Annotated in this window: 46 protein-coding genes and 3 pseudogenes (1 of these 49 running past the window's edge); 25 read left to right on the top strand and 24 right to left on the bottom strand. The window is 74.7% G+C overall.

Annotated features, from left to right (window positions below; translation table 11 throughout):
* From BLW63_RS22470 to BLW63_RS22460, 3 genes are all read right to left on the bottom strand, one after another.
* Positions 1-443 carry the 5' portion of an ABC transporter permease gene (locus tag BLW63_RS22470; RefSeq protein ID WP_244522739.1) on the bottom strand. 355 nt of this gene lie to the left of the window's left edge, so 443 of the gene's 798 nt are visible here — the first part of the coding sequence; it begins with the start codon at positions 441-443; its stop codon lies off the left edge, out of view.
* A gap of 79 nt (positions 444-522) precedes the next feature.
* Complete coding sequence (gene modA / locus BLW63_RS22465) at positions 523-1,308, bottom strand: molybdate ABC transporter substrate-binding protein (RefSeq protein ID WP_244522738.1); 786 nt, start codon at positions 1,306-1,308, stop codon at positions 523-525.
* A 109-nt stretch (positions 1,309-1,417) separates the two neighbouring features.
* Positions 1,418-1,813: a TOBE domain-containing protein gene (locus BLW63_RS22460; protein WP_211517236.1), complete on the bottom strand. Its 396-nt coding sequence runs from the start codon at positions 1,811-1,813 to the stop codon at positions 1,418-1,420.
* 154 nt (positions 1,814-1,967) lie between these two features.
* Here BLW63_RS22460 and BLW63_RS22455 point away from each other — a divergent pair, with 154 nt between their 5' ends.
* The 8 genes from BLW63_RS22455 to BLW63_RS27075 all read left to right on the top strand — a co-directional run bounded on the left by BLW63_RS22455 (position 1,968) and on the right by BLW63_RS27075 (position 14,530).
* On the top strand, positions 1,968-4,292 hold the full coding sequence (locus BLW63_RS22455; protein WP_091161212.1) for a putative bifunctional diguanylate cyclase/phosphodiesterase: 2,325 nt from the start codon (positions 1,968-1,970) through the stop codon (positions 4,290-4,292).
* A 76-nt stretch (positions 4,293-4,368) separates the two neighbouring features.
* On the top strand, positions 4,369-7,623 hold the full coding sequence (locus BLW63_RS27520) for a DUF222 domain-containing protein (RefSeq protein WP_139263717.1): 3,255 nt from the start codon (positions 4,369-4,371) through the stop codon (positions 7,621-7,623).
* Between the two features lie 316 nt (positions 7,624-7,939).
* Complete coding sequence (locus BLW63_RS22445) at positions 7,940-9,643, top strand: RecQ family ATP-dependent DNA helicase (protein ID WP_091161207.1); 1,704 nt, start codon at positions 7,940-7,942, stop codon at positions 9,641-9,643.
* A gap of 123 nt (positions 9,644-9,766) precedes the next feature.
* Positions 9,767-11,410 carry a carbamoyltransferase family protein gene (locus BLW63_RS22440; RefSeq protein WP_091161204.1) on the top strand — a complete coding sequence of 548 codons (1,644 nt, stop codon included), beginning with the start codon at positions 9,767-9,769 and terminating at the stop codon, positions 11,408-11,410.
* 363 nt (positions 11,411-11,773) lie between these two features.
* Positions 11,774-12,214: a DUF4383 domain-containing protein gene (locus BLW63_RS22435; protein WP_091161202.1), complete on the top strand. Its 441-nt coding sequence runs from the start codon at positions 11,774-11,776 to the stop codon at positions 12,212-12,214.
* Positions 12,215-12,471: 257 nt separating this feature from the next.
* Entirely contained in the window at positions 12,472-12,759 is a 288-nt protein-coding gene (locus BLW63_RS27080) for a DUF3040 domain-containing protein (protein ID WP_091161199.1), read from the top strand.
* 62 nt (positions 12,760-12,821) lie between these two features.
* Positions 12,822-14,033, top strand: coding sequence for an acyl-CoA dehydrogenase family protein (locus tag BLW63_RS22425; protein WP_091161197.1), 1,212 nt, complete (start codon positions 12,822-12,824; stop codon positions 14,031-14,033).
* Positions 14,034-14,155: 122 nt separating this feature from the next.
* Positions 14,156-14,530, top strand: a complete 375-nt coding sequence (locus BLW63_RS27075) for a DUF1801 domain-containing protein (RefSeq protein WP_170856923.1) — start codon at positions 14,156-14,158, stop codon at positions 14,528-14,530.
* Positions 14,531-14,545: 15 nt separating this feature from the next.
* Here BLW63_RS27075 and BLW63_RS22415 read toward each other — a convergent pair whose 3' ends face one another.
* Positions 14,546-14,746, bottom strand: a complete 201-nt coding sequence (locus tag BLW63_RS22415; protein WP_091161192.1) for a hypothetical protein — start codon at positions 14,744-14,746, stop codon at positions 14,546-14,548.
* A gap of 153 nt (positions 14,747-14,899) precedes the next feature.
* Here BLW63_RS22415 and BLW63_RS22410 point away from each other — a divergent pair, with 153 nt between their 5' ends.
* Both BLW63_RS22410 and BLW63_RS22405 read left to right on the top strand, forming a co-directional pair.
* Positions 14,900-15,412 carry a SigE family RNA polymerase sigma factor gene (locus BLW63_RS22410; protein ID WP_091161189.1) on the top strand — a complete coding sequence of 171 codons (513 nt, stop codon included), beginning with the start codon at positions 14,900-14,902 and terminating at the stop codon, positions 15,410-15,412.
* Between the two features lies 1 nt (position 15,413).
* Positions 15,414-16,760 carry a hypothetical protein gene (locus BLW63_RS22405; RefSeq protein WP_091161186.1) on the top strand — a complete coding sequence of 449 codons (1,347 nt, stop codon included), beginning with the start codon at positions 15,414-15,416 and terminating at the stop codon, positions 16,758-16,760.
* A gap of 71 nt (positions 16,761-16,831) precedes the next feature.
* Here the strand turns inward: BLW63_RS22405 and BLW63_RS22400 are convergent, their stop codons facing one another.
* The gene (locus tag BLW63_RS22400) at positions 16,832-17,026 is read right to left on the bottom strand and encodes a hypothetical protein (protein ID WP_091161184.1); all 195 of its coding nucleotides are present in this window, start codon (positions 17,024-17,026) and stop codon (positions 16,832-16,834) included.
* Positions 17,027-17,190: 164 nt separating this feature from the next.
* A complete protein-coding gene (locus BLW63_RS22395; RefSeq protein ID WP_091161181.1) occupies positions 17,191-18,768 on the bottom strand; it encodes an LCP family protein in 1,578 nt (525 codons plus the stop codon).
* Positions 18,769-18,986: 218 nt separating this feature from the next.
* Between BLW63_RS22395 and BLW63_RS22390 the strand changes: the two genes are divergently transcribed.
* Positions 18,987-19,790, top strand: coding sequence for an exodeoxyribonuclease III (locus BLW63_RS22390; RefSeq protein ID WP_091161266.1), 804 nt, complete (start codon positions 18,987-18,989; stop codon positions 19,788-19,790).
* Here BLW63_RS22390 and BLW63_RS22385 read toward each other — a convergent pair.
* The 4 genes and pseudogenes from BLW63_RS22385 to BLW63_RS28190 all read right to left on the bottom strand — a co-directional run.
* Entirely contained in the window at positions 19,787-20,602 is an 816-nt protein-coding gene (locus tag BLW63_RS22385; protein ID WP_211517235.1) for a tyrosine-type recombinase/integrase, read from the bottom strand. The two genes, BLW63_RS22390 and BLW63_RS22385, sit on opposite strands and share 4 nt — an antisense overlap.
* A 450-nt stretch (positions 20,603-21,052) precedes the next feature.
* Positions 21,053-21,262, bottom strand: a complete 210-nt coding sequence (locus BLW63_RS22380; protein ID WP_091161178.1) for a helix-turn-helix transcriptional regulator — start codon at positions 21,260-21,262, stop codon at positions 21,053-21,055.
* Between the two features lie 135 nt (positions 21,263-21,397).
* A pseudogene (mobF, locus tag BLW63_RS22375) lies at positions 21,398-25,022 on the bottom strand (MobF family relaxase).
* A 505-nt stretch (positions 25,023-25,527) separates the two neighbouring features.
* Positions 25,528-25,780, bottom strand: a pseudogene (locus BLW63_RS28190) (transposase); the annotation flags it as partial.
* A 360-nt stretch (positions 25,781-26,140) separates the two neighbouring features.
* Here BLW63_RS28190 and BLW63_RS22365 point away from each other — a divergent pair.
* On the top strand, positions 26,141-27,316 hold the full coding sequence (locus BLW63_RS22365; protein ID WP_170856922.1) for an FUSC family protein: 1,176 nt from the start codon (positions 26,141-26,143) through the stop codon (positions 27,314-27,316).
* An 82-nt stretch (positions 27,317-27,398) separates the two neighbouring features.
* Here the strand turns inward: BLW63_RS22365 and BLW63_RS22360 are convergent, their stop codons facing one another.
* Positions 27,399-28,529: a patatin-like phospholipase family protein gene (locus BLW63_RS22360; protein WP_091161171.1), complete on the bottom strand. Its 1,131-nt coding sequence runs from the start codon at positions 28,527-28,529 to the stop codon at positions 27,399-27,401.
* A gap of 440 nt (positions 28,530-28,969) precedes the next feature.
* Positions 28,970-30,169, bottom strand: a pseudogene (locus BLW63_RS22355) (FAD-dependent oxidoreductase).
* A 184-nt stretch (positions 30,170-30,353) separates the two neighbouring features.
* Between BLW63_RS22355 and BLW63_RS27070 the strand changes: the two are divergent.
* The 3 genes from BLW63_RS27070 to BLW63_RS22345 all read left to right on the top strand — a co-directional run bounded on the left by BLW63_RS27070 (position 30,354) and on the right by BLW63_RS22345 (position 32,024).
* Entirely contained in the window at positions 30,354-30,524 is a 171-nt protein-coding gene (locus tag BLW63_RS27070) for a hypothetical protein (protein ID WP_170856921.1), read from the top strand.
* A 231-nt stretch (positions 30,525-30,755) separates the two neighbouring features.
* On the top strand, positions 30,756-30,887 hold the full coding sequence (locus BLW63_RS28685; protein ID WP_280140564.1) for a hypothetical protein: 132 nt from the start codon (positions 30,756-30,758) through the stop codon (positions 30,885-30,887).
* Positions 30,888-30,926: 39 nt separating this feature from the next.
* Positions 30,927-32,024, top strand: a complete 1,098-nt coding sequence (locus BLW63_RS22345) for an SPL family radical SAM protein (RefSeq protein WP_091161263.1) — start codon at positions 30,927-30,929, stop codon at positions 32,022-32,024.
* Positions 32,025-32,097: 73 nt separating this feature from the next.
* On the opposite strand, the gene fdhA is transcribed toward BLW63_RS22345, so the two are convergent.
* A complete protein-coding gene (gene fdhA, locus BLW63_RS22340) occupies positions 32,098-33,318 on the bottom strand; it encodes a formaldehyde dehydrogenase, glutathione-independent (RefSeq protein WP_091161169.1) in 1,221 nt (406 codons plus the stop codon).
* A 215-nt stretch (positions 33,319-33,533) separates the two neighbouring features.
* Between fdhA and yaaA the strand changes: the two genes are divergently transcribed.
* From yaaA to BLW63_RS22325, 3 genes are all read left to right on the top strand, one after another.
* Positions 33,534-34,289: a peroxide stress protein YaaA gene (gene yaaA, locus BLW63_RS22335; protein ID WP_091161166.1), complete on the top strand. Its 756-nt coding sequence runs from the start codon at positions 33,534-33,536 to the stop codon at positions 34,287-34,289.
* Between the two features lie 190 nt (positions 34,290-34,479).
* Positions 34,480-37,050 carry a SpoIIE family protein phosphatase gene (locus BLW63_RS22330; RefSeq protein WP_244522737.1) on the top strand — a complete coding sequence of 857 codons (2,571 nt, stop codon included), beginning with the start codon at positions 34,480-34,482 and terminating at the stop codon, positions 37,048-37,050.
* A gap of 90 nt (positions 37,051-37,140) precedes the next feature.
* On the top strand, positions 37,141-38,556 hold the full coding sequence (locus tag BLW63_RS22325) for an amidase (RefSeq protein WP_091161164.1): 1,416 nt from the start codon (positions 37,141-37,143) through the stop codon (positions 38,554-38,556).
* 204 nt (positions 38,557-38,760) lie between these two features.
* Here BLW63_RS22325 and BLW63_RS22320 read toward each other — a convergent pair whose 3' ends face one another.
* From BLW63_RS22320 to BLW63_RS22305, 4 genes are all read right to left on the bottom strand, one after another.
* On the bottom strand, positions 38,761-39,009 hold the full coding sequence (locus BLW63_RS22320) for a glutaredoxin family protein (protein WP_091161162.1): 249 nt from the start codon (positions 39,007-39,009) through the stop codon (positions 38,761-38,763).
* Positions 39,010-39,206: 197 nt separating this feature from the next.
* Complete coding sequence (locus tag BLW63_RS22315) at positions 39,207-39,866, bottom strand: maleylpyruvate isomerase family mycothiol-dependent enzyme (RefSeq protein ID WP_170856920.1); 660 nt, start codon at positions 39,864-39,866, stop codon at positions 39,207-39,209.
* 118 nt (positions 39,867-39,984) lie between these two features.
* Positions 39,985-44,937 (bottom strand): NAD-glutamate dehydrogenase, encoded by a 4,953-nt coding sequence (locus BLW63_RS22310; RefSeq protein WP_170856919.1) that lies wholly within the window; start codon positions 44,935-44,937, stop codon positions 39,985-39,987.
* 78 nt (positions 44,938-45,015) lie between these two features.
* Positions 45,016-45,384 (bottom strand): phage holin family protein, encoded by a 369-nt coding sequence (locus tag BLW63_RS22305; RefSeq protein ID WP_091161255.1) that lies wholly within the window; start codon positions 45,382-45,384, stop codon positions 45,016-45,018.
* A 178-nt stretch (positions 45,385-45,562) separates the two neighbouring features.
* On the opposite strand from BLW63_RS22305, the gene BLW63_RS22300 reads away from it, so the two are divergent.
* Complete coding sequence (locus BLW63_RS22300; RefSeq protein ID WP_211517234.1) at positions 45,563-45,961, top strand: thiol-disulfide oxidoreductase DCC family protein; 399 nt, start codon at positions 45,563-45,565, stop codon at positions 45,959-45,961.
* Between the two features lie 23 nt (positions 45,962-45,984).
* Here BLW63_RS22300 and BLW63_RS22295 read toward each other — a convergent pair whose 3' ends face one another.
* Positions 45,985-46,707, bottom strand: coding sequence for a GAP family protein (locus tag BLW63_RS22295; protein ID WP_170856918.1), 723 nt, complete (start codon positions 46,705-46,707; stop codon positions 45,985-45,987).
* Between the two features lie 70 nt (positions 46,708-46,777).
* On the opposite strand from BLW63_RS22295, the gene BLW63_RS22290 reads away from it, so the two are divergent.
* The 5 genes from BLW63_RS22290 (at position 46,778) to BLW63_RS22270 (ending at position 52,060) form a co-directional block, all read left to right on the top strand.
* Positions 46,778-47,377 carry a TetR/AcrR family transcriptional regulator gene (locus BLW63_RS22290; RefSeq protein ID WP_091161155.1) on the top strand — a complete coding sequence of 200 codons (600 nt, stop codon included), beginning with the start codon at positions 46,778-46,780 and terminating at the stop codon, positions 47,375-47,377.
* 54 nt (positions 47,378-47,431) lie between these two features.
* The gene (locus BLW63_RS22285; protein ID WP_091161250.1) at positions 47,432-48,631 is read left to right on the top strand and encodes an ATP-binding protein; all 1,200 of its coding nucleotides are present in this window, start codon (positions 47,432-47,434) and stop codon (positions 48,629-48,631) included.
* Between the two features lie 126 nt (positions 48,632-48,757).
* Complete coding sequence (locus BLW63_RS22280; protein WP_091161152.1) at positions 48,758-49,684, top strand: alpha/beta fold hydrolase; 927 nt, start codon at positions 48,758-48,760, stop codon at positions 49,682-49,684.
* A 146-nt stretch (positions 49,685-49,830) separates the two neighbouring features.
* The gene (locus BLW63_RS22275) at positions 49,831-51,495 is read left to right on the top strand and encodes a SpoIIE family protein phosphatase (protein WP_091161150.1); all 1,665 of its coding nucleotides are present in this window, start codon (positions 49,831-49,833) and stop codon (positions 51,493-51,495) included.
* 106 nt (positions 51,496-51,601) lie between these two features.
* Positions 51,602-52,060: an ATP-binding protein gene (locus tag BLW63_RS22270; RefSeq protein ID WP_091161147.1), complete on the top strand. Its 459-nt coding sequence runs from the start codon at positions 51,602-51,604 to the stop codon at positions 52,058-52,060.
* A gap of 126 nt (positions 52,061-52,186) precedes the next feature.
* Here the strand turns inward: BLW63_RS22270 and BLW63_RS22265 are convergent, their stop codons facing one another.
* The 6 genes from BLW63_RS22265 to BLW63_RS22240 are packed head-to-tail and all read right to left on the bottom strand — an operon-like array spanning position 52,187 to position 55,921.
* Entirely contained in the window at positions 52,187-52,687 is a 501-nt protein-coding gene (locus BLW63_RS22265) for a hypothetical protein (protein ID WP_091161144.1), read from the bottom strand.
* On the bottom strand, positions 52,684-53,046 hold the full coding sequence (locus tag BLW63_RS22260) for a response regulator (protein WP_091161143.1): 363 nt from the start codon (positions 53,044-53,046) through the stop codon (positions 52,684-52,686). The genes BLW63_RS22265 and BLW63_RS22260 overlap by 4 nt, the downstream gene beginning before the upstream one ends.
* On the bottom strand, positions 53,043-53,594 hold the full coding sequence (locus tag BLW63_RS22255; protein ID WP_091161140.1) for a chemotaxis protein CheX: 552 nt from the start codon (positions 53,592-53,594) through the stop codon (positions 53,043-53,045). Before BLW63_RS22255 ends, BLW63_RS22260 begins: the two co-directional genes overlap by 4 nt.
* Positions 53,591-53,974 (bottom strand): response regulator, encoded by a 384-nt coding sequence (locus BLW63_RS22250; protein WP_091161137.1) that lies wholly within the window; start codon positions 53,972-53,974, stop codon positions 53,591-53,593. The genes BLW63_RS22255 and BLW63_RS22250 overlap by 4 nt, the downstream gene beginning before the upstream one ends.
* 1 nt (position 53,975) lies before the next feature.
* Positions 53,976-54,800, bottom strand: coding sequence for a CheR family methyltransferase (locus tag BLW63_RS22245; protein WP_091161135.1), 825 nt, complete (start codon positions 54,798-54,800; stop codon positions 53,976-53,978).
* Positions 54,797-55,921 (bottom strand): protein-glutamate methylesterase/protein-glutamine glutaminase, encoded by a 1,125-nt coding sequence (locus BLW63_RS22240; RefSeq protein WP_091161133.1) that lies wholly within the window; start codon positions 55,919-55,921, stop codon positions 54,797-54,799. Before BLW63_RS22240 ends, BLW63_RS22245 begins: the two co-directional genes overlap by 4 nt.
* A 377-nt stretch (positions 55,922-56,298) precedes the next feature.
* Here BLW63_RS22240 and BLW63_RS22235 point away from each other — a divergent pair, with 377 nt between their 5' ends.
* Positions 56,299-57,483, top strand: a complete 1,185-nt coding sequence (locus BLW63_RS22235; protein ID WP_091161131.1) for a glucose-1-phosphate adenylyltransferase family protein — start codon at positions 56,299-56,301, stop codon at positions 57,481-57,483.
* The last annotated feature ends 188 nt before the right edge of the window (positions 57,484-57,671 follow it).

The following is a 57,671-nucleotide window of genomic DNA, read 5'->3' as shown; positions in this document are numbered from 1 at the left end:
AGGAACGGCATCGCCACGAAGGTCTCGGCGATGACGACCGCGGTGGTGGTGAACGGGATGGTGACGTCGAGGGCCTGGTCCAGCCAGCGGCCGACGATGCCCTGGCGGCCCAGCACGAGGAACAGCGCGACGCCGCCGACGACCGGGGGCAGCACCAGCGGCACGGTGACCAGCGCGCGCAGCACCGACCGGCCGCGGGCCCGGGAGCGGGCGAGCACCCAGGCCAGGGGGACGCCGAGCACGAGGGAGAGCCCGGTCGCGGCCGTGGCGGAGACGAGGCTGAGCCGCAGCGCCTGCCCGACCGCCGGGCCGGTCAGCTGCGACCCGAGCTCGCCCCAGGGCGCCCGGACCACCAGGCCGGCCAGGGGGAGGACGAGGAAGGCGACGGCGAGGACCGCCGGGACCAGCAGCGGGAGGGGGACGCCGGGCTCCCTGCGCCTCACGGTGCCCACGGTTCGCTCCCGCGCGGCGCTCCGCTCCTCGCTCGCTGGCGCTCGATGCGATGCTCACGCCGCTGTCCGCTCACGGGACCCGGAAGCCGGCGTCCTCGAGCGCCTGCTGTCCCTCCTCCGACCGCACCAGCTCGACGAAGGCGGCGGCGGCCTCCGGGTTCGGGGCGTCGGCCAGCACCGCGACCGGGTAGTCGTTGACCGCCTGCTCGGCCTCCGGGACATCGATGCCCTCGACGGCGTCCCCGGCCGCGGTCACGTCGGTCCTGTAGACCAGGGCGGCGTCGACCTCGCCGAGCTCCACCTTGGTCAGCGCGGCCCGCACGTCCTCCTCGAACGTGTCCGGGGCGGCGGTCACGCCGGCGGCGGCGAGCACGTCCTCGGCGGCGGCGCCGCAGGGGACCTGGGGTGCGCAGAGGGCGACCGCCAGCTCCTCCCGCGCGAGGTCGGCCAGGCCGGTGACGCCGGCCGGGTTGCCCGCCGGGACGGCGAGTTGCAGCACGTTGGCGGCGAAGACCCGCGGCTCGCCGGCGGCCAGCCCGGCGTCGGTGACGACGGCCATCTGCGACCCGTTCGCGCTGGCGAAGACGTCCGCCGGGGCGCCCTGGGTGATCTGCGTGGCCAGCGCGGAGCTGCCGGCGAAGTTGAACTGCACGTCCAGGCCGGGGTGATCGGCCTCGAGGCGCTCGCCGAGGTCCGGGAAGACGTCGGTGAGGGAGGCGGCGGCGAAGACGGTGAGCGTGCCGCTCGGCCCGGCCGGGTCGTCGCTCGGCGTCGCGGCCGCGTCGCCGTCGGCCGACCCACCGCAGCCGGCGAGCAGGAGCACGAGCGCCGTCCCGAGCACAGCGCACCGGGACACGAGACCTCCCCACGGCGAACCACCGTGGTCCGCGCCTGCGGAACCGTACCCGGTCATCGCCCGCAGCTGCGACCACCCGATCGGGCAGGGCTCCGCGGCTGCGGCCGGGTCAGGGGACGTCGACGCTGACCTGGGTGGCCTTGACCGTGGCGATGGCACGGACGCCGACGTCGAGCCCGAGCTCGTCGGCCGCCTCGCGCGACATGAGGGACACCAGCCGGAACGGCCCGGCCTGGATCTCCACCTGCGCCATCACCGTGTCGCGGACGACCCGGGTGACGATGCCGGTCAGCCGGTTGCGCGCCGAGGAGCCGCGGGTGGTGCCGGGCTCGGGGGCCTCGTGCAGCTGCGTGGCGAGCCGGGCGAGGTCGGCGCCGTCGACGTGCGCGGGGCCGCCGCCGACCCGGGAGGCGGGCAGCCGGCCGCTGTCGATCCACCGGCGCACCGTGTCGTCGCTGACACCGAGCAGGCCCGCGGCCTCGGCGATCCGGTAGCTGGTCGTCACCGGGGCAGCGTAGGAGCAGGCGCCCCGCATGACCCCTCGCACGCCCGGGACCGGCCCGCGGTCCGGCCGCGGGGTGTAGGCCCACGGACTCGGGGCACGGGAGGGACCCAGCCGGTACCCGTCCGGCCGGCCTGGAGGAGGGGGCGGGACCAGCATGCGCCGGTGGCGCGGTCCGTTGATCGTCTCGGTGGTGTACCTGGCGCTCTGGCTGGGGCTCGACGCCATCGCGAGCGTCTTCCAGGCACGGCAGGAGGTGTCGCTCTGGTATCCCCCCACCGGGCTGAGCTTCGCGCTGCTGCTGGTGTTCGGGCTGCGGTACGCCCCGCTGCTGCTGCTGACCGACCCGCTGCACGGGCTGGTGGTGAGCAGTCCGGCCGTCAGCTGGGTCAGCGTCTGGCTCGGCGGGGTGCTGAGCACCGCCGTCTACACGGTCGTGGCCTGGCTGCTGCTGCGGCGGCTCCGGATCGACCCCCGGCTCCCCGGCCAGCGTGACGTCGCCTGGTTCCTGGGGCTGGCCGCGGTCGCGGGGCCGCTGGTCGTCGCGGTGGCCCAGGTCCTGCAGTACACCGTCACGGGGCTGCTGACGTGGGGGGAACTCTTCCGGGGAGTCCTCGGGTTCTGGTCCGGCCGCGCCACGGGCGTCGGGGTGCTGGCGCCCGCCCTGCTCGTCGCCAGCCGGCGGGTGCCCGCGCTCTGGCGGGACCGGCCGCCGCTCCCCGGCCCGGTGCGGCTCGGCCGGTGGCGCGGGCACCCGTCGTGGGTGGACTCGCTGCGGCCGCGGTGGCTCGGCCGGCTCGTCGCCAGCCTGCTCGACCAGCGGCTGGAGCCGGTCGCGCAGGCCGTCCTGCTGCTGTTCACGGTGTACCTGGCCTACGGCGAGCCGTCCGTCGGCGGGCTGGACCTGGCCTACCTCGTGTACGTGCCGCTGATCTGGATCGCCGTCCGCGGCGGGCTGCCCCGGGCGGCGTTCGCCGTCCTGGTCGCCAACGCCGTCGCCGTGGCGCTGGTCGGCCGGGACGTCGTGGAGAGTCCGCTGCGGCTCCAGCTCGGCCTGGTCACGCTCACCCTGGCCGGGCTGACCCTCGGCGCGCTGGTCACCGGCCGGCAGGCCAGCATCGCCGCCGCCGAGCACGCGGCGCTCCACGACCCGCTCACCGGGCTGGCCAACCGGGTGCTGCTGATGGACCGGGTGGAGGCCGCGGCGCACCGGGCCGAGCGCAGTCCGGGTGCCCGGTTCGCGGTGCTCTACTGCGACCTGGACGGCTTCAAGGGCGTCAACGACCAGCTCGGCCACGACGCCGGCGACGAGCTGCTCGTGGCGGTCGCGCGCCGGCTGGAGGCGGCGGTGCGGCCCGCGGACCTGGTCAGCCGCCTCGGCGGGGACGAGATGGCCGTGCTGCTCGACGGCGTGACCGGCGTCGAGGAGGCGGCGGGGGTGGCCGAGCGGCTGCTCGCCGCGCTGGCCGAGCCGTACGACGTCGACGGCCGGGAGGTCGTCGTGACGGTCAGCGTCGGGGTGGCGGTCGCCGACGGGGAGGGCCTGGCCGGCCCCCGGCTCCGCGAGGAGCGGGCGGGCCCGACCGGGACGGACGAGGGCGGGCACGGCGAGGAGCTGCTCCGGGCGGCCGACATGGCCCTCCAGCGGGCCAAGGCGAACGGGGGGCACCGCTACGAGCTGTTCAACGAGCCGCTGCGCCGGCAGACCCGGGACCGGCTGGGGCTGCGGGCCGCGCTGCGTCGCGCGGTCGAGGCCGGCGCGGTGACCGTCGCCTACCAGCCGATCGTCCGGGTGGCGGACGGCCGACTCACGACCGTCGAGGTGCTGGCCCGGTGGCACGACGCCGAGCGCGGGGACGTGCTCCCGGTGGAGTTCATCACCGCGGCCGAGGAGACGGGGCTGATCCACGACCTCGGCATGCAGGTGCTCGAGCAGGCCTGCACGCAGGCCACGCGGTGGCGAGGGGCCTTCGGCGCCGCCGCCCCGCGCGTGGCGGTCAACGTCTCGACCCGTCAGCTGCTGCCCGCCGACTTCGCCCCCCGCGTGCTGGCGATGCTCGACCGCGTCGGGCTGCCCCCGGACGCCCTCGAGCTGGAGATGACCGAGTCCTGCGCCATGGAACCCGGGGCGCGCGTGACCCTGGAGCGGTTCACCGCCGCAGGCGTCACGTTGGCCGTGGACGACTTCGGCACCGGCTACTCGAGCTTCGCGGCCCTGCGCGAGCGGACGCCGCAGGCCTTCAAGCTCGACCGCTCCTTCGTGGCGCGCCTGCCCGACGACCGCCCGACCGACGCGATCGTCTCCGCCGTGCTCGCGCTCGCCGGCCACCTCGGCGCCACCGTCACCGCCGAGGGTGTCGAGACGCAGGAGCAGCTGCAGCGGCTCCAAGAGCTGGGGTGCCCGCAGGTCCAGGGCTTCCTCCTGAGCCGCCCGGCGACCGGGGAGCAGATCGAGCGGGACTGGCTGCGTCGTCCGAGGTGACCTCTCCTGTGGACGGCGACCCGCCGTGCACAGCGCTGTCCCGCCGGCGTCCGAGCGCCGGGAGAGCATCCCGGGCATGGCGACCACGACCGCGGACGACCCCTGGCTCCGGGAGCTGCTGCTCCGGGGCGACTGGCACCCCGACGGCGACCGGGCGGAGGGGATGGCCGCCGTGCTGGCCTCGGGCGACCCGGCGGTGGACGGCTCCGGCGGCGTCACGCGGGCGCTGCTGTCGGCCCTCGGCGCGGCCTGGGAGCGGGGCTGGCAGCCGGCCGACGTCGTCCACGCGGTGCGCCGGCGCTGCCCCGCCCGCTCGGCCCGGCTGGTGGTGGCGCTGGTCGCCGAGGACGCGCGGGCCACCGACGCCGCCTCGCGTGCGCCCGCTGTGTGGGTCGACCAGCTGCGCGAGCTGGGCGCTCTGAGAGCCGGGGAGCCCGCGGTCGTGGCCGCCTGGCACCGCGCGGAGGGCCGCCCGGCCGAGGAGGCCTGGCGCGCGGTCCTGCTGCTGGCCGGAGCGCTGACCGGCCTGGCGCGGCTCGACCAGCTGGTGCCGCCGCCGTCCCGGTGGGGTGCGCGGGCACGGCGTCCGGCGGTGGCCCCCGGGCCGGACGACGCGCGGGTGCTCCGGCGGGTCCGCGCGCTGCTGGCCAAGGCCGAGTCGACCGAGTACGCCGAGGAGGCGGAGGCGCTGACCGCGAAGGCGCAGGAGCTGATGACCCGGCTGGTCTGGTACCCGGGGCTGGGCATCGTCAACCTGGTCGGGGTCGCCGCCGACCTCGACGCGGTCGAGCTGCTGTTCACCTCGCTGCTGCTCCAGGCCGGGCAGGCGCTGGCGGCGGCCGAACGGACGGCGGGACGGCGGTCGGTCTCGCGCTCGTTCCGCCGCGCGTTCCTGGTGGGCTACGCGGGGCGGGTCGGCGAGCGGCTGACCAGCGCCCGCGAGCGGGCCACGAGCGAGGCCGCCGCGGACCAGGGCGTCGACCTGCTGCCCGCGCTGCGGTCCCGGCAGGAAGCGGTCGACGACGCGTTCACCGAGTTGTTCCCGCGGGTGCGCAGCACCCGCAGCCGCTCGTCGATGGACGCCGGGGGCTGGTGGCCGGGCGCGCGGCCGCCGACTCCGCGGACGTCGGGTCGCGCCACTCGTCCCTGCGCTGAGGCTCGGCGTTCCCGCGGAGACCTCCCGCCACAGGTGCTGCCTCGCTGTACGTCTCCGCGGGAGCGCCCCCGCTCAAGCAGCACCGTCCTCACGCCTCCGCACGAGTGGCCCCTCTCGCCCTCTCGGAACGCCACGCCGCGGCGTTCCCGGTGGAACCCGGTTCCACGTGGACACCGACGCCCCGCTACCTCCGGGAAGGGCCGCGTCCGCCAGAGGGCTCCGGCGCCGCCACCACGTGCCGACGTCCACCCCGGACGTTCCCGCGAGAACGTCCGCGTACCGCGCTCCCGACCCACCACCGGACCACCTCAGGATCCCCCGGTCCGCCCACTCCAGTGCGCCCACGTCAGCCCCCTGACCAGCCGTTTCTGTCCTTGGCACGCTCTACCCTCCGAACACCTGATCGAGAAGGAGGCGCCGTGCCCGAGCAGCGCAGCACACCCCACCCATCCGGCAGCCCGCTGCCCGACCTGGCCCGGGCGATCACCGCCGGCTGTCCGGCTGGCCGCAGCGACCGCCACGTGGCTGCGACTCGTCGCCGAGTTCGACGAGCGCGACGGCTGGCACGGCTGGGGCATCCGGTCGTGCGCCCAGTGGCTGTCGTGGCAGTGCGGCCTCGCACCCGGCGCGGCCCGCGAGCATGTCCGGGTGGCCCGCGCCCTACGAACTCTGCCGCTCACCGAGGCGGCGTTCGCCGACGGACGGCTGTCGTACTCCAAGGTCCGGGCCCTCACCCGCATCGCCGAGCCCGACACCGAGGAGACGCTGCTCGACCTCGCCACCGAGACGACCGCCGCCCAGCTGGAAAGGTTCGTCCGCTCCTGGCGGCGCGCCGATGCCGACGACGCCGACGACCCGCCCGACCGCCCGGAACCGCAGGAGCGCTTCGAGTACTGGTGGGACGAGGACGGGATGCTCAACGCGAGGCTGCGGATGCGGCCCGAGCAGGGGACGGACCTGATCATCGCGGTCGAGTCCGAGGCCGAGCGCCAGGCTCGGCGCGAGCGAGCGCAGAACGCCCGCGCCCGCACTGCCGCTCACCCGCCCGGGCTCGACTGGAGGGAGCAGCAGGAGCTCGACCGCCGCTGCGCGGACGACGACGAGGTGGCCGGGCTGGCCCGCCAGCGCGCCACCGCCCGCCGGCTGGCGGCACTCGCCTCGCTGGCCCGGGCGGGGGTCGATCGGGACCGCCGCCCCGGGGACCCGCCCGGCCGCGAGGTCGTGGTGCACATCGACGCCACCGAGCTCGCCGACGACACTGCCGCCGGACGCGCCCACGTCCAGGGCGGTCCTGCGCTCACCGCGGCCCAGGCGCGACGGATCGTCTGCGACGCCACCGTCGTCACCATGCTCGAACGCGGCCGCGAGCCCCTCGCGCTCGGCCGGAGGCGGCGGCGCGCCAGCAAGGCCCAACGCCGGGCACTGCTGGGCCGCGACGGCGGCTGCGCCCGGCCCGGTTGCCCGGAGACGCGCATCGAGCGGCTGCACGCCCACCACCTGCGCCACTGGCTGTTCGGCGGCCGCACCGACCTGGACAACCTCGTGCTGCTCTGTGACGCCGACCACGGCCTGGTCCACGACCTCGACCTGGTCGTGGCCCGCGTCGACGGGCGGCTGGTCGTCACCGCACCCGACGGCCGGCACGTGTGGGGCACCGCCGACGCCGCCTTCCACGCCGGCCTGGCCGGACTCGGCGACCGCCCGGCGCCGAATGTCACCGATGTGCACGAGCGTTCGGCCGGGGCCAAGCCCACCACCGCCGATCCCCTCACGGGCGTGCACCCGATCGACGTCGAGACCGGCCGCCGTCCTGCGCTCCCGCTCGACGCGGTCCTCGATCCCGGGCGACACCCGGCCCGGCAGCGGCGACGCACGACAGCAGGCGGGAGAGGACGCCGGTCCTGGACCCGGCCGGGCGGCGGTGCGGCACGGCCGGCGCCCGCGGGCCCGCCCCGTTCCCGCTGGCCGAGGGATCGCCGCCGGGTCCGACGAGCACCCGGCGTCGAGCAGACGGTCGCGGCGATGAACAGGACCCTCTTCCCGACGGGCGAGCCGCCACTACCCGACGCGGTGCACGTCAACGGCGAGCGGATGGACCTGCGCTACGCCGTCGGGGTCCTGATGAGCCATCGTGACCTCATCCGCCGCCTCGCCGCGGAGGCCGGGTCGACATGAGCGGCTGACCCGCGGCACGGCGCGTCCCGTTCCCGCGGAGACGTCCAGGAGCGAACCCGCGGAGACGTCCAGGAGTGGTCCTGCGGAGTCGTCCGGGAGCGTTCCAGCGGGGCCCCAAGGCAGCGGGGCAGTGCGGCCTCAGCGGGAACGGCCTGGCGGAGGTCGTGGAGCAGGGGCGGTCTCGCAGCCTCAGCCTGCACCTGCACACGCCGACGGAACACGGCGGGCGGCCGGTGGCCTGTCCCCACGGCACTCCTCACCCGGCGTACCACCGGCGTTCCGTTTGCCTGCACCGGACCTCGGGCAGCGGAGGCCGGTGCCCCGCAAGAAGCAGGCCGACCCCGCCGGGGCGTCCCTCTCCGTCCGCACCCGCCGCATCCGCCAGACCGCCTGCGAGCTGCTGGGCTACGAGGAGTTCCGGCCCGGCCAGGAGGAGGCGATGCAGTCGGTCGTCTCCGGGTGCGACACCCTCGCGGTGCTGCCCTCGGGCGCCGGCAAGTCCGCCGTCTACCAGGTCGCCGGGCAGCTGGTCGACGGTCCGGTCCTCGTCGTCTCCCCGCTCATCGCTCTGCAGCGCGACCAGGTCGGCCGGCTCGACGAGCTCGACGGGCTCGAGGGCCGGGCCGCCCAGCTCAACTCCGCCCTCTCCACCGGTGACCAGCGCGCGGCCCTCGAGGGCCTGGCGGACGGAACGGTCCGCCACCTGTTCCTCGCCCCCGAGCAGCTGACCAAGCCCGAGGTGGTGGAGGCCGTCGCGAAGGCCCACCCGGCGCTGTTCGTCGTCGACGAGGCGCACTGCGTCTCCGCGTGGGGCCACGACTTCCGCCCCGACTACCTGCGGCTGGGTGGGGTGATCGAGCAGCTCGGCCACCCCACCGTGCTCGCCCTGACCGCCACCGCCGCGCCCCCGGTGCGCGCCGAGATCGTGGAGCGGCTGGGCATGCGCGACGCCCGGGTGGTCGTCGCCGGGTTCGACCGGCCGGAGATCCGGCTCGAGGTCGAGCAGCACGCCGACGCGCACGGAAAGGACCAGGCCGTGCTCGACCGGGTCACCGAGCTCGTCGGCGACGGACGCACCCCGGGCATCGTCTACAGCGCCACCCGCAAGGGCACCGAGTCGATCGCCGCCGACCTGACCGAGCGCGGGCTGCGGGTGCGGCCGTACCACGCGGGGCTGAAGAAGTCCGAGCGGGAGGACACCCAGCGCGCCTTCATGGACGACGAGCTCGACGTCGTCGTCGCCACGACGGCGTTCGGCATGGGCATCGACAAGCCCGACGCCCGCTTCGTCGTCCACGCCGAGCCGGCCGACTCCGTGGACAGCTACTACCAGGAGATCGGCCGGGCCGGCCGCGACGGGCAGCCCGCGCTGGCGCTGCTGGTGTACCGCCAGGAGGACCTGGGGCTGCGCAGGTTCTTCGCCGCCGGCGTCCCGGCCGAGGAGGAGCTGCAGCAGGTCGCCGGGCTGGTGGGCGCGGCCGAGGCCGCCGGCATCGACGAGGGCGTCGACGTCAGGCAGCTGCGCGAGGAGACCGGCCGCGCCGCCACTCCCCTGGCCCGCGACCTCAACCTGCTCGAGCAGGTGTCGGCCGTCGTCCTCGACGAGGAGGGCGCCGCGCACCCGGCCGAGGACGCACCCGCGCCCGGGGAGGCCGCGGCCGCCGCGCGCGAGCTCGCCCAACACCACGAGCGGGTCGACCAGAGCCGCGTCGAGATGATGCGCGGCTACGCCGAGACGACCGAGTGCCGGCGCCAGTTCCTGCTCGGTTACTTCGGCGAGCAGCTCGAACAGCCGTGCGGCAACTGCGACAACTGCGACGCCGGCCTCTCCCAGGAGCAGCCCGACGGCGACGAGTCACCGTTCCCCGCGCAGACGCCGGTGCAGCACGCCGAGTGGGGCCCCGGCGTGGTCATGCGGGTCGAGGACGACCGGCTCGTCGTCCTGTTCGAGGAGGTCGGCTACAAGACGCTGGCCCTCGCCGCCGTCCTGGACAACGACCTGCTCGAGCGCCGCTCCTGACCCGCCGGGCGGCTCCGGACGGGGGACGGCGGAACGCCCTCGTCCTGCGAAGTGCTGCCGACGGCTCGATGATCACCACAGAGACCGGGCGTCCTCGTGCCCGGCGGCGGGAGGAGTACACGGGTGAAGGTCCTGGGCATCAACGCGATCTACCACGACCCGTCGGCGGCCCTGGTCGTCGACGGCCGGGTCGTGGCCGCGGCCGAGGAGGAGCGGTTCAGCCGGCGCAAGCACGGCAAGCGCCCGCTGCCGTGGAGCGCCTGGGAGCTGCCCGAGCTGTCCGCGGCCTGGTGTCTCAGGCACGCCGGCGTCCGCCCCGAGGAGCTCGACGCCGTCGCCTACTCCTTCGACCCCGCGCTGATGGGGACGCCGGAGGAGTCGGGCCTGTTCGACGACGGCGACGTCATGCGCAAGACGTACGCCGAGAAGGCGCCGGACTTCCTCGCCCACGCCCTCCCCGGCCTCGACCCGGCGAAGGTGCGGTTCGTCAAGCACCACGTGGCGCACGCGGCCTCCGCGGGGCTGGCCGCGCCGCAGCGGGACAACGCGGTGCTGGTGCTCGACGGCCGCGGTGAGGCGCACAGCCACCTCGCCGGCCGCTACACCGACGGGCAGCTGGAGGTCCTGGCCGGGCAGGCGCTGCCGCACTCGCTGGGCCTGATGTACGAGGAGCTCACCGACCACCTCGGCTTCCTGCGCAGCTCCGACGAGTTCAAGGTCATGGCGATGGCCTCCTACGGCAAGCCGCGGTTCATGGGCGAGCTGTCGGAGCTCATCCGGGTCACCGGCGACGGCGGCTTCGTCACCGAGAGGATCGACTTCACCGAGTTCGCCCCCCGCCTCGGCAAGGGCGACGACTGGACCGAGGCGCACGCCGACCTCGCCGCCAGCGTGCAGCAGCGGCTGGAGGAGGTGCTCGTCGACCTGGCCCGGTGGGTGCACGAGCAGACCGGCGAGCGGACCCTCACCCTGGCCGGTGGCACCGCCCTCAACTGCGTGGCCAACACCCGCATCCTCGCCGAGAGCCCGTTCGAGGAGGTCTGGGTGCAGCCGGCCGCCGGCGACGCCGGGACGGCGCTGGGCGCGGCCCTGCACGTGGCCACCCAGCTCGGCGAGCGCACCGAGTCCATGCCCGGCGCCGCGCTCGGCCGGAGCTGGACCGACGACGAGATCGAGCGGTGGCTGCAGACGGCCGCGATCGACTACGAGCGGCCGGACGACGTCGCCGAGGCGGTCGCCGAGGTGCTGGCCGACAACGGCATCGTCGCCTGGTTCCAGGGCCGGTCGGAGTTCGGCCCCCGGGCGCTGGGCCACCGCTCGCTGCTGGCCCACCCCGGCTTCGAGGCCAACCTCGAGCGGATGAACGACGTGAAGGGCCGCGAGCAGTTCCGGCCGGTGGCGCCGATGGTCCTGCTGGAACGGGCACCGGAGATATTCAGCCGCGGCCCGATCCCCTCGCCGTACATGCTCTTCGTGCACGACGTGGCCGAGGAGTGGCGCGACCGCATCCCCACGGTCACCCACGTCGACGGGACGGCGCGCATCCAGACGATCGACCGCGAGACCGAGCCGCTGGTGCACCGCATGATCGCGGCGTTCGAGCGGCGCACCGGCCTGCCCGTCGTGGTCAACACCAGCCTCAACACCGCCGGCCGCCCGATGGTCGACGACCCCCGCGACGCGCTGGAGTGCTTCGGCTCGGCCCCGGTCGACCTGCTGGCGATCGGCCCCTTCGTCGTCCGCCGGCCCCGCCCCACCCGGCGCTGACCGGGAGGGAGGCCGGTCCCGACGCCGTGGTCCCCCGTGGCGCACGGGGCGGGGACCGGCCTCCTCCCGTGATCCGACCACGGGACCACCCGACCGTAGTCGTGCCGTCGCCGGTCGTGAGGACGCGGGAGGTGACGCGTCCGGGGGACACGGCGCGGCGGGGCTCCCGGGGGGACGAACCGCCCGGGCGGCGTCCGACGAACGACTGGTGCGGATCGCCGCGGCGACCCGACGGCGGGCCACCCCGCCGGTGCGCCGCCCGCACACCCGGACGGGTGACAACCGTTCCGGAACGGCAGTGGATGGGTAGCGCACAACCCAACCGTCGGACCATGGCGGATCGACTGCACTCTGGAGGCAACGATGGCCGCTACGGCGGGCAACACGAACGGCGGAGCACGGACCTGGCCGCAGCTGCTCGCGCTCGCGTTCGGCGCGGTCTACCTGCTGGTGGGGATCCTCGGCTTCCTCGTCACGGGCTTCGGCAACTTCTTCGCCCACGACACGAACCAGACCCTGCTGGGCTTCGAGATCAACGGCATGCACAACGTCGTCCACCTCCTGATCGGCGTGGCGGGCCTGCTGCTGGCGCGCACGCTGGCCGGTGCCCGCACCTACGGCTGGTTGCTGGCCGTCGGCTACGGCGCGGCGTTCGTCTACGGGCTGGTCGCCATCGGCCAGACCTGGGACTTCCTCAGCCTCAACGCCGCGGACAACGTCCTGCACCTGGCCACCGCGGTCGTGGGCCTGGTCATCGCGCTGGGCCCGGTGCGCACCGCCGTCGACCGCACCTCGCGCGTCTGAAGAAGGACCCCGCTGCCCCCCACGCCTCGCAGGCTCGGCGCGGGGCCCTGCAGCGGGGCCGTTCCAGCACGTCGCCGGAGGCCGGGCCCCGTACGGGGTCCGGCCTCCGGCGTGTCCGGGGGACGGCGCGCACGGGGGGCTGGCGGTCCGGCCGCCCGCGGCGGAGGCTGGATCGGCAGGGACGCGACACGGGGGACCACGCCCCCGCCGCGCCTGAGCCCGGGGCGCCGCACGTGCCGGAACCGGAGGCCCGTGCCGTGGACGACGACGCCGTGCTGCGCGCCCTGGGCGAGGACCTCGCCCGCGACGACCCCGAGCTGGCCGCCCGCCTCACCGCGGGCCCCGGCACCCGGACCCCGCCGCCCGGCCGCGGTGCGCTCTGGATGATCCTGCTGGCGGCGGCGGTGATGGTCACCGCACCGCTGCTGCTGGGGCCGGCGGCCTTCGGCGTGATGGCCGTGCTGGTGCTGATCGGCTGCCCCTTCGCCTTCAGCTGCTGGCTGCCCACCCCGGAGCCCGGGCCGGACGACGACCTGCCGTACTGAACCCCTGACGTACCGCGGACCCCTGACGAGACGCCGGTCACGCCGCCCTCTACCTTGCGGTCATGGACTTCGCCCTCTCCGCACGCGCCGAGGACGTCTGCGGCCGGATGTGGGACTTCATGCGTGAGCAGGTCTTCCCCGCCGAGCCCGTCTACGACGCGTGGCGTGCCGAACGCGGTCACGACAACCACGAGCACCCCCCGGTGCTCGAGGAGCTGAAGGTCGAGGCCCGCAAGCGCGGCCTGTGGAACCTCTTCCACCACGAGCTCGGCGGGCTGACCAACCTGGAGTACGCCTCCGTCGCCGAGGTCATGGGCTGGTCGCCGGTCATCGCCCCCGAGGTCACCAACTGCGGAGCGCCGGACACCGGCAACATGGAGACCCTCATGCTGTTCGGGACACCCGAGCAGAAGCAGCGGTGGCTCGACCCGCTGCTGGAGGGCGAAATCCGGTCCGGGTTCGCGATGACCGAGCCCGACGTCGCGTCGTCCGACGCCCGCAACGTGCAGACCTCAATCGTCCGCGACGGCGACGACTACGTGGTCAACGGCCGCAAGTGGTGGATCACCGGCACGGCCGACGAGCGCTGTCAGATCTTCATCGTCATGGGGAAGACCGACCCGGACGGGCCGCCGCACCGCCAGCAGTCGATGGTGCTCGTCCCCCGGGACACCCCCGGCTTCGAGATCGTCCGGCACCTGCCCGTCTTCGGGTACCAGGACCAGCACGGCCACTCGGAGCTGCGGTTCACCGACGTCCGGGTGCCGGCCTCGAACATCCTGGCCGGCGAGGGTGACGGATTCATGATCGCCCAGGCCCGGCTCGGCCCCGGCCGGATCCACCACTGCATGCGTGCCATCGGCATGGCCGAGCGGGCGCTGGCCCTGATGGTGGAGCGCACGAAGGCCCGCGTCGCCTTCGGCCGGCCGCTGGCCGACCAGGGCACGGTGCGCGAGGCGATCGCGCTGTCGCGGATCGAGATCGACCAGGCGCGGCTCTACGTGCTCAAGACGGCGGACCTCATCGACAAGTACGGGGCGAAGGGCGCCCGCACCGAGATCTCCGCGATCAAGGTCGCTGCGCCGAAGGTGGCGCTCGACGTCATCGACCGGGCGATCCAGGTGCACGGCGGCGCCGGCGTCAGCGACGACACCCCGCTCGCCGGTTTCTGGGCGCACGCCCGCACCCTGCGGATCGTCGACGGCCCCGACGCGGTGCACGTCCGCGGGGTCGCCAAGGAGGAGCTGGCCCGGGAGCGCCCCTACAGCGGCTGACGAAGGACCCTCCTACCCCCGCCACTCGCAGGCTCGGGGCGGTGCCCTGGACGGGGCCGGCCGCCGGGGACCGCACCCGTTCCCGGCTGTCGGTGCCCGGTGCCCGGTGCCACGCTGCGCGCGTGCCCAGGAACCCGGACGTCGACGACCTGCTGAGCGAGCACCCGGACGCGGTGGCCGGCACCGCCCGACGGGTGCGCGCGGTACTGCTGGACGCCCACCCGCAGCTCGCCGAGCAGGTCCGCCGCGGCTGGCACTCGATCAACTACCGCGACCCCGCCGCGGGCTTCGTCTGCGCGGTGTTCCCGCGGGAGGACCGGGTGCAGCTGGTGTTCGAGCACGGCGCCCGGCTGCCCGACCCGGACGGGCGGCTCACGGGCACCGGACGGCAGGTCCGCGCGCTGGAGTTCACGACGCCGGACGAGGTCGACCCCGCCGTCGTCGTCCCGTTCCTCGACCACGCCGTCGAGCTGGGCGCCGGGCTCCGCGCCCGATGAGCCGCCGAGACGACGTCAGGGGGCGATCGTCCCGCCGAGACCGCCGCCAGCGAGCTTGGCCATCAGCTGGGTGCGGTCCAGCCCGACCGCGTCGAGCGCCTCGCCGTCCCGGTCGGTGTCGATCTCGTCGGGCAGCTGCGCGGCCACCTTGTCGGCGGTCTCGTTGTCGCCCTCCGTGTGCAGCACCCGCAGCAGCTCCTGCTTGTCCAGCTTCACGCCCGACCTCCACTTGGTTCCTGACAGGTCCGGTCAGCGTGATGCCGGTCACGGCGCCGCGCAACGCGACCGCCCGACATCACGATCCGGTTCCGACGGCGTTCCTCCACGCCCACCCCGGACGTCCCAAGGGGTGATGACGAGGGGGTACGGGTGAGAGCGCGAGACGAGGCGGCCTTCGAGGCGTTCGTCGCCGCACGGTCCGACGAGCTGCTGCGCACCGCGGTGCTGTTCACCCGCGACCGCGGCCACGCCGAGGACCTGTTGCAGACGGCCCTGGTCAAGGTCTACCGGCGGTGGTCCCGCATCGACGGAGAGGACCCCTACCCCTACGTGCGCCGCGTCCTGGTGACCAGCGCGGCCAGCTGGCGCCGGCTGCGCAGCTCGCAGGAGATCGTCGCACTGCCCGCCGTCGAGCTCGCCGGCCCCGACGCCACCGAGGACGTCGCCGAGCGCGAGCGGGTGGCCGACGCGCTGGCGACCCTGCCGCCCCGGATGCGCGCCGTCCTGGTGCTGCGCTACGCCGAGGACCTCAGCGAGGCCGACACCGCCGCGGCGCTCGGCTGCTCGGTCCACACGGTGAAGAGCCAGACCGTCCGGGGCCTGGCCCGGCTGCGCGTCCTGCTCGGCGACGCCGCCCCCGCCACGCTGATCGAGGAGTGCTGACATGCCGTCCGACCTCGAGACCCGTCTCCGTTCCGGCCTGCAGGCCACCGCCGACGACGTCGGCCCGGCGCCCCGCGACCTGGCCGACCGGGTGCGGCACCGGGCGCGCGCCCAGCGCCGCACGCGTCTGGCCGTGGCCGCCGCGGGCGTGGCCGCGGCCCTGGTGTTCGTCGGCGTCCCGGTCGTGGCCTCGACGCTGCTGGCCGACGGCGGGACGGCGGCGCCGGCCGAGCGCACCAGCCCCGCGCCGCCGCCGCTGGACGAGCTCCCGACGCGCGGGTCCCTGGCCGGGGACGCGCAGTGGCTCGACGCCGTCGCCGCGCTGCCCTGGCAGCTCCCCGACGTCCCGCCCGACGCGGGACTCCCGGTCCCGATCGTGACCGACCCCCGGGTCGTCTACGCCGGCGACACCCCCGCCGGACGGGTCGCGCTCGTGCTGGGCCGGCAGGGCAGCATCCTGTGGCACGTCTGGTTCACCGGGCCCGTGGGCGCCGACCCGGCCGGGATGAGCCCGGCCACGCCGGCCGGCCCCACCGCCGACCAGGGCCGCCTGGCGCTGCTCGACGCGGCCGGTCCGGACGCCGACGAGGCCACGCTCGTCCTGGTGGCCCGCCCCGGCGACAGCGCCACCTGGACGACTCCGCCCGTCGTCGCGGCCGACGGCTCGGAGAGCACCCGGACGCTGGACCTGCCGATGGAGGACGGCGTCGCCGTCACCGAGCTGGCCGGGCCCGTGTCGTGGGCGACCGCCATCGGCGTGCACCGCGACGGGAGCCTGCTGGTCAGCCTCTTCCCGGAGCAGACCACCCGCCTCGCCGGCGAGGAGTTCCCGACCGCGAGAGCTGCCGACCCCCGCGGGCTGGCGGGACGGCTCGACGCCACCTGGCTCGGGTTGGCGACCCGGACCCTGCTGGACTCCTACGGGCTGACGGCGGCCGAGGCCGACCCGACGCTGCTCGCCGCCGGCCCGCTCGACCCCGAGTGGAGCCCGCAGGCATGGCTGGTCGGCGTCACGTTCCCGTCCGGGGCGACCGGCGTCCAGCTCGAGGCCGAGACAGCCGAGGGCACGGGCATGGCCGGGTACTCCTACCGGCTGCCCCACGGACCCGCGGGGACGGCGCTGCTCGACCGCGTGGTCGCTGTCCGGGCCCTGGGCGGGATCCTGGTCAGCGCTCCGGCCACCGCGGTCACGGCGGAGGTCCTCGACGCCCGGGGCGCCGTCCTCGGCCCCCTGCCGCTGGAGCAGGGCGCGGGCACCGGCCCGCTCGCCGCGGACGCCACCACGGCCCGGCTGGTCGCCGCGGACGGCACCGTGGTCGCCGAGGTGCCGATCGAGCGCGCCCCGTGACACCGGCCGAGCCGGCGTCGGTGGTCGCGATGCGGCAGCTGGCCGCGGAGGCCCGGACCCGCGCGCGGTGCTCAGCGGCGCTGCGCGCGCCGGTACAGGAAGGTCGCCACCGCCGCGAGGACCGCGCCCAGGAACAGCTGGGCGGCCCCCACGCCGACCCGGTCGCTGGCGAACCAGGTCGGCGACGACACCAGCAGGACGACGGCCACGCCGGCCACGAGGAGGGCGACGAGGCGCTCGCGGTGGTCCCCGGCGGGTGAGGTCATGCGACCGACCCTAGGCGGCCCCGTCCCGGCGCCCGGCGAGGTGCTGGAACGGCCCCCTGCAGGGTCCCCCTGGCCCCGTCCAGAGGCTCGCCGCGAGCTTGCGAGCGGTGAGGAGGACGGGGTCCTTCTGCTGCGAGGCGTGGGGGGAAGGGTGGTCCTTCTGTTCAGTCGGCCTGGTTCGGCGGCTCGCCGGCGGCCAGCGCCTCGGCCGCCCGGACCGGGTCGTAGGCGCAGGCGTCGGCCACGTCGGTCACCGTCGCCGGGTCGCCTGCGGGCGCGTCGGGCTCCGGGGAGGGCGCTTCAGGGGCCGGCGCGGGTGTCGGCGTGCCGTCCGCGGCGGCGTCGTCGGCCGGGGCCGGGGCCAGCGCCTCGTCGACGATCGCGCGGATCTCGTCGTAGTCGGGGTAGGCCGGGTCGATCACGGTGTCGTCGAAGACGACGCTGCGCACGTCGGCGTCCTTGACCAGGAACGCCAGGTCGACGAAGTCGTCGAGGGCCGACCGCGGGATGTCGGTGCTCACGATGTCCTGCGTGGTGGCCGCCAGCTCCTGGTAGCGCTCCAGCAGGGTCACCGGGTCGGCGGCGTCGATGATCGCGTCGATCGTGCAGCGCTGGCGGGCCATCCGGTCGTAGTCGGTGAGTCCGTAGCGCCCCCGGGCGAACTGCAGCGCCGTCCAGCCGTCCATGTGCTGATCGGGCCCCGGCTCGATGTAGTCGTCGGGGAGCTCCTCCCCGGTGATCCCGTTGATCGGCACGTAGTAGTTGACGTCCACCGTGATCCCGCCCAGGGCGTCGACCAGCCTGGCGAACCCGTCCAGGTTGACCAGCGCGAAGTAGTGGATGTCCAGGCCGAGCGCCTCGCCGACGCCGAGCTTGAGGAAGTCCGCGCCCGGATCGTCGGTGGGGCCGAGGATGTCGGGGTACCAGGCCGGCCCGGTGCGGTACACGGCGTTGAGCAGGCTGTCGGACTCGTTGGCGCCCTCGAAGCCGTCGGGGTAGACCTCGGCCAGCGGGCTGTCCTCGGGGAAGGGCAGGTCCTGGAGGTTGCGCGGCAGGCTGAACATCGTCGTGTCGCCGGTCTCGGTGTCGACGCTGGCCACGATCACGGTGTCGGTGCGCACGCCCTCACGGCCCTCGCCACCGTCGCCGCCCAGCAGCAGCACGTTGATCCGCTCCTGGTCGCCGAACGGGTCGGCCGCCTCGGTCACCGTGGCCGACTCCCGGTCGGCGAAGAGGTCGTCGATGAGGCCCCGCTGGGCGAGCGCCACCTGGCCGGCCGCGACCACCGGGTAGGCGATCCCGGCCACCAGGGCGGCCACGAGGACGCCGCCCAGGAACTTCCCACCGCGGGAGGTGCGGGGTGGCAGCAGCACCCGGTAGCCCGCGACGACGACGACGACCCACAGCAGGCCCAGCGCGACGAGCCCGCCGAACACCCACACCAGCGCGGTCGCGTCGACGGCGACCTGGGCGGCGGTGCGCTGCCCCGTGGTGGCCAGCCCCAGCCAGGCGGCGCCGCCGACCAGCAGCAGGAAGAGCGCGAGGACCAGCGCGCCCAGCCGGCGCCGGCCGGCCGCGAGGAACGCCGTTCCGGGGAGGACGGCGTTCAGCACGGTCAGGGCCAGCGCCGCGGTGAGACCGCGGCCGCGTTCGTGCGGCTGCCGCCGCGGTGCCTGGGGTGGCGGCGGCAGGGGGCGGGACGGGCCGATGGGACGCGTCAGGTCCCACTCGTGCTCGCTCACGGGCCCTCCTCGCTGACCGTCCTCGACCGAACCGGGGGCGACCGTGGCAGCCCGTCTGCCGCCCATGCTCCCACCCGCAGCGCCGCCGCAGCGCCGTCGGAACTCCACCCACCTGCGCGGACACCCATCCGTGTACCCCGGCGGTGAGCTGGCTCACCTCCGGGGGGCTGCCCGGAGCCCGGAACCGGCCGGCGGGGCACTCCGTATGGTCGGTGGGCGTGCGCCTCGCCACCTGGAACGTCAACTCGATCCGCACCCGAGCCGACCGCGTGGTCGCCTGGCTGCAGCGCTCGGACGTCGACGTCCTGGCACTGCAGGAGACGAAGTGCCGCGACGACCAGTTCCCGGAATCGCGCTTCACCGAGCTCGGCTACCAGGTCGCGCACGTCGGCCACTCGCAGTGGAACGGGGTGGCGGTCCTCTCCCGGGTCGGCCTCGAGGACGTCGAGGTCGGCTTCCCCGGGATGCCGTCCTGGTCGGCCAAGGAGGGCGTCGACCCCGCGCCCGAGGCCCGCGCGCTGGGCGCCACCTGTGGCGGGGCGCGGGTGTGGAGCCTCTACGTCCCCAACGGGCGCACGCTGACCGACCCGCACTACCGCTACAAGCTGGAGTGGCTCGAGGCGCTGCGGACGGCGGCGAGCGGGTGGCTGGCCGCGGACGCCGGCGCGCAGGTGGCCCTGGTCGGCGACTGGAACATCGCGCCGCAGGACGACGACGTGTGGGACGTGCGGGTCTTCGCGCACTCCACGCACGTGTCCGAGCCCGAGCGCGCCGCGTTCCGCGCGATCGTCGACGCCGGGTACGCCGACGTCGTCCGGCCGCACACCCCCGGTCCCGGGGTCTACACCTACTGGGACTACACGCAGCTGCGCTTTCCGCGCCGCGAGGGCATGCGGATCGACTTCGTGCTCGGCTCTCCCGCGCTGGCCGGCCGGGTGACAAATGCCCTGATAGACCGGCAGGAACGCAAGGGCAAGGGCGCCAGCGACCACGCCCCCGTGGTGGTGGAGTTGGCGGACTAGCGGACCGGCTGGGCGTCCTGGGGCACATCGGGGGCACACGAGGCGCTGGCTGCGTCCCACGCCGCGTCGATGGCGCTCCGCGTCCGGTCGTCCGAGTCCGGCATCAGGTGCCCGTAGGTGCTCAGGACCAGGGAGGCGTCCTCGTGCCCCAGCCGCTCGGCCACCGCCACGACCGACTCGCCGGCCGCCAGCAGGACGCTGGCGTAGTGGTGCCGCAGGTCGTGGCTCGTCGTCCCCTTCGGTAGCCCTGCCTCGCTCACCGCTCGGCCCATCAGGTTGTGGCCGTAGTAGACGTGCCCGAGCGGAGCCCCCTTGCGGGTGGTGAATATCGTTCCGTCCTCGGCCGCTGGGGACGCCGCCAGGTGAGCGGCCAGCGCTTCGGCGACCACCCGAGGCAGCGGGATCGTCCGTTTCGACCGGGGCGTCTTCGGGTCGCTTCGCTCTCCCTTCGACCCCTGGGTGAAGTGCGATTCGATGCGCACGGTGCGGCGGAGGAACTCGACGTCCTGGACGCGGAGCGCGAGCAACTCGCCGATCCGGAGCCCGAGTCCGGCCTGGGTGAGGACCATGGTCCGGTAGCGCTCCGGCATGGCCTCGGCCAGGGCCGCGACCTGCTCGACCGACAGCGGCACGACCCGCTCCCTCTCGTGTCGGGGAAGTTGGATGCGGACGACGGGTGAGGAGGCCACCAGCCTGTCGAGGACCGCGGCCCCGTACACGCTTCGCAGCAGCCCGACCGCTTGCTGCAGGGTGGTGGGGGCCAGCACCCTCGACCGGTCGGTGGCCCACGCCTGGACCTCGGACGGGCGCACGTCTGCGAGCCTCCGGCCACCGAGACGCGTCCCGTCGATGTGCAACCGGATCATCATCTCGGTCCGCCGCGCCGTGGTCGGCCGGTGCGGCCGGGTCTCCCCACCTCCGGGCGTACTCAGCGACGGTGGTCTTCGAGGGTTCGACGTACGCGCCGCGCGCCTTGTCCGCCTCGACCGTGGCCGCGTGACGATCGGCGTCGCCCTTCTTGCCGAAGGACTTCCTACGCTGTCTGCCCTGGTCGTCCCGTCACCGCGCCTCGTAGGTCGTCCGCCCGTTGCGGACCCGCTTCTCAACGCTCGCCATGGCTGACTCCTCAACGTCTCCGACGCGGCCTGGCTCGCGGTCGGCGTCTTCGCTCGGGGGACGGAACGGATCGCACGCAGCATGCCGAAGAGATCCGACGAGGTGAGGGCGGCAACCTACGGGGACTACGGCCCTCCACCGCGTCGCTATCCGGTGGCGCTTCGGCCCAGCTGCTCCTCGACCCACGCCTGGAGGTCGTCACGGCGGTACAGGACGCGGCGGCCGAGGCGGAAGCTGCGTGGGCCGGTGCCCAGGTGGCGCCAGTACCGGAGGGTGGCAACGGGAGCGCGCAGCAGTTCGGCGGCTTCGCTGATGGTGAGCAGGTCGGGGTGGTGGCCGGCGGTGTGCTCGGACATGGCTGCCTCCGGATCTGGGCGGGCGGGAGTGCGGGTACGCCTACAGAAGGCGTCAGATCGCGGCCCTTGGTGACGGCCCACAGCCAACTTCTCCTGCTTTCTCCAGTCCGCGGCCGGCCGGAGTCCAAGCTGAGTTCAGCGCCCAATACCGGGACCGGCGCCGCGGGGCGCCAAGCGGGTGGAAGGTTCCGGCTGCGGGATGCGGTGGGCTGGTCGCGGGGATGACGCCGGTGCCCCTGTCGCCCAACGGGCGGTGCGCTCCGCGTCGTGGCGAACGCGCCACCGTTCGCGCTGGTCGTCCAGCCAGCCGGCCGGCCGGGTGAGCAGGGCCGGCTCGGCTGCGAGTCCTGCGATGCGCGCCTGTGCGGCGGCCAGCCGGTGCCGGTTGGCGGCGACGTCGCGCTCGAGGTCGGCCAGCCGCGCTTGGGGATCGGGTGTGCAGGCGATCGGTCCGAGCGGGGCGAGCCGTTCGTCGTGTCGACGATGTGCATCGGCAAGGGCGCGCCGGGCCTGCTCGGCGGCTCGCTGGGCCGCTTCGGCGGCGGCGTGCAGCGGGGCGTGGTCGGGGTGTTCTCGTTCGGCGGCACGGTGGGCGGTGGTGTCGAACGCCGTCCACAGCGCGGGCCGGTCGTCGAACCGGTCGGCCACACGCGCGATCTGGTGCGGGTCGGCGGGCAGGTCGGGCAGGTGCGGGCGCCACCGGTCGGCCCAGTCGGCCAGCTGTTCGCCGGCGAGGGCAACGGCGGCGCGCTTGAGCCCCCACCAGCCAGGCCCGTCGAGCACCACCCTGGCGGCGGCTCGGGCGGCGCCGCGCTCGCCGTCCCAGGCGGCGAGCAGGTACTCGCGGATGCGGTCGGCCACCTCGGCGAGGACGGCACCGCTGGCCTCGGCTCGCTGTATCGCTCGCTCGGCGGTGAGGGCCGCCTGCCGGGAGTCGGCGTCCAGCCGGGTGAGTTCGCCGACGTGGGCGGCCTCGAGCGCCACGACCTGGCGCAGGATGTCGCGCCATGGCTCCCAGATGGCCAGCCGGTCCCGGCAGCGCTGCTCTGCGGTCCAGGCCGCGTGCAGGTCGGCCAGCACCTGCTTCAGCGGGCGGGATGCGGCGTAGCAGGCCGCTTCGGCGGCGGCCTGCGCGGCGGCGTGGGTGGGGCCGAGGTCGACGCGGTCGCGGCCGAACACGGCGATCCACTGCTCGCGCGCCTCGGCCAGGTCCGCAGCAATGAAGTGCGCGGTGTTGGCCGCGCGGCCGCGGGTCATCCCGACGTAGGCCGAGGCGGCGCCGGTGTGCTCTCCGATCACCACGTGCGCCGTCGCGACGGTGTCGCCCTGCACGCCGTGCGCGGTGCTGACGTAGGCCAGTTCCACGTGGGCGGTGACGTAGTCGGCGGGTAGCACCCGCTGCCGAGGCGTGGACGGGGTGACGTCAGGGGTGACGTTTGCGCGGGTGGGGGTGACGGTCAGCCGGCCGTCATGGTCGACGGCAGTGACGGTCCAGGTGTCACGGTTGGCAACGCCGAGGCGGCGGTCGTTGCGGCGGGTGGCGATTCGGTCGCCGACCCCGATGCGCTGCCCGCTTTCGGTGGTCACGACCCCGGTGTCATCGACCCGGCCGCCGGCGACCAGCCGTTCCCGGATGGCGGCGCACAGCTCTGCGGCCTGCTCGCGGGTATCGACCACCACCGCCATCCCGGCCTCAGCCGCCTCTTGGAAATAGTGAGCAGCGGCGCTCGCGGCGAGCGACTCCTGCACCGCCGCAGGGTCGGCGTGGATGCGGACCTTGCCGCGGGCAGAGAGCGCGTCGAAGACCGCGGCGGGGTCAACGCCGGTGCGCATGGCCAGGGTCAACTCGGCGTACTCGGCATTTAGCACCGTCTGCCCGGCCTCGCCGGTGCGTGTGAACCGGTGCACCGCGTCCAGGGTCAGGTGGCCTGTCGGGTCGACCTGGCGGGCGGCCAAGTCGAGGACCCCACCGCGGCCGACGGCGGCGAGCTGGTGCCGGTCGCCGAGCAGCGCCAGCCGGGCCCCGGCCTCGTCGGCGACGGTCAACAGCGCGCGGGCGGTGTCCTGGTCGAGCATCCCGGCCTCATCGATGACCAGGAGGTCCTCCGCCCTCAACCGTGCCGCCTCCCCCGGGCCGGCGTAGGCACCCCCGGTGACCGGGTCCACGTCGCCGATGGCCAGCCGGGTCCAGACGCCGTCGTTGGCCCAGCGCCAGCCGTGCTGAAAGGCCAGCCATGCTGCCGACCCTGCGGCGGTGCCGACCTCGGCGGAGGCGACCTTGGCCGCCTTCAGCGTCGGAGTGACCACCACCAGCCCGCGCCCTTGCGCGTTGAGTAGCTGCCGGATAGCGGCCAGGGTGGTGGTCTTGCCCGCGCCGGCCGCACCCTCGACCACGACCAGGGATCGGTCGCCGGACAGCGCGGTGACCGCTGCGGCCTGACCGGCATCCAGCTGCCCGCGCACGGCACGCGGCAGCACCGGCTCGTCGACGTCGGCGTCGGCGGTCCTACTACGGGCGGCGAGCCGATCGGTCAGGTCGGCCTCGACGTCGAGCACCGGCTGGGAGGTCCAGGCCCGGATGTGCTCGGGAACAGCGGTTCCGTCGTGAGCTAGCAGCGGCACACACCTCGCCATGGTGCGAGCGGTGAGGTCTTCGGCCAACTCCATGCGGACTGCGACGTCGGCGACGATGCCCGCGGCGGCGATCAGCTGCTCGACCTCGCCGCGGACGTCGGCGGCGTTCCACGCCGAGCGGCCGGCGGCCAGCAGGGACAGCACGGTGTCGACGGCAGTGTCGCGGTCCAGCCCGCCGATCGAGGTGGGCGTCAGGCCGGCGGGGACGTCGCGGTCGCGATAGCCCAGGGCGGCGAGCTCGCTCACCCACCGGGCCGTGAGGTCGGTGCCCGGTTCCGGGGTGACCTTGTCCGGGCGGCCCTCGGCCCACGCCCGCGCATCCCAGGCCCGCCGCAACACCGGCCCCGGAATCTGGCCGGGGTGCGCCTGGGTCCACTCCCGTTCGTAGCGGTCCAGGTTGCGCCCGATCTGCGCCGCCCGGGCGCTGAATGCGCCCACGTACCCGGCCAGCTGCCGTATTTCTCCAGTGTCATCGAGGGTGTAGCCGTGCGCGGCCAGCGCGCTCCGGAACTGTGCATCGGTGGCGACCGGCATGCCCGATCCCGTTGATCGCAGCCAGCGAGTCGCGCACGCCTACCGTGTGCACCCCCCGCCATCTCCCGGCGGCGAAGACGCGGGCGTTGACCTGCAGGTGCAGGTGCCGGTGCGGATCTCCGGCCCGGGAGGTGTGGTGCCGCACGGTAACCGCCTCGAGCACCTCGACCGGCTCCTGCACCTGCCCGCCCCGCGGCCCGACCCGGGTGGTGGCGTGCTGCGAGAGCCAGCCGATGATCTTGGTGGGGGCGCGGTCCTGGGCGGCGTCGTAGGCGGCGGCGACGTCGGGGTGCAGGGCGGCGGCCAGTGACCAGGACTTCGGGCCGTTGACCACCACCTCGACAACACGCACCGCTCGGTCGTCGGTGCGCAGCCGCCCCCGGGCCGTCCCGGTGTCGGGGTCCAGGCCGGCCACCCATGCCTCGTAGCCATCCCCAGCCAGCTGCGCCAGCTCCTGCACCCTGTCGCCGGCGCCGGCGGAGTAGCGGCGCGCGATCCCGGTCCCCTCGGTCAGGTAGTAGTCATCGGCCCGGCCCCGACCGGCCTCCAGGTAGCACCGGGCCGCGGCGGGTGCGCCGACATACACCTTCATCCCGCCGTGCATCTATCAACGCCACCCAACAATGGCCAACACGCCACCTCCAGAAACGGCAGTGGGCCCCGCGAAGGGGGCCCGGACTACCGCTATGGGTAGCATGTGTGCCGTCGGCGAGTAAAGGCCTGGAAATCAACGGCAGCGGTTGAGCTTGTGATCGAATGAGCCGGTTGACGGTCGGCTTGTTGAGCGTTCATGGAAGCCATTGATTGTTTGGGGCGAGTTCAGGCTCGATAGAGGGAGTGTCGTGGCGGACACGGTTCCCGATCGAGTTAACCGCGATCATTCGTGATTCTGCTGAGGTCGGTCATCGAGCGGGTGCGTGACCGCCGTGGCGGTGATTGTGGGTTCGGGGCCTGACAAATCCCCCCGTGTCGTCGGGGTGATCGCCGGGCTCCACTGGCCCGGGTCGGTGAGGGGGTCGGGACGGGGTGTGGCCGGTCAACCGGGCGTGGCCCGGGCGTCGAGTCGGCGAAGGCCGTCGAGGGCGAGGGCGGTGAAGGGCGGCCAGGTGCAGCAGGCGTCGGCGGCCGGTGGCGGCGAGGCGTCCGGCCATCGAGAACAGTCGCAGACGGAGCCGCTCGGGCTCCCAGCGGACGGCCGGATGCTCGTCAGCGCGAGGGTCTGCATTCAGGCGATCAGGTCGCCGGCCAGGGTGACGGTTGCGGACGAGATCTGCTTCTGCGCGCGAAGTCATGCAGCGGCAGGTTGGCCAGGCTATGACTGCGTAGAACTGCTGCTGTTCTATAGATATCTGGGTGCGCTCGTGGTGTGGAGCTCAACTCTGTGATGGTTCTCACGTGATGAGATGTGCGGCACTATGAAGTTATCCACTCCGGATGGGACGCACTGTTCACTCGGTCGCAATCTTGCGCGTGCATTGTGAGGGCATGGGCACCACGATGCTCCGGCTTGATCGGGGTGATCGCCGCCTCGGTCCTTGCCGACGGACTGACCTCAACTCAGCCCTGAGCCACGATCGGCAGCCGCCTGTTTCAGCACGGCGGTGCGCAGGGTCATCACTCCTGCGGTGTGGGCCGGTCCGCGGTCCCCGAACGGATCGGACGACGCCGTCCTCCGCCTCGTCACTACTCGACCTGAGCTGGAGGTATCTCATGCTTGGAGCAGCCGCGCGGCTGCGCCAGCGAGTCCGCCTAACGCTGGTCCGCCGAGGCCGGATCCCCGGCCTGCGGACCGCCAAGGCCACGCTGGCGGTGGTCGCCGCCTACCTGCTGGCCGAGGTGCTGCACTTGAGCGAGCACCCGATCGTCGCACCGCTGATGGCGCTGCTGGTGGTGCAGCTGACGCTGTACAAGACCCTGATGCACGGACTGGGCCGCGTCGGCGGCGTGCTCGCCGGCGTGCTGGTGGCCGTCGGCGTGGCCAACGTCGCCGGGCTCACCTGGTGGAGTCTGGCCGCCGTGGTCGCCGGATCACTGGTCATCGGCCGCCTCCTCCGGCTGGGCCCGCACCTGTTCGAGGCGCCGATCACCGCGATGTTGCTGCTCGAAGTCAGCGCCGGGGGCGCGCTCGCGCTCACTCGGGTCACCGAGGCGCTCCTCGGCGCGCTGGTCGGAATCGCCGTGAGCGTGCTCGTCGCGCCTCCGCTGTACCTGCAGCCGGCCGGCGAGGCCATCGGTGAGCTCGCCGAGCGGATGGCCCATTTCGCGCGGAACTTCGCCGACGGCCTGCGCGGCCCCTGGTCCCGGTCCGCGGCCGACCACTGGCTCACCCAGGCTCGCAGCGTCCGCGACGAGGTGTTGCGCGCGGACCTGACCGTCGCCCGGGTCGAGGAGAGCGCCCGGCTCCATCCCCACGCCCGCCGCTCCCGCGACGCCCAACCCCAGCTCCGCAGCACGCTGACCGGGCTGGAACGCTGCCACCTCACCCTGCGCACGCTGGCGCGTGCGGTCCTGGATCGCACCTACTTCATGCCCCTCACCGAGCAGTCCTCGGCCTACACCGCCGAGCAGCGCGCCGCGCTGGCCGACCTGCTCACCACCGCCGCGGCCGCGATCGACAGCGTCACCCCCATCGCCACCGGCATCGACCCGGACGCCGCCCGGCTCTGCGTCGAGGCCCACCTCGCCGAGCTCGACGATCAGCGCCACCGGATCAACACCCTGCTCGCGGTCGACGCCCAGACCGACCAGGCCGCCTGGAAACAACACGGCGCACTGCTGGCCTCCATCGACCGGCTCCGCGTCGAGATCGCCGCCGCCGCACGCCAACCCGAGAAGGCGAGCCCGCCGCTCATCTCCGCCACGGCTCACCGGCCCGGCCCGGCCTGACCCCCTCGCGCCACCCTGAGAAGCACCGTCCTACGGCGCAACCCCGGTCGGCCCTCACATGGAGCGGGTGCACCGACAGCGATCACGCGGACCTGCTGCTGCCCCAGTGCTGCCTCACCCATCGTTTCACGACTGTGCTGAGCCGGTGGTCTTGGGACGGAGTTTCGACATCGACGTGACCGATGCCCTGGGCGATCGCGTCGTCATGGCCGGCTCGGATGCGTGCCTCGATCGTGGAGCGAGAGAAATCCGACGCGTGTGACAACTCCGCAGGAAGGGAGGAGGTCACCACAGAGAAGCGATCGATCTTTCGAGAGGTGAGTAGCGCCTGGTAGGTCGGGTCACGACGGACCTCACTCCTTCTCGGGAGCTGCTGATCGATCTTCGCCATCAGATCCACGAACCGACCACTCTCCTCGAAATAGGGCTTGTCGAGCTTGAGCCTGCTCGTGTACTGCAGCTGAACCATGCGCTGCAGCACCTCGGGCATGGTGTGCGGAATCGGTGCGCTCATGGGAAACAGTTCGACGACAATCAGTTCTCGGATTGCTGAGCGGTCGCCGTTTCCGGCCTGGTGTAGTGCGTTGATAGCCGGAGCCAGCGGCAGGTTGGAGAACAGGCCACCGTCCCAGTACCACCGACCGTCGATCTCTGTCATCGGAAAGCCGGGCGGCAGGCTTCCACTGGCGATCACGTGGTCGAACGTCAGGCCGCCGGGACGACGGCGGTCGAAGAACTCCATTTCACCGGTGCCGACGTTGGTGGCACCGACGATCGCTTGCGGTTCCTCGCCGTTGAGCTTGTCCGGATCCACGAGCTCCGTGAGGATCCGCCGTAGCGGCGTGGTGTCGTAGAGGCTCGTCGCCGTCCACGGCGTGGTGAACAGCGCTGGGTTGGGCCGGTACATGCCTGGGTTGCCGAGAACAGCAAGCGAGCGTCCGATCCGAGGCGGAACAAGCCGATCGATGGGGCGCGGCGGGGACACGACGAACTCGTTCCGCCAGAGGCGGTCCAGCGCGGAGATCGGATCGGCCTTGGCACCTGCCAACACGGCCGCCGTGACTGCGCCGATCGAGATGCCAGCGACCGCTACCGGCCGGAAGCCTGGCCGCTGCTCGTAGAGCGCCTGAAGAATCCCGTATTCGTAAGCTCCCAAGGCGCCGCCGCCCTGCAGAACGACCGCTGTGTGAACTTTTCCGTTCTGCACCGCCATGACAGACCCCCAGGGTGGCAGCTGCGGCTAACACAGTTCACGGCTCCGGAGCGACAGGCGTCCGCCACGGTCGCCACATGTGCTGTCACATGTGGAGGGCAGCGCCCTACCTCACTCGGTACCTACCGTTCCCCGGATCGTCTGCTCGCACCACGTCGCCGCCGCAAATAGGACCCGTTTCACACTGTCCGCGGTTCCGGCCTCGACTTTCGCTCCGCTCGCCATACCGCTCGGGCCAGGCGCCGACTGACAGATGCGTACAGCCCCTGCCTGCGTCACGTCGGTGACCGGGGAGTAAACGCTGAATGATCTTTACGAAATACGTAACGTAGTACTGCAACGGCACTTGTGCGTTTCGCTGTCGGGATCGAGCGGGGGTTGATCGCACCGGGAGCGATCCGGCAGACCGGCCGACCGGCCGGTCCGACGTTCCCGGCCCGTCAGCCCGCCAAGGCCGGCACGGGCACGACGGGGGCGTCCCAGTCGACGTGGTGGGCGCGCACCCAGGCCTGCGGGTCGTGACGGCGCAGCACCACCGGCATGACCAGGTCGCGGACGAGGCGGCCCACGGCAGGCGGTGACTTGGCGCTGCTGGTGCGAAACCCCTCGGCGACCACTCGCTCGGCCCGCGCCCGCCGAAGGACCTCGAAGACCCGGAAGGCCTCGGGGACCGGCAGGTCGCGCAGGCAGCGGGCGAGGACGACGGCGTCCTCGACGGCGAGCGAGGACCCCTGGCCCGCGGCCGGCGAGGTCGCGTGCGCGGCGTCCCCGATGAGCACCATGCGCCCGCGATGCCACCGGCCCACGGTCGGGACGTCGTAGGTCGTCCAGCCGCGCAGCGGCCCGGGCGTCGCCTCGACGAGCGCGACGATCGGCGACCGGTCGCTCCGGTGCAGGTCGTACAGCCGAGCCCGCCACTGCAGGTCCGAGGTTTTGGCGACCTCCTCGGCCGACGGCTCCCCGGTCAGCGGCGGGTTGGCGAAGCACCAGGTGCCCCCGGTGGGCGCGGGGAGCCAGCCGGCGAACCCGCGCCGGCCGAACACCATCGTCAGCCGGCCCATCTCGGCACCGGGCGGTGTGTGCTCGGAGTAGCCGGCGGTGTTGAGCACGGGGACGTACCGGGGCGGCGGGCAGCCGGGGTCCACCAGGGTCCGCACCGTCGACCGGACACCGTCCGCGCCGACGAGGAGGTCCGCCGACTCGGTGGTGCCGTCGGCGAACACCGCCGTCACCGCGTCGCCGGTGCTGTGCGCGTCGGTCAGGCGGGAGCCTTAGCGGATGTCGATGCCGCGGCGGAGCGCCTCGGCGTGGAGGGCCCGGTACAGGTCCGAGCGGCGCATCGACAGGCCGGGCGCCCACCCGGACGATGGGTGACCGGTCGGCAGGGAGCCCAGGACCTTGCCGGTCCAGCTGCGGAACTCGATCACGTGGGACGGGAATCCCGCGGCGCGGACGACGTCCTCGGCGTCGATGGCCCGCAGCGCGTCGAGGCCGTTGACCTGCACGCCGAGCCACGCGCCGACGTCCCCCGCGGGCGCCGGGTGGGCCTCGTGCACGGTCGCCGCGATCCCGGCCTTCTGCAGCGCCATGGCGGCCACGGGGCCGGCGACCCCGCCGCCGATGACGATCGCTCGCGTCATGCCGGGCACCTCCGCGTCGGCGCGCCCGTCGCCGGCGGCGGCGGGCCCTGGGTAGGCATCCCCTCACACGTCGCGGCGCGTTTCCACCCCTGCCCGCACGGCGCGCACGAGTGGGTCCATCCCGTCCGACTCCTCTGCCAGCATCGCCAAAGACCGACCGGGACCCGCGAGCGTGGAGGCACGCATGACCGATCTGCAGCGGGCCGTGCTGAGCGACGTCTCGATCCCCACGGGGCCGGGCGGGACGCCCGAGCTGCGCGGCGTGCTCGGCGTCCCGGAGGGATCCGGCCCGTGGCCGGGCGTCGTGCTGCTGCACGAGACCTTCGGCGTGGACGGCGTCATGCGCCGACACTGACCGGCCCGAATCCCACCGACCGAGGGTTGCTGCGTTGGCGCGTCTGCGAGATGCGACCCCGGTGGGGCACATCTGGGGCACATGATCTTGTGATTGGCCGTGTTCGGCACTGCTTGGTCAATGTGTGTCCTCGCAGCTCAAAGCGCAGATGCGCCTTGATCGTGCTGGTCATGACACCCCGGTCGCACCTACTGGGACTACACGCAGCTGCGCTTCCCGCGCCGCGAGGGCATGCGGATCGACTTCGTGCTCGGCTCCCCTGCCCTGGCGGCCCGGGTCGGCGGCGCGTGCATCGACCGCGAGGAGCGCAAGGGCAAGGGCGCCAGCGACCACGCCCCCGTGGTGGTCGAAGTCACGGGCTGACCTGCAGGGACGCCGTCCCGCCCGGTGTTGTACCGGGTGATGACCGCCGTGCTCTCTCCCATCGCCCCCGCCCCGACCCGGCTGTGGACGCCGTCGCGCGTCCTGGTCACCCGCTCGGCCGCCGAGCGTCCACACGGGCAGCGCGTCCTCGCGCGGCTCGAGGCCGCCGGGGTCTCCGACGTCGAGCTGCTGCCCGGCGACCGGCTGCCGTCACTGCGGGGTGACGGCGACCGGGCCGCGTTCATGGCCGCCAAGGACACGATGGCGCTGGTCGTGCCGCCGCCGTCCAAGCGCAGGCTGCAGCCCATCCCACCGTCGGCGGACTTCCGGCTCGACCTGGCCGAGGGCTGCCCGGCGCACTGCCAGTACTGCTACCTCGCCGGGTCGCTGTCCGGCCCGCCGGTCACCCGCGTGTTCGCCGACCTCGACGAGGTGCTCGACGGCCTCGACGCGTACGTCGGCCGCGGCGCGGTCACCTCGGGCTCGCTCGAGCGCGGCGGTGAGGGGACGACGTTCGAGGCGTCCTGCTACACCGACCCGCTGGCGATCGAGCACCTGACCGGCGGCCTGGCGCGGATGGTCGAGCACTTCGGCACCCACGAGTGGCCGGGCCCCGTGCAGCTGCGCGCCACCACCAAGTTCGACGACGTCGCCGGCCTGCTCGACCTGCCGCACGGCGGACGCACCCGGCTGCGCTTCTCGGTCAACGCGACGTCGGTCGACCGCCGCTTCGAGGGCGCGACGGCCAAGGTGCCGGCGCGGCTGCGGGCGCTGGCCGCGGTGGCCGCGGCCGGCTACCCGGTGGGCCTGACCGTCGCCCCGATCATGCCGGTCGAGGGCTGGCGCGCGGAGTACGGCGACCTGCTCGACGCCGTCGCCGCGGCGTTGCCGGCTGACGCCGACCTCACCGTCGAGTGCATCACCCACCGGTTCACGCCCGGCAGCAAGGAGACGCTGCTGGACTGGTACCCCCGCACGAAGCTCGACATGGACGAGGCCCGCCGCACGACCAAGCGCGGCAAGTACGGCTCGGTCAAGCACGTCTACCCGAGGGAGACGATGACCGAGCTGCGCGGCTGGTTCGAGGCCGCGCTGGCCGAGCGGCTGCCCCGGGCCCAGCTCCTGTACTGGACCTGAGCGTGGGCGCGATCATGGCGCCGGGACCCCTCCGGACGGGCCGGAGGTGGTCACGGCGCCATGATCGTCGGCGTCATGCGGCCGGGATCATCCCGTTCGGGTCGAGGATGTACTTCTTCGCCGCACCCTGGTCGAACTCCGCGTAGCCGCGCGGCGCGTCCTCCAGCGGGATCACCTCCGCGTTCACCGCCTTCGCGATCTGCACCCGGTCGTACAGGATCGCCATCATCAGCTGGCGGTTGTAGCGCATGACCGGGCACTGGCCGGTGGTGAACGCGTGCGACTTCGCCCAGCCCAGGCCCAGCCTGATGGACAGCGACCCGGTCTTCGCCGCCTCGTCGGCCGCGCCCGGGTCACCGGTCACGTAGAGGCCCGGGATGCCGAGCGCGCCGCCGGCCCGCGTGATGTCCATCAGCGAGTTGAGCACCGTCGCCGGCGCCTCCCGCTCGGCGTCCTTGCCGTGCCCGCGGGCCTCGAAGCCCACCGCGTCGACGCCGCAGTCGACCTCGGGCTCGCCGAGGATCTGCTCGATCTGGTCCTTCGGGTCGCCCTGGGAGACGTCGACGGTCTCGCAACCGAAGCTGCGGGCCTGGGCCAGCCGGTCGGCGTTGAGGTCAGCGACGATGACGACGGCGGCGCCGAGCAGCTGCGCGGAGGCCGCCGCCGCGAGCCCGACCGGACCGGCCCCGGCGATGTAGACCGTCGAGCCGGTGCCCACCCCGGCGGTGACGCAGCCGTGGTAGCCGGTCGGGAAGATGTCCGACAGCATCGTCAGGTCGCGGATCTTGGCCAGCGCCTGGTCCCGGTCCGGGAACTTCAGGCAGTTCCAGTCCGCGTACGGGACCAACACGTACTCGGCCTGGCCGCCGGTCCAGCCGCCCATGTCGACGTAGCCGTAGGCCGAGCCGGGACGGTCGGGGTTGACGTTCAGGCAGATGCCGGTCTTGCCCTCCTTGCAGTTGCGACAGCGGCCGCAGGCGATGTTGAAGGGCACGCTGACGATGTCACCGACCTCGAGGAACTCGACGTCGGAACCCTTCTCCACGATCTCGCCGGTGATCTCGTGGCCGAGGACCAGCCTCTCGGGCGCCGTCGTCCGCCCGCGGACCATGTGCTGGTCGCTGCCGCAGATGTTGGTGCTGACCGTCTTCAGGATGACGCCGTGCGGGGTCTTGCGACCGACGTTGGCCGGGTTGACGCCCGGCCCCTCCTTGAGTTCCAACCCGGGGTAGTCCAGGTCCGCTACCTCGACCTTGCCGGGCCCCATGTACATGACTGCCTTGTTGCCTGCCACGGACGATCCCTTTCGTCGGCGCCGGCACGCCTCTGTGCCGGCCGCGGTGCCCACCGCCCGGGCGCCCCGATGGCCGGTCCCTCTATCCGCGACGGTCCTCCGGGGCTCGGAGGCGGCAGGGTCGTCAGTGTGGTCCGCGCCACCCCCGATGCGGCTCGCCGGAACACGGCACCGCCATCCGGCACACGGCCTGTGGACACGTAGCGTGGTCCGTCGTGCTCGTCCTGCTGCCACCGTCGGAGACCAAGGCCCTCGGCGGGGACGGCGCCCCGCTGGACCTGGCCGCGCTGTCCTGGCCCGAGCTGACCGGGGTCCGCGCCGGCCTGCTCGACACGCTGGTCGAGCTGGCCGGGGACCGGGCGGCCGCGCGGACGGCGCTGGGTCTGTCGGAGCGGCAGGACGACGAGGTCGCCCGCAACGCCGGGCTGCGCTCCGCCCCGACGGCCCCCGCGCTCGAGCGCTACACCGGCGTCCTCTACGACGCCCTCGACATCCGGTCGATGACCCGCGCCCAGCGCGCCCGGGCCGACCGGCGCCTGGCGGTCGGGTCGGCGCTGTTCGGGCTCATCCGCGGGACCGACCGCATCCCCGGCTACCGGCTCTCGGCCGGCTCGGCGCTGCCCGGCCGGCCGACGCTGCGCGCGCTCTGGCGGCCGTCGCTGGGCCCGGTCCTGGCCGCCGTGGACGAACTGGTGGTCGACCTGCGCAGCGGCGCCTACGCCGCGCTGGCCCCGGTGCCCGGGGCGGTCACCCTCGACGTGCTCAGCGAGCGCCCGGGCGGCACGCGGGCCGTGGTCAGCCATTCCAACAAAGCCCACAAGGGCCGCGTGGCCCGACTGCTGGCCACCACGACGGGCGAGCCCGGGGACGTCGTCCGGCTGCGGGCGCTGCTGCGACGCGCCGGGTTCCACGTGGAACACGCCGGAGGAACGGCGCTGACGCTCGTCGTCCCGGCAGCGGCGGCGAACTGAGCCGACACGCTGCGTCGCCGCGGAGGTGATCTGCGTCGGGATCGTTGCGCCCAACGGGAAGGGCATGGCATAACTCTGGGGACGCGTCGGCCCGAAGAGCGTGGCCACCTGCGGCCCCGGGGCGCCCCCCAGCCGGGCGTCGACACGACGAAAGGTGCTCGTGGAGGGATCCCCGCGGCAGCGTGGCGCCGTGCGCACGTCCGACCTCGAGTCGGCGGCGGAGGCGCTGCGCAGCGACCCCGCGCGCACCCGCGCCGCCCGTCGCCTCCGCACCGCGCAGAACGGCTCACCGGCGGTCGACCGGCTGGTCGAGCTGGCCGCACGCCTGCTCGGTGTGCGGGCCGGCCAGATCTCGCTGCTGGACGACGTCCAGTCGGTCGCCGGCGTCGCCGGGCTGCCGCCGGGCAGTGCCACCCGGGAGACCGGGCTCGCCGCCACCCCCTGCACGCTCGCCGCCGCCGAGACCCAGGTGCTGGCCATCCCGGACGCGCGCGCCGACGAGCGGGTCGGCCGGCTGCCACAGGTCACCGGTGGGCAGGTCGTCGCCTACCTCGGCGCCCCGCTGACCGACGGGGAGGGCCACGTCGTCGGGACGCTGTGCGTGTTCGACCCGCTGCCGCGGGAGTGGTCGGAGACCGACGCCGCCACGCTGCAGCAGCTCGCCGCCTCGGTGATGACCGAGCTCGAGTACGCGGCGCTCACCGGCGAGTACGAGCGCCAGCACCTGCGCTGGCGGCTGGCGATGGACGCCGGCGGCGTGGGCACCTTCGACTGGGACCTGCGGTCCGGCGAGCTGGTGTGGGACGACCCGCTGATGGCGATGTTCGGCTACACCATCGACGACTTCGACGGCACCATCACCGCCTTCAACCGGCGGCTGCACCCCGACGACCTGCCCCGCGTCAGCGAGGCGCTGCGCGCCTGCATCGATCTCGTCGGCGACTTCGAGGCGGAGTACCGCGTCGTCCGCCCGGATGGCGAGACCCGCTGGGTGCAGGCCCGCGGCCGGGCGCTGGCGGGCGCGGACGGCCGCGCCGTCCGCGTGCTCGGTGCCGCGTACGACACCACCGAGGACCGCACCGGCGACGTCCGCGTCACGCGCGTGCTCGAGGCGATGCCGGCCGGCTTCTACTCGCTCGACCACGAGTGGCGATTCACGCACGTCAACGCCGAGGCCGAGCGGCTGCTCGGCCGCAGCCGCGAGGAGCTGCTCGGCCAGGTCATCTGGACGGCGTTCCCGGCAACGGTGAACAGCGCCTTCGAGGAGCACTACCGCGGCGCGGTGCGGACCGGGGAGCCGGTCAACTTCGACGCGCACTACCCCGCGCCGCTCGACGGCTGGTACGAGCTGCGCGCCTGGCCCAGCCCCGAGGGGCTGTCGGTCTACTTCATCGAGGTGACCGAGCGGAAGCAGGCGCGGGACCACGCCGAGCGCTCCGCGCGGCGGCTGGCCCTGCTCGCGCAGGTCAGCGCCGAGCTGGCCGGCACCCTGGACGCACAGGCCGCCACCGGCCGGCTGCCCCGGGTGGTCGTCCCCGGCCTGGCGCAGTGGTGCATCGTCACGGTCGTCGACGGCGACGGGCGGCCGCGGGACGTCGGCTGGTGGCACGCCGAGCCCGCCGCCCGGGCGCTGGTCGAGCGCTACGCCGCCGTCCGGCTCGACGCCATGCCGGCGACGTCCCCCGTGGCCCGGGCCCTGCTCGCGGGCGAGGCGGTGCGCGCCGACGCCGTCGACGTGCGGCAGCTGCTGCCCACCGGCGAGGCGCTGGAGCTGCTCGACGCGCTGGCGCCCGGCTCGGCCGTGTGCCTGCCCCTGCGCGGCCGCGGGCGCACCCTGGGTGTGCTGACCCTCTACTCGGCCCCCGGCGAGGCCATGTCGCGGGAGGACCTGGCCACCGCGCAGGACGTCGCCGACCGGGCCGGCCTGGCCCTCGACAACACCCGGCTGTACGCGCAGCAGCAGCAGCTGGCGGAGGGCCTGCAGCGCAGCCTGCTGACCGAGCCGCCGGAGCCCGACCACGCGGAGATCGCCGTCCGCTACCTGCCGGCCGTCGAGGCCGCCCGGGTCGGGGGCGACTGGTACGACGCGTTCCTCCAACCCAGCGGGGCGACGATGCTCGTCATCGGCGACGTCGTCGGACACGACACCGAGGCAGCCGCGGCCATGGGTCAGCTGCGCGGGCTGCTGCGCGGCATCGCCACCTACAGCGACGCGCCGCCGGTCGAGGTGCTGCGCGGGTTGGACGCCTCGATGGCCGTGCTGCAGACGCACGTGCTCGCCACGGCCACGGTGGCGCGCTTCGAGCAGACCGACGACGAGCGCGGCCGCGGCCTCACCCGGATGCGCTGGGCGAACGCCGGGCACCTGCCGCCGCTGGTGATCAACCCCGACGGCAGCGTGGCCGAGCTGGCCGCGTGGAAGGGCGACCTGCTGCTGGGCGTGGACCCCGACGTGCGGCGCCAGGAGTCGGTGGTCACCCTCGACCGCGGCTCGACGGTGCTGCTGTTCACCGACGGGCTCGTCGAGCGGCGCGACGCCGACCTCGACGCCGGGATGGTGCGGCTGCGCGAGGCCCTGGTCGACCTCGCCCACCTGCCGCTGCAGCAGCTGCTCGACGAGGTCCTCGAGCGGCTGGTCGACGGCCGCCCCGAGGACGACGTCGCGCTGGTCGCCGTCCGCCTGCACCGCCAGGACCGGCCGCGCCCGCCGGAGGCAGGCCCCAACGACGTCCCGGACGTCGTCCCGCCGGAGCCTGCGTAGTCACCCGGCCCCTGCCGGCGTTCCTCGTGCTCCGCGGGTCCTGCAGCACCGGCAGTGCACGGGGGACCCCGGCGGTGTCAGAGTTCCCGGGTGACCACCACCGACGAGCTCTGCCTCCTGCCGGCGACCGAGCTGGCCGCGCTGATCCGCTCGCGGCAGCTGTCCGCGCGTGAGCTGACCGACGCCTGCCTGGCCCGCATCGAGCAGGTCGACGATCGGGTCAACGCAGTCGTCACGCTCGACGCCGATGGCGCCCGCGCCGCCGCCGACTCCGCCGACGCCGCGCTGGTCGCCGGCGAGGAGGTCGGCCCGCTGCACGGGCTGCCGGTGGCGCACAAGGACACCCACGCCACGGGCGGCATGCGCACCACCTGGGGCTCGCCGCTCGCCGACACCGTGCCGGCGGACGACGAGCTGGTGGTCGCCCGGCTGCGCGCGGCCGGGACGGTGCGGGTCGGCAAGACCAACGTGCCCGAGTTCGCGGCCGGCTCGCACACGTTCAACCCGCTGTTCGGCGTCACCCACAACCCGTACCGGCACGGGCTGTCGGCGGGCGGTTCGAGCGGGGGTGCGGCCGCGGCACTGGCGGCGGGTCTCGTGCCGATCGCCGAGGGCAGCGACTTCGGCGGCTCGCTGCGCAACCCGGCGGCGTTCTGCAACGTCGTCGGACTGCGGCCCACGCCGGGCCGGGTGCCGACCTGGCCGGCCGCGATGGGCTGGTCGCAGATGTCGGTGCAGGGGCCGATGGGCCGGACCGTGGCCGACGTCGCGCTGGTGCTGTCGGCGGTGGCCGGGCCGGACCGCCGCGTGCCGATCTCCCTCGGTGACCCCGGCACCTCGTTCGCCGCGCCGCTGCCCGAGCGCCTCGACGGGCTGCGGGTGGCCTGGGCGCCGGACCTGGGCGGGCGGGTGCGCGTGGACCCGGCGATCACCACGGTCCTGGCCGAGAGCGTGCGGGTGTTCGAGGAGCTCGGCGCAACGGTGGAGCCCGACTGCCCCGACCTCTCCGGCGCCGACGACGTCTTCGGCACGCTCCGGGCCTGGGTGTTCGACGCGACGTTCGGCGACCTGGCGCGGCAGCACCCGGACCGGCTCAAGGAGTCGATCCGCTGGAACGCCTCGCTGGGGGCCGGACTGACCGGCGCCGACATCGCCCGCGCCGAGATGGCCCACACGGCCCTCTACGAGCGCGTGGTGGCCTTCTTCGACCGCTACGACGTCCTGCTGGCGCCGACGACGCAGGTGCTGCCGTTCCCGGTCGAGCGGGAGTACCCGACCGAGATCGACGGGCAGCCGCTGGAGGACTACCTGGCCTGGATGCGCTCCTGCACGCTGATCACGCCGACCGGCTGCCCGGCGCTGTCGGTGCCCGGCGGCTTCACGCCCGACGGCCTGCCCGTGGGCCTGCAGGTCGTCGCGCCACCGCGGGCCGACCGGCGGGTGCTGGAGGTCGGGCACGCCTTCGAGCAGGCCACCCGCTTCGGCGAGCGCCGTCCGCTCCTCTGACGCCGTCTGACGCCGTCTAGCGCTGACGCCAGAGAGTCGCAGACGAGCCTCGACCGGCGTCTGCGACCCCATCGGCCGGGCGCTGGACAGCCGTAGACGCTGCTCGACGCGTCGAGTGGGACGAACGCGTGGCGATCAGCGCTCGACGGCCACGAGTTCGTCGCACTCGACCCCGGTGCCGGGGCCGGACAGCCGGGGGCGACCTCACCGGGCCCGGGCCACCGCCTCCCGGACCTGCCGCAGGGACGGGTTGGGGAGATACCGGCCGCCGACCACCACGGTGGGCGACAGCTCGTGGCCCTGCGGGTGGTGCGCCCGTACCGCCGCGGCGCCCTCCTCGTCGTCGCGGAAGCGGACCGACCGGTGCGGGACGCGGGCCAGGGTGAGCTGGGCGCGCAGCTTGGCCGCGTACGGGCACCCGGGCAGGTAGTACACGATCGGGACATCGGTCACGGCAGACCTCCCGGGGTGCGGCGGACGAACCCACGGTGGCAGCTCCACCCGCGCCGGACAACGGGCGACCGGCCACGCAGTCGAGGTGGGCGGTCGCGGCCGCCGGGTCCCGCAGACCGGCGCGAGCGGCGTCCTGACGGAACCCGACCGGGACCTCCGCCCGATCGACCGCTGTCTGCGACTCTCTCGGCCAGGCGCTAGACAGCCGAATACGGTGCTCGACCCGATGGCGCGACCACCCGGGCCGCGAACGTGGGCAGTCCGGGACCCTCGAGGTTGTCGAGCGCGACCGGCCGGCCGGCCATGGCGAGCACCAGGTCGACGGTGCGTCCCCGCACGAGCGGCCCCTTCCCCGACGCGAAGGGGCCGTCCGACGCCTCGAGCCGCAGTCCCGCCGCCCGCCGCTTCGACGGCACCGTGAAGTCGCGCGCCGCGTAGAACCGCGCCACCCGCTCCAGGGCCGCGGGCGCGTACGCGTGGCAGATGCCGAGCGGACGGCGGACGTCCTCGCCGTGGACGACGGCCTCCCCCAGCCACGCGTCGACGTTGCCGCGGGTGGGAGCCGTCCTGCTGTCCACGACCCCGCGGAACCGCCGGAGCGTCTCCTCCGGCGTGCGGTCGAGCTGCTCGCGCAGGCGCACGTCGACCATCCGGTCGACGTCGAAGCGGCAGCGGGCCAGGCCGGCGAGCCACCGGAGGGGGCCCGAGCTGGCCCCGGCGGTGAGGTGGGCGACGACCTCCTCGACGTCGAGCCCGTCGCACAGGGACGGCGCGCGCCAGTCGGCTTCCCCCAGGTCCCCGAGGTCCGCCACCAGAGCGGCCCGCTCGGCCGCCACCGCCTGCCACGAGTCCGTCACACCGATCCAGACCGGCACCGTGCCCGCAACTCATCGCCCGCCGCGGCGAGATCTGCACAGTGGTGGCCATCAGCGGCTGATGGCCACCACTGTGCAGATCTCGCGCAGGACGCGACCGCTAGGCGCGGCGGTGCAGGCCGCGCAGGGTCCGGACCGCGACCAGCAGCTCGGCCAGCTCCTGCCGGTCCCCCGCGGCGATGTCGACCAGCTGCGCGGCCGCCCGCTGTTGCGCGCCGTCCCAGCCGGCGACCCAGCGCGCCACGAGCCCGCCGGCGTCCTCGGAGGCGGCGTCGCGGCCGCCGAGGACCTCGGCGGTCAGCGCGGCCTGCTCGGCGGCCAGGTCGTCCCGCAGCGAGGCTCGGGCCATCGCCGGCCAGCGGCGGTCGCGGGGCAGCGCGACGACCAGCTCGCGCAGCGGCACCAGCGACAGCCGGTCGGCCACGGCCTGGTGCACCTGCCCGGCCAGCTCGATCGGGGCGCCGGTGCGCTCGGCGACGACCGCGAGGTCGAGCGCGGCCGGCAGCAGCGGCGCCGCGGCCACCTCCGCCGCCGGCGCCTCGGGCACCCCGGCCCGCCGCAGCCGGTCGGTGCGCTCGGCGAACGCGGCGGCCTCGGCCCCCAGCAGCCACGACGGCAGTCCGGCGCGCACCGCGGCCACCGGGGCGGCGAAGCGGTCGGTCAGGGCGCCCAGCGGCGCGGCCTCGGCGGCGGTCAGCTCCGGCAGCCGCAGCAGCCAGCGCGTCGCCCGCTCGGCCAGCCGGGTCGCCTCGGTCCGCAGCTCCACCTGGGTGGTCGCCGGCACCCGGTTGTCCAGTGGGCGGACGGCGTCCCAGAGCCGGTCCACCTCGAACACCGCCCGGGCGACCGTGTGCGCCCGAACCACGCCGGCCACCGGGACCCCGGTCTCCTCGGCCAGCCGGAACAGCCCGGTCACCCCGGCCACGTTGACCGCGCGGTTGGTCAGCGCGGTCGCGACGATCTCCCGCCGCAGCGGGTGCCCGGAGACCGCCGTGGGGAAGCGGCGGCGCAGCTCGGCCGGGAAGTACCCGACCAGCAGCTCCTCCAGTGCCGCGTCGTCGGGCAGGTCGGAGGCCAGGACGGCGTCGCCCGTCTCGAGCTTGGCGTAGGCCAGCAGCACCGACAGCTCCGGGCTGGTCAGCGCCTGCCCGTCGCGCCGCCGCTCGACGAGCTGCCGGTCGTCGGGGAGGAACTCGACGCTGCGCACCAGCCGGCCCGAGCGCTCCAGCGCCCGCAGGAAGCGGGCGTGCGCGTCGAGCAGGCTCCGCGCGGAGGTCGACTCCACGGCGAGGGCCGCGTTCTGCGCGTGGTTGTCGGTCAGGACGGCGACGGCGACCTCGTCGGTCATCTCGCCGAGCAGCGCCGCGCGACCCCCGGCGTCCAGCTCGCCGGCCTCGACCACCCGGTTCAGCGCGATCTTGATGTTGACCTCGTGGTCGGAGGTGTCCACGCCCGCGGAGTTGTCGATGGCGTCGGTGTTCACCCGACCGCCGTTCAGGGCGTACTCCACCCGGCCGCGCTGGGTGAGGCCGAGATTGCCGCCCTCCCCCACCACGCGCACCCGCAGGTCGCGGCCGTCGACCCGGACGGCGTCGTTGGCCTTGTCCCCCACGTCCAGCGCGCTCTCGGTCGAGGCCTTGACGTAGGTGCCGATGCCGCCGTTGAACAGCAGGTCGACCGGTGCCAGCAGCACGGCGCGGATGAGCTCGACCGGGGAGAGCGCGTCGACGTCCTCGGCCAGGCCCAGCGCCTCGCGCATCGGCTCGCTGACCGGGATCGTCTTCGCCGTCCGGGGCCACACGCCGCCGCCGGGGCTGATCAGCGCGGGGTCGTAGTCGGCCCACGAGGAGCGCGGCAGGTCGAACAGCCGGCGCCGCTCGGCGAAGGAGGCGGCCGCGTCGGGCGTGGGGTCGACGAACACGTGCCGGTGGTCGAAGGCGGCGACCAGCCGGATGTGCTCGGACAGCAGCATCCCGTTGCCGAAGACGTCGCCGGACATGTCGCCGACGCCGACCACGGTGAAGTCCTGGCTCTGCACGTCCAGGTCCAGCTCGCGGAAGTGCCGGGTCACCGACTCCCAGGCGCCGCGGGCGGTGATGCCCATGGCCTTGTGGTCGTAGCCGACCGAGCCACCGGAAGCGAAGGCGTCGCCCAGCCAGAAGCCGCGCTCCACCGCGACGGCGTTGGCCAGGTCGGAGAAGGTCGCCGTCCCCTTGTCGGCGGCGACGACGAGGTAGGTGTCGTCGCTGTCGTGCCGGACCACGCGCTCGGGCGGGACCACCTCGGGCGGGTGGGCGTGGTCGGAGACCAGGTTGTCGGTCAGGGACAGCAGCGCGCCGATGAACAGCCGGTAGCAGGCCTGCCCCTCGGCCAGCCAGGCGTCGCGGCCCTCGCTCTCCGCCGGCGGCCTGCGGACGACGAAGCCGCCCTTGGCGCCGGTCGGCACGATGACGGTGTTCTTCACCATCTGCGCCTTGACCAGCCCGAGCACCTCGGTCCGCAGGTCCTCGTGCCGGTCGGACCAGCGCAGCCCGCCGCGCGCGACCGCGCCGAAGCGCAGGTGCACGCCCATCACCCGCGGCGAGCTCACCCACACCTCGCGGGCCGGCCGCGGCTCGGGCACGTCGGGGACCTCGGCCGGGTGCAGCTTCAACGCGAGCGGACCGCCGGCGTAGTACGTGGTGCGCTGGGTGGCGAGGACGGCGGCGAGCATCGCGGTGAGCACCCGGTCGGCGTCCAGCGACTCCACGCGGCCGATCGCCTCGCGCAGCGACCGGGTCAGCTCCTCCTGCCGCGCGGCCCGCCCGCGGTCCCGACCCGGGGAGAAGCGGGTCTCGAACATCGCCACCAGCCGGGCGACGACGTCGGGGTGGGCGGCCAGCGTCGTCTCCACGTACCGCTGGCCGAAGGGCAGGCCGGCCTGCCGCAGCCACTGCACGTACGCGCGGACGACGGTCACCTGCCGCCAGTTCAGCCCGGCGAGCAGCGCCAGCGCGCCCAGGCCGTCGTCCTCGGCGTCGCCGCGCCACACCGCCGACAGCGCCTCGGTGAACCGCTCCGGCAGCGAGCCGGGGAACGGCAGGTCGCCGACCGGCGCGGTGAGCCCGAAGTCGTAGATCCAGGCCAGCGGGGCGCCGATCCGGTCGATCTCGTAGGGCCGCTCGTCGACGACGTCGACCCCCAGGTGCTGCAGCATCGGCAGCACGTCGGAGAGCAGCAGCCGCTGGCCCACCCGGTAGACCGCCAGCCGCGGCTCCGACGCCGACGCCCCGCTCGGCCGCCGCAGCACCAGCCCGAGCTCGCCCTCGGCCAGCCCGTCGAGCCGCTCGAGGTCCTCGACGGCGGTGGTGGCGGGGAAGTCCTCCTGGTAGACCGCGGGGAAGGCGTCGGCGACCCGCGCCAGCCGGCGCTCGGCGTCCGCGCCGTAGCGGGCGGCGAGCGCGTCGGAGAGCTCGTCGGTCCAGCTCCGGACGACGGCGGCCAGCGCGTCCTGCAGCGCGGGGACGTCGACGTCGGGCAGCGTGGCCCGCCCGCCCCGCGCCACGGGCGGGCGGACGACGAAGTGCAGCCGGGCCAGCACCGACTCGGTGACCCGCGCGGAGTACTCGATCGACGAGCCGCCCAGCCGCTCGAGCAGCAGCTGCTGGACCGCGAGCCGGACCTCGGTCGTGTACCGGTCGCGGGGCAGGTAGACGATCGCCGACCAGAACCGGCCTCCGGGGTCCCTGCGGAGGAACAGCCGGGTCTGCCGGCGCTCCTGCAGGTGCAGCACGGCCAGCGCCACCGGCAGCAGCTCGTCGGTGCCGACCTGGAACAGCTCGTCGCGCGGGTAGGTCTCCAGGACGTCGAACAGCGCCTTGCCGGTGTGGCTGTCGGCCGGGACACCGGAGCGCTCCACGACCTCGGCCGCCCGCCGGCGCACCAGCGGCACCTCGCGGACGGTGTGCGCGGCGGCCGCCGTCGGGAACAGCCCGACCAGCCGGTGCTGCCGGGCCGGGCCGCCGTCCGCGTCGGGCACGGTTACCGTGACCAGGTCCAGCCAGGTGCGGCGGTGCACGGTCGAGCGGGCGTCGGCCTTGGTGACCGCGAGCAGCGTGGCGCCCGAGGCGGCGTCGGGGGCCGCGGCGATGTCGGTGTCGCTGCGCAGGACGCCCAGCCCGCTGCCGGCGACCGGGCGGGCCGTCGTCCGGCCCCGGGCGCGCGCGAGGTCGACGTCGCGCGCCCCGAGCAGCACGAAGTTGCCGTCGGTGAGCCAGCGGAGCAGCGCCGCGGCCTCGGCGGGGTTGTCGGCCGGGTCCTCGGGGCCGGCGGCGCCCGCCTCTCCCCCGCGCTCCAGCCGGTCGGCGAGCTCCAGCACGCGGGTCCGCATCCGGCCGGCGTCCTCGTCCACGGCCCGGACGTCGGCCAGCACGGTGCGCAGGCCGGCGACCAGGTCGCCGGTCGCCTCGTCGTCCAGCGGCCCGTCGAGGACGACGGCCATCCAGGACTCGGCGAGCGCGTCGGTGCCGCACCCCTCCGGGTCGGCGCTGTCGCAGAACGCCCGGATCCGGCCGGTCACGTCGCGGCGGACCACCAGGACCGGGTGGACGACGTGCTCGAGGCCGAAGCCCTGCCGCACCACCTCGGCGGTCACCGAGTCGACGAGGAAGGGCATGTCGTCGGTGGCGACCAGCACCAGCGCGCGCGGACCGGCTCCGCCGGGGGCGGGCAGCTCCTGGACGTCGACCGTGGCCGACCCCTGGGGGCGCACCTCGGCCAGCCGCAGGTGCCGCAGCGCGAGTGCGGCGAGGTCGGCCGGGTCCTGGTCGAGGACCTCCGCCGCCGGCTCGCTCCAGTAGTAGCGGCGCAGCAGGGCCGGGAGGTCGTCGGCGTCGCAGCCGGGCGGCAGACCGGGTCCGCCGGCCACGGCCGCCCGGGCCGCCCGCTCCAGCACGCGGCGCTTCTCGTCGCGTTCCGCTTCGAGGGCGGCGAGCTCGGTCGCGGCGGCGGGCGTGCCGTCCTCCGCGGAGGCCGGTACCGGGATCGCCGGGACCGCGCCGGTGGTGCGGGTCATGAGAGCGAAACTAGTAGAAGGACCCCCTGCCCCCCACCACTCGTACGCTCGTGGCGGGTCCCTGCAGGGGCCCCGGGGTCAGCGGCGCTCGGTGAGCTGGTCGGCGATCCAGCCGCCGATGGCCAGCAGCAGCCCGCCGACGATCGCCGTGCCGAAGCCGTCGACCTGCAACCGGTCGGTGATCGCGGCGGTGATGCCGAGCAGCGCGGCGTTGACGACGAGGAGGAACAGCCCGAGCGTGACCAGCACGAACGGGAACGACAGCAGCCGCAGGATCGGCCCGACGACGGCGTTGACGACCGCGAAGATCAGCGCGATCCACAGGTAGGTGCCGGGCTCGCCGAGCGGCCCGTCCGGGTTCGGGATCACCTCGATGCCGTTCAGCAGGTAGGCGACGCCGTAGAAGACGGCGGCCATGAGGACGACCTTGACCAGGAACCTCAGCACCCCGCCCACGCTAGCGGCGCTCCCTGCCAGGACTCTGTGTGCCGGCGTCTCTACGGCCCTCTAGGAGCACGGGCAGACGACCGCAGACGCCCCTCGACGGGTGCCCTCCCCGCCGCCCGTCACCCGCCGCTGGTCCATGCTCGACGGAGCACGCGTTCCCGCGACGAGAGGAGGCCCCGTGCAGCGACCGGCCCTGGTCTTCGACGGCGACTGCGGGTTCTGCACCCGCTCGGCCGCCGTGGCCCGGCGGGTGCTGCCCGCCGGCTGCGCCGTCGTCCCGTGGCAGGGCGCCGACCTGGCCGCCGTGGGCACCACCGCGGCCCGCGCGCACGAGGAGGTGCTGTGGGTGCCGCGCACGGGGGACGTCGTGGGCGGGGCGCGCGCGGTCGCCGCCGCCTTGCGCGAGGCGGGGTCGGGGTGGGCGCTGCTGGGCCGGCTGCTGCAGCTGCCGCTCGTCCGGGCGCTGGCCGACCGGGTCTACCGGGTGGTGGCGGCCAACCGGATGCGGCTGCCCGGGGGGACGGCGGCCTGCGCCCTCCCGCCGCGTCCGGACGCCGGGGAGCGACCGGCCGCCTGAGCTGCGGCACCCGGCCCGCGGGCTCAGGTCAGCGGGAAGGCGTCCACGACCACGTACAGGCCCAGCAGGAACAGCACCCACGCGACCGCCTCGCCCGAGGCGCGCGACAGCCGGCTCTCCAGGCGGGCGAGCGCCGGGGTGAGCCGGTCGTGCAACGCCGCGCGGAGGGCGAGCAGCACGAGGGCGGGCAGCACCATCACCAGGCAGTAGCCGGCCAGCAGGGCGACGGTGGACGCGGTGCCGAGCCCCGACGTCGCCAGCAGGGCGATGGCGGCCAGGTAGGGCAGCATCGACGAGGCCTCGACCCCCACGGCGACGACCGCGAGACCGACCACCGCTCCGCCGCCCCCGTCCGCGTCCCCCCGCACCCGCTCCCGCCAGCGCACCAGCCGCCCGGGGCGGCGGGCGGCGCGGGCCGCCCGGCGCCGCTCCTTGCCCGCCGTGGTCCAGGGCTCCACGGTGAGGCCGAGGACGACCAGCACCACCCCGACGGCCAGCTGCGCGACGCGGCCGGCCGTGCTCTCGAGGGCGGCCGACACCGGGTCGAGCAGCTGCGCGGCGCCCAGGGCGAGCGCCACCCCGAGCAGCAGGTAGGCGCCGGCGACCGAGCCGAGGAAGAGCAGCACCCGGCCCGCCCGGACCCGGCCGGGCGCCAGCATCAGCCACAGCGGCAGCACCAGCGTGCCGATGCTCGTGCTGTCGACCAGCGCCAGCCCGGCGAGCGACAGCAGCAGTGCGACGTCCACCCGACCTCCCTCGCGTTCCAGCACGACTGTGCTGCCATGAGAAAGTAGCACAGTCGTGCTATCAAGAGGCGTGCCCCGGATCGTCGACGCCGACCAGCGGCGCAGGGAGCTGGCCGAGGCGGTCTGGCGGGTGATCCGGCGGGACGGCGTCCCGGGCGCCTCCGTGCGGACCGTCGCCCGGGAGGCCGGTACGTCGATGGGCGCCCTCCGGCACTGGTTCGCCACCCAGGACGAACTGCTGCACTTCGCCATGACCCTCGTGATGGAGCGTGCGCGGGCACGGGCCGAGGCGGTCGCGGCCTCCGGCGGACCGCTGGTCCCCCGCCTGCTCCGGGTGCTGGAGGAGACCCTCCCGCTCGACGACGAGCGGCGGGCCGAGACCGAGGTGTGGCTGGCGCTCACCGCGCGGGCGCTGGTCGACCCCCGCCTGGCCGAGCTGCGCGACCGCTCGGCCGCCGAACTCCACGGGTTCTGCACCCAGGTGGTGCAGGTCCTGGTCGCGGAGGGGGCCGCCCGGGCCGAGCTCGACGTCGGCCTCGAGGGCGAGCGGCTGTACGCCGTCCTGGACGGGCTGGCCGTGCACGCGGTGACCCGCCCGTCGGCGCTGCCGCCCGACCGGGCCCGCGAGGTGCTCGCGGCCCACCTCGCCGCCCTGCGCGACACGCCCTAGCCGGTTCTACCCACGTCTACGGTCCGATCTAGACGAGGCCATACGGTGCTCGACATGGACCCCGTGCGGAACCCGTACGCCCCCGGCGCCGGGCAGCGCCCGCCGGAGCTGGCCGGCCGGGACGGCGAGCTGTCGGCCTTCGACGTCGTCCTGGAGCGGATCGCGCACGGCCGCCCGGAGCGCTCGCTGGTGCTGACCGGGCTCCGCGGGGTCGGCAAGACCGTGCTGCTCAACCAGCTGCGCTCGGCGGCGATCGGCCGTGGCTGGGGCACCGGGAAGATCGAGGCGCGGCCGGACCAGTCGCTGCGCCGGCCGGTCTCCTCGGCGCTGCACATGGCGCTGCGCGAGCTGCGCCACCCCGACCAGGAGTCGATGGACGCCGTCCTGGGCGTGCTCAAGGCGTTCGCGCTCCGGCAGGCCGAGTCGTCGTCCCACCCACCCCGGGTGCGTGACCGCTGGCAGCCGGGCATCGACGTCGCGGCGTCGAGCGGGCGGGCCGACTCCGGCGACATGGAGATCGACCTCGTCGAGCTGCTCAGCGACGCCGCGGGGCTGGCCGCCGACGTCGGCAGGGGCGTGGCGCTGTTCATCGACGAGATGCAGGACGTGCCGGGCGACGACGTCTCGGCGATCTGCGCGGCCTGCCACGAGCTGTCGCAGCAGGGCGCGCCGTTGATCGTCGTCGGCGCGGGGTTGCCGCACCTGCCGGCGGTGCTGTCGGCGTCCAAGAGCTACTCCGAGCGGCTGTTCCGCTACCTGCGCATCGACCGGCTGGACCGGCCCGCCGCCGACCGCGCACTGCTCGCGCCGGCCGAGCGGGAGGAGGTCACCTTCGAGCCCGAGGCGCTCGACGCCCTGTACGCGGCCGCCGACGGCTATCCGTACTTCGTCCAGGCCTACGGCAAGGTGACCTGGGACGTCGCCGCCTCCTCGCCCATCACCGCCGCGGACGTCGCCGTGGCCGCGCCGGTCGCCGAGGCCGAGCTGGCGGTCGGGTTCTTCGGCTCCCGCTACGACCGGGCCACCCCCGCCGAGCGCGAGTACATGCACGCCATGGCCGAGTTGGGCGGACCGGCCGGGGCGGCCGTGTCCACCTCGGAGGTTGCGGTGTCGCTGGGCCGCAAGCCGGCCTCCCTCTCCCCCGCGCGGGACTCGCTGATCAAGAAGGGGCTGGTCTACTCCGCCGAGCGGGGCCAGATCGCCTTCACCGTCCCGCACTTCGGCCGCTACCTGCTCAGCCACCCCTCGGAGTAGGGCTCCCCGCGGCGAGGTCGCCGATCTCGCACGCCCGGGGCCCGGCGACCGTGCGGGATCGCCGCTCTCGCCGAGGCGGCCCGGCACGGGCTGCGGCCCGCGCTCCGCACGGGCAGGGTGGACGGCGTGAGCGACCCCGCCCGTGACCCCGAGCTGATCAGCGTCCCGGTGGAGGGCGGTGAGCTCGCCGCCCTGCACTGGCCCGCCGAGGCCCCCGGCGCCCCCGTCGCCGTGCTGCTGCACGGCATCACCGCCAACGCCATGGCCTGGGCGCGGGTGGCCGGCGCGCTGGCCGGGGAGTTCGAGGTGGTCGCGCCCGACCTACGCGGCCGGGCCGCCTCGGCCGGCCTGCCCGGCCCGTACGGGCTGGAGCGGCACGCCGCGGACGTCACCGCCGTCCTCGACTCCCTGGGAGCCGACGGCGATCCGGGGGCCGAGGCCAGCGTGCTCGTCGGGCACTCGATGGGGGCGTACGTCGCGGCGCTGGCGGCCGCCGGGGTGGCCCGCGACCGCGTGCACGGCCTGGTGATGGTCGACGGCGGGCTGTCGTTCCCGACGCCGCCCGGAGCCGACATCGACGCCATCCTCTCCGCCGTCATCGGTCCGTCCCTGGACCGCCTCTCGATGACCTTCCCCGACCTCGCCGCGGTGCGGGCCTTCTGGGCGCAGCACCCCGCGGTCGGCCCGTGGGTCGACGTGCCCTCGGTCGCGGCCTACCTGGCGCGCGACGTGGTCGGGGAGCCCCCGGCGCTGCGCAGCGCCTGCGTGCGCGAGGCGGTGCGGGTGGACGGCGGGGACGTGCTGCTCAACGAGCGGGTGCTCGAGGCGACCACCGACCTCCCGGTGCCCGCCACGCTGCTCTGGGCGACCCGCGGGTTCCTCGACCAGACACCGGGCATCTACGACGAGGTGCGGCTGGCCCAGCTCGGTCTGGAGCCGAGCGGGATCACCGCCCGCGAGGTGCCCGACACCAACCACTACTCCATCGTGTGGGCCAGCCAGGGGGTCGAGGCGGTCGCCGCCGCCGTCCGCGAGGCCGCCGCCCGCGGCTGAGGACACGCGGGGCGCGCCGCGCGGGTGCGCCTTGGCAGCGCGTCGGCCCGCTGCCACGATCCGGGCACCCTCCCGGCCTGCAGGGCGGCAGGAGGGGGGCTCCGAGGCCGGGGCCGGGGCCAGCCCGACGGAGAGGTGGGCCGGTCGTGGGGACCCCGGGGCCGCAGCCGCGGCAGCACGAGCCGCTCGACCGGTCCGCCGGGCTGGCCGCCGGCGTGCTGGCCGGCATGCCCGCCGCCCTGGGCTGCCTCGATCCGGCCGGGCGATTGGCGCTGCTCAACGCCGAGGGCGAGCGGCTGCTCGCGCGCCCCGCCGCCGACGTGCTGGGGAGGCCGGTCACCGAGGTGCTGCGCGCCGGCACGGCGGCCGCGGTCACCCGGGCCTGCCACGAGGCCCTGACGACGGGGGCGCCGGTGTCCCTGGAGGTGCCCGACCCCCGCGGCGGCCCCGGCTGGTCGGCCCTGCACGCCTGGCCGGCGTCCGACGGCGCCGCGTTCGCCTTCGTCGACGTCACCGCGCGCCGGAGGGCGCAGGACGAGGCCGAGGCGGCCCGGCGCGCCGCCGAGCGGGCCGGTGCGCGCACGGCGCTGCTGGCCGCGGTGACCGGCGAGCTCTCCGGCGCGCTCGACAGCGAGTCGGCGCTGGGCAGCCTGGCCCGGCTGGTCGTCCCCGCGCTCACCGACGGCTGCGTGGTCACCGTCGTCGACCGGGAGGGCCGGGCCCGCGACGTCGGCTCCTGGCACGCCGACCCGGCCCGCCGCCCGCTGCTCGACCGCTACGCCGAGGTCCGCCTGGACACCCTGCCCGCGGTCTCCCCCGTCGCCTGCGCGCTGCGGGCGGGCAGCGAGGCGCGGGAGCCGGTGTCCGCCGTCCTCGAGGTCATGCCCGACGGCCCCGCCCGCGACCTGCTGGCCGCGCTGGGCCCGGACACCGCCGTCGTCCTGCCGCTGACCGCCGACGGCCGCGCGGTCGGCGTCCTCACCCTCTACCTCGACCCGGGACGCACGCTGGACGACGAGGACCTGGCCACCGCCCGGGAGGTCGCCGCGCAGGCCGGCCGGGCCGTCGACCGGGTGCACCGGCAGAGCCAGCAGGCCAAGCTCGCCGAGGGCCTGCAGCGCAGCCTGCTCACCGAACCGCCGACGATCGCCGGAGCGGAGGTGGTCACCCGGTACGTGCCCGCGGCGGAGGCCGCCCGCGTCGGCGGCGACTGGTACGACGCCTTCCTGCACGCCGACGGCGACCCGGTGGTGGTGATCGGGGACGTCGCGGGGCACGACACCGCCGCGGCCGCCGAGATGGGCCAGCTGCGCGGGCTGCTCCGCGGCATCGCCCACTACAGCGCCGCGGGGCCGGCGGAGGTGCTGCGCGGCCTGGACGCCGCGATGGCCGCCATGCACACCGGCACGCTGGCCACGGCGGCGATCGCCCGGCTCGAGGACGGCGGCACCCGGCTTCGCTGGGCCAGTGCCGGGCACCCGCCGCCGCTGGTCGCCGACCCCGACGGGACGGTGACCGTGCTCGCCGACGGGCTGGGCGACCTGCTGCTCGGGGTGGACCCGACGGCGGTGCGGCGGGAGTCCACCGTGCCGCTGCGCCGGGGTGCGGTCGTGCTGCTCTACACCGACGGGCTGGTGGAGCGGCGCGACTGCGACGTCGACACCGGTGTGGCCCGGCTGCGGCAGCACCTGGCCGCGCTGGCCGGCCGGCCGCTCGAGCAGCTGGCCGACGAGCTGCTGGCCCGGATGCTGCCCGCGACCCCCGGGGACGACGTCGCCCTGGTGGCGATCTGCGTGCACCCGCCGAGGTGACGAGAGGCGCTCACTCCGCGGGCGGGAAACGCCGCGGCACGGTTGAGCCCCCAGCCGCCTGGGCAACCCGCTCCGTGACGAGGTCACCGACGGACGGGAGAGGGCAGTGGGTCGACTCGCGTGGCCGTTGCGCCCACTACCGGACGGCCGGGGCGAGGTGTGGCGGTGGGACCTGCAGGCCATCGCCGAGCTCCCCGCGGCCCGCGCGGTGCTGCGCGCCCGGCTGGACGGTGTCGGGTACCCCCGCGACGACGACGACACGGCGGCCGAGCGGCTGATCCTGGCCTTCGACGAGCTGGCGTCCAACGCGCTGCGGCACGGGCTGTCCCCCGTCGTCGCCACGGTGATCGCCGGCAGCGGCGGCTGGCTGCTCGACGTCAGCGACCGGGACCCCGACACGATGCCCAGCCCGGCCGTCGACCGCGATCCCGCCCAGGGCGGTCTGGGGCTCTACCTCGTGGCCCGGCTGTCGGTCGCGCACGGCTGGTACGTCGACGAGGGCTGCAAGCACGTCTGGGCCTGTCTGCCCACAAGCACCGACGACCGCGAGCCGGCGCTGAGCTGAAGGAGGACCCCTGCAGGGGGCCGTGGACGGCGACGGCCCCGAGGCGCGGTGCCTCGGGGCCGTCGTGGTCGTGCGCCCGGGACGGCGGGAGGGTCGCTCCAGCGCCGTCCCGGGGCGTCTGCTGCGTCAGGCCCCGGAGGGGATGACCAGGGACAGCCCGCCCTTGCCGTAACCGGGGACGTCGATGGCGAGGTCGAGCCGGTTGAAGTCGGCCAGCGAGCCGGCGATGTCACCGGGCAGGTCGTCGCCCGGGGCGTAGAGCTTGTAGAGCTTCGAGTGCGGCGCGCCCGGCACGTTGAACAGCGCCGAGAGCACGTTGACGACCTCGTGCAGCGCCTCGGTGAGCATCGAGGTCAGCTCGCCGTCCTCCTCGACGGCGTCCTGCGCGCCACCGGGGGGCAGCAGCGCGAGGGCGGCGCCGGTGTAGGCCGACGCGCCGAGGTCCAGGACGCACAGCGCGTTCACGCTCATCGACGGGTCCACGTACACGGCCACCGACACCGGCGACCGCGGCGTGGGGGTGACGGGGGCGCCCGGAGCCACGCTGACGGGCTTGCCCACCAGGCCGGTGAGCATGTCCTTGACGGCCTTGGCGTCGGGCAGGACGACGGTCAGCGGCGCGCTCATGCGATCACCCCGTCCAGGGCGTCCTTGAAGGTCTCCTCGTTGAACGGCTTGGCGATGAGGAACAGCGCGCCGGCGGCGCTGGCCCTGTCCCGCATCTCGGCCGAGCCCTCGGAGGTGACGAAGCCGAAGGGGACGCCGGAGCCGGACGAGCGCAGCGCCTGCAGGCACTCGATGCCGGTCATGTTCGGCATGTTCCAGTCCGACAGCACCAGGTCGGGATGCTCGCTCTGGACCTTGTCGTAGGCGTCGCGGCCGTCTTCGGCCTCGACGATCTCGTGGTCGTCGTACCCGGCCTGGCGCAGGGTGCGGATGACGATCTGCCGCATCACGCGGCTGTCGTCGGCGACGAGGATCTTCACAGGGACGCTCCGTTCGGGTGCGGGTTGTCGTGCACGGGGGAGGGGGTGGGCAGGGGCGGCAGGGCGCCCTGCACGGACACGGCCAGTGGCTGGCCGCGCCAGAGGACGTCGATGCGGCAGACGTCCTCGGGGTTGCGGACGACGGGGGCCTCCCCGACCACGGGCAGGCCCAGGGTGGACGGGCCGGGGAGGGCGGCCTTCACGTTGCCGCCGACCACGTTGGCGATCTCGCCGATCGCGTCGGCGACGTCCTCGTGGTCGAGCAGCTCGGGCGCTGCCTCCCCCAGCAGCGCCCGGGTCAGGTCGGCGGCGGTCTGCCGGCCGGTGGTGAGGACGACGCTGCCGGTCCACGGACCGACGACGTCGACCCACGCGGACACGGTGTCGGCCGGCAGGTCGCCGGGGACCGGGACGAGCAGCTCGTCCTCGCCGACGAGGGCGGTCCACGCCTCGTTGGCGATGGCCTCGACGGTCGCCTCGTCCATCAGCGCGGTGATGACCTGGCGTGGGTGGGCGGGGCGTGCGACCGACTCCGGTGCGAGCGTCACAGGTGGGCCTCCTCGGGGAGCATGCCGAGCAGCGCGAGCTTGTCGCGGAGCGCGTCGGCGGTGAACGGCTTGATCACGTACTCGTGGGCGCCGGCGGCGAGCGCGCGGACGATCTGGCCCTGCTCGCTCTCCGAGGTCACCATCATCAGCGTGAGGGCGCGCCAGGCCGGGTTGGACCGGACGGCGGAGACGAACTGCAGCCCGTCCATGACCGGCATGTTCCAGTCGATCGTGCACAGGTCGGGCGCGTAGCCCTCCTGCAGCACGTCGAGCGCCTCCTGCCCGTGGCCGGCATGGCGGGTCTCGTAGCCGAACCCCTCGAGGGCCGCGCTCACGATCCGCCGCATGGCGCGGGAGTCGTCGATCACCAGTGCACGCACGTCAGTTCCCCTTCAGCGGGCGGTAGGCGGAGCTGCGGCCGATGACGACCCGCTCCCAGGAGTCGTCGACGCCGAGGGTGGTCTCAGCAGCGCCGAGGAAGAGCCAACCGTCGGGCCGCATGAGGGCGCGGACCCGGCGGAGGATCGCCTGCTTGGTCGGCAGGTCGAAGTAGATGAGGACGTTGCGCAGGTAGACCACGTCGAACGGACCCATCCGCGGCAGCGGGGCGGCCAGGTTGCACTCGCTCGCGGTCACCATGCGCCGCAGCGACGGGGAGACCTGCCACTCGGTGCCCGCCCGGGCGAAGTGCCGGACGAGCATCGCCGCCGGCAGCCCGCGGTTGACCTCGAGCTGGCTGAACTTCCCGGCCCGCGTCCGCTCGACCATCTCGCGGGAGAGGTCGGTCGCGGTGATGGCGACCCGGCTCGTGGCGTTGGGCAGCGCGTCCTCGAGGAGCATCGCGATCGTGTACGGCTCCTGCCCGCTGGAGCAGGCCGCCGACCAGATCTGCAGCCGCTCGGCCGGGCCGCGGGCCGCCAGCAGGGAGGGCAGCACCGTCGAGGTGAGGGCGGTGAACGGGTCGCCGTCCCGGAACCACGACGTCTCGTTCGTGGTCAGCGCCTCGACGATCCTGCGGGTCGACTCCGGGCTGGGCCGGGTGCGGACCGAGTCGACCAGCTGGCCGACGTCGGGCAGGCCCATGGAGCGGGCGATGGGCAGCAGCCGCGCCTCCACCAGGTACTCCTTGCCCGGGGCGAGCACGATCGCGCTCTCCCGGTGCACCAGCTGGCGCACCCAGTCGAAGCTGGTCGCGGTGAGGGTCATCGTCGTCCTCCGGCGTGGGCAGGGGCGGTGGGAGCCGGCCGGACCGGGGCGACCGACGGTCCGGTGATGCGCCGGGTGATCGCCTCGGCGACCCGGTCCAGCGGCAGCACCTCGTCGGCGAAGCCCGCCGTCGCGACGGCCCCGGGCATGCCCCACACCACGGAGGTCGCCTGGTCCTGGACGACGACCGCACCCCCGGCCTCGCGGATGCGGCCGGCGCCGAGGCGACCGTCCGAGCCCATGCCCGTGAGCACGACGCCGAGGACGGCGCCGTCGAAGGTCTCGACCGCGGAGCGGAACAGCGGGTCGACGGCGGGACGGCAGAAGTTCTCCGGCGGCGCCTGGTCGAGGGCGGTGAACAGGCCGCGGCCGTTCCTCCGGATCCGCAGGTGGTGGTCGCCGGGGGCCAGATGCACCGTGCCGGGCGCCAGCGGGGTGCCGTCGACGGCCTCGACGACGGTGAGCGGGCAGAGCCGGTCCAGCCGCTGGGCGAACTGGCGGGTGAACACCGGCGGCATGTGCTGCACGAGCAGGATCGGGACCGGCAGCGTCGCCGGCAGGACGGGCAGCACCTTCGCCAGGGCCTCGGGGCCGCCGGTGGAGGAGCCGATGACGAGGACGGCGGGCTGCTTGACCGCGCCGGTGCGCAGGGCCGGCGGGCGGACGGGGGTGGGCGGCGGGACCGACGCGCGGGCCCGGCCGGTGGTGACCGGGCGCCCGGTCAGCGCCTTGATCTTCGGGGTGAGCTGCTCGCGCACGCTCTCCATCGACTGGGCGACGCTGCCGACGTTGGCCGGCTTGGTGACGTAGTCGTTGGCGCCGGCGGAGAGGGCGTCGAGGGTGGCCGACGCGCCCCGCTCGCTCAGCGTGCTGAACATGATGATCGGCACGCGGCTGCGCATGGCACGGATGGCGCGCACCGCCTCGATGCCGTTCATCTCCGGCATCTCGATGTCCATCGTGACCAGGTCGGGCTTGAGCTGCTCGAGCTTGGCGACGGCGATGCGGCCGTTGACGGCGGTGCCGACCACCTCGATCGCCGGGTCCTCCGAGAGGACGTCGGTGACGATCTTGCGGACGACCACCGAGTCGTCGACGACCAACACCCGGATCGGGTCCATGGGTCCTCCGTCTCCCCGTGCGGGGTGCCGGCCAGGGGCGAGCTGGCGTTGCGGGTCGGCACCCGCCCGGCAGCCGGGAACGGGGTGCAGCAGGCGGCCGGCCGGGTGCTCCCCGGCGGCGCCCGCTGGCAGTGCCTGTCACGGGTGTTGTCGGCCGCTCCCCCGACCTCCTTGAGCCGATCGGGAACATCGCGCGCCACACTTTTCCGATGATCATGAATGCGCTCGCCGACCGATCCGCGCAATTCGTCGACAGGTGTCCGGCGGTGGGACGGTCAGCGTCGCGATTGTCGTCTGGGCGTTTCTAGCGCCTGGACGAGAGAGCCGTAGAGAAGGCTCGCGAGGGTGAACGCCGTCCGCTCGGGTAGCCGGGGGCCATGGCACTCCCCCGGGTCCTCGTCCTCGTCCTGGCCGGCGGTGCCGGCGGCCGCCTCGAGCTGCTGACCGAGCAGCGCGCGAAGCCCGCCGTCCCCTTCGCCGGGGTGTACCGGCTGATCGACTTCCCGCTCAGCAACTGCCAGCACTCGCACCTGGCCGACGTGTGGGTGTCGGTGCAGTTCCACCCGGCGTCGCTGACCCTGCACCTGTCCAACGGCCGGCCGTGGGACCTCGACCGCACCGATGGCGGGCTGCTCGTGCTGCCGCCGTACCAGGGCACCGCCCGCGCCGGCTGGGTCTCCGGGACGGCGAACTCGCTGTGGCGCTACGCCCCGTTGGTCCGCGACTTCGCCCCGGACGCGCTGGTCGTGGTCAGCGCCGACGCCGTCTACAAGCTCGACTACCGCGAGGTCGTGGACGGCCACCTCGGCTCGGGCGCGGAGGTCACCATGGTCACCACCGAGGTCGCCGAGGACGACGCCCCGCGCTACGGCATCGTCGAGGTCGGCTCGGGCGGGGCGGTCACCGACTACGCCTACAAGCCCGACGAGCCGCGCACCACCACCGCGACCAACGAGGTGTTCGTCTTCTCCCCCGGCGCCATGCTGGACCGGCTGGAGGCACTGGCCGCCGAGCACGGCGAGGAGGGCCTCGAGGACCTCGGCACGCACCTGCTGCCGGCGCAGACCCGCGACGGCCTGGCCCGGGCCCACCCGTTCGAGGGCTACTGGCGCGACGTGGGCACCGTCGACGCCTACTGGCGGGCCCACCAGGAGTTCCTGTCCGCCGAGCCGCCGCTGGACCTCGACGACCCGGCCTGGGCGGTGCACACCCGCGGCGGCCGGCACAGCGCGGCGAGGGTGCTCCTGGACTCGGCGGTGGACAACAGCCTCATCTCTGGCGGCACCCGGGTGCTCGGGAACGTCCACGGCTCGGTGCTCTCCCCCGGCGTGGTCATCGAGGAGGGCGCGACCGTCGTCGACTCGGTGCTGCTGCCGGGCGTGCGCGTGCGGGCCGGCGCGACGGTCACCCGCACGGTGCTCGACGACGGCGTCGTGGTCGGTGAGCGCGCCACGGTCGGTGGGGACGGTGACGTCACGCTGGTCGGCCGACGCTCCGAGGTGGCGGCCGGCAGCGAGGTCCCCGCGGGCGCCCGCCTCCCCGACCCCGAGGAGGAGGACTGAGGGAGGACCGCGTGGAGGCGGCCGCAACTCCGGGGGAGGTGCTGCCTGATCGGGCCCTCCGGGGACCACTTCCTTGAAGTCGTGGGTGGCCCGGCCGGGTGGGGCTCAGCTCAGCGGGGGGACGGCCCCTGGCCGCGGCGTGAACCCGAGACGCCCTGCGCGGCGGTGCGAGGAGTGGGGGCCGGAGG

It is taken from the genome of Geodermatophilus africanus, from assembly GCF_900107105.1.
In the GTDB taxonomy this organism is placed as follows: Bacteria; Actinomycetota; Actinomycetes; order Mycobacteriales; family Geodermatophilaceae; genus Geodermatophilus; species Geodermatophilus africanus.
Note: the sequence above shows the minus strand (reverse complement) of the source record. Positions and strands in the feature narration are given on the sequence as shown.

Bases quoted from the DNA above. Each gene is read 5' to 3' on its own strand.
- BLW63_RS22455 (WP_091161212.1), top strand. From the start codon at position 1,968: ATGCGCCGGTGGCGCGGTCCGTTGATCGTCTCGGTGGTGTACCTGGCG.
- BLW63_RS27520 (WP_139263717.1), top strand. From the start codon at position 4,369: ATGGCGACCACGACCGCGGACGACCCCTGGCTCCGGGAGCTGCTGCTC.
- BLW63_RS22435 (WP_091161202.1), top strand. From the start codon at position 11,774: ATGGCCGCTACGGCGGGCAACACGAACGGCGGAGCACGGACCTGGCCG.
- BLW63_RS22425 (WP_091161197.1), top strand. From the start codon at position 12,822: ATGGACTTCGCCCTCTCCGCACGCGCCGAGGACGTCTGCGGCCGGATG.
- BLW63_RS22405 (WP_091161186.1), top strand. From the start codon at position 15,414: ATGCCGTCCGACCTCGAGACCCGTCTCCGTTCCGGCCTGCAGGCCACC.
- BLW63_RS22400 (WP_091161184.1), bottom strand. From the start codon at position 17,026: ATGACCTCACCCGCCGGGGACCACCGCGAGCGCCTCGTCGCCCTCCTC.
- BLW63_RS22380 (WP_091161178.1), bottom strand. From the start codon at position 21,262: ATGTCCGAGCACACCGCCGGCCACCACCCCGACCTGCTCACCATCAGC.
- BLW63_RS22365 (WP_170856922.1), top strand. From the start codon at position 26,141: ATGCTTGGAGCAGCCGCGCGGCTGCGCCAGCGAGTCCGCCTAACGCTG.
- BLW63_RS22360 (WP_091161171.1), bottom strand. From the start codon at position 28,529: ATGGCGGTGCAGAACGGAAAAGTTCACACAGCGGTCGTTCTGCAGGGC.
- BLW63_RS27070 (WP_170856921.1), top strand. From the start codon at position 30,354: ATGACCGATCTGCAGCGGGCCGTGCTGAGCGACGTCTCGATCCCCACG.
- BLW63_RS28685 (WP_280140564.1), top strand. From the start codon at position 30,756: ATGCGGATCGACTTCGTGCTCGGCTCCCCTGCCCTGGCGGCCCGGGTC.
- BLW63_RS22345 (WP_091161263.1), top strand. From the start codon at position 30,927: ATGACCGCCGTGCTCTCTCCCATCGCCCCCGCCCCGACCCGGCTGTGG.
- BLW63_RS22310 (WP_170856919.1), bottom strand. From the start codon at position 44,937: ATGACCCGCACCACCGGCGCGGTCCCGGCGATCCCGGTACCGGCCTCC.
- BLW63_RS22285 (WP_091161250.1), top strand. From the start codon at position 47,432: ATGGACCCCGTGCGGAACCCGTACGCCCCCGGCGCCGGGCAGCGCCCG.
- BLW63_RS22265 (WP_091161144.1), bottom strand. From the start codon at position 52,687: ATGAGCGCGCCGCTGACCGTCGTCCTGCCCGACGCCAAGGCCGTCAAG.
- BLW63_RS22245 (WP_091161135.1), bottom strand. From the start codon at position 54,800: ATGACCCTCACCGCGACCAGCTTCGACTGGGTGCGCCAGCTGGTGCAC.
- BLW63_RS22240 (WP_091161133.1), bottom strand. From the start codon at position 55,921: ATGGACCCGATCCGGGTGTTGGTCGTCGACGACTCGGTGGTCGTCCGC.
- BLW63_RS22235 (WP_091161131.1), top strand. From the start codon at position 56,299: ATGGCACTCCCCCGGGTCCTCGTCCTCGTCCTGGCCGGCGGTGCCGGC.